The sequence below is a fragment of the Brucella sp. GW823-FHT04E01 genome (genome assembly GCF_058796175.1).
On sequence record NZ_JBXAIK010000001.1, the window covers coordinates 1,010,643 to 1,065,716 of the forward strand.

The following is a 55,074-nucleotide window of genomic DNA, read 5'->3' on the forward strand; positions in this document are numbered from 1 at the left end:
ACAATTCTGTTACGCCTTCACGCGATCTCAACAATGCGTGAACAACATCGTGTTCGCAAATTATCCATGCTTTTGACGCCTTTACGTGGGATCGTATCTGCAAGAGCAGGCTAATCGTTTTGGAAGTGGGAGAGACCATGAGCAGCTTCAAACCCGGGCGTTTTTCATCCGCCCGTCTCACTTATGATGCGGTGACGCCCAAGAGCCTCTATCTGAACCGTCGCAACTTCATGGTCGGCGCGGGTGCACTGGCCGCGGCTGGTGTTGCATCAACCGCCTTTGCCGAACCGCTCAAGGCAAAGGCCTCCGCCTATCAGGTGGATGAAAAGCTGACGCCGCAGGACGCTGTCACGACCTACAATAACTTCTATGAGTTCGGCACGGACAAGAGCGATCCTTCCGCCAATTCCGGCAGCTACAAGCCGCTGCCCTGGAAGCTCACCGTCGATGGCCTCGTGAAACAGCCGAAGGAATTCGACATTCAGGAACTGATTGCCAGGATGCCGCTTGAAGAACGCATCTATCGGATGCGCTGCGTCGAGGCATGGTCGATGGTCATTCCGTGGATCGGGTTTCCGCTCGCAAGCCTTCTGTCGCAGGTGGAGCCGCTTGGTTCCGCCAAATACATCGCCTTTACCGGCGTGGTGCGACCGGAAGAAATGCCGGGCCAGACCGGCCTCTTTCAGGTTCTCGACTGGCCCTATATCGAGGGTCTGCGTCTCGATGAAGCCAATCATCCGCTGACGATCCTTTCGGTCGGCCTTTACGGCGAGACATTGCCCAATGCGAACGGCGCGCCGATCCGGCTCGTGGCGCCCTGGAAATACGGTTTCAAGGGGATCAAGGCGATCACGAAGATCAGCTTTGTCGAAAAGCAGCCGCCAACCTCATGGCAGCAGCAGGCCGCTAACGAATATGGCTTCTATGCCAATGTGAATCCGGAGGTCGATCATCCGCGCTGGAGCCAGGCGACCGAACGGCGTATCGGCGAAGGCGGCTTTTTGGGTTCGGGCCGCCGCCCCACCTTGCCGTTCAACGGTTATGGCGAGGAAGTCGCCTCACTTTATGCGGGCATGGACCTGAAGGTGAATTACTGACATGGCAGCAGCGGCCCAGACAGGCAAAAAGAAGACAGTTCGTCCCGGTGAATGGAAGATCTGGCTGCTTTATGCGGTCGGTTTCGTTCCGGCAGTCTGGACGTTCTATCTGGGCGCAAGCGGCAACCTTGGTGCCGATCCGGTCAAGACTTTCGAACACACGCTTGGCCTGTGGGCTCTGCGCTTTCTCATTCTGACCCTCATGGTAACGCCGATCCGCGACCTGACCGGCATGGCTTTTCTGCGCTATCGCCGGGCGCTCGGCCTGCTCGCCTTCTATTATGCGCTGATGCACTTCGCCACCTATATGGTGCTGGATCAGGGCCTGAACATTTCCGCCATTGTCACCGATATCGTGCGGCGGCCTTTCATCACCATCGGCATGATCAGTCTGGTCCTGCTGGTGCCGCTGGCGCTGACCTCCAACAACTGGTCGATCCGCAAGCTCGGCCGCCGCTGGAACAGCCTGCACAAGCTGGTCTATGTCGCAATCGCTGGCGGCGCGATCCATTTCATCATGTCGGTGAAAAGCTGGCCCGCCGAACCGGTCATCTATGCCGGGATCGTCAGCGCACTGCTTCTATGGCGTCTGGTGCGTCCGCACGCCCGCAACCGCAAGCCTGTTTCCCGCCCGCGCGGCGAAGCAATGGCAGTAAAGAAATAAGCCCTGACACACCAATAACTTTCTACGGTTTCTAATGTAGAAACTTAAATTTACTATTCTAACCGTTACCCCATGACATAGGGATGCAAATCATGTCAGTATCCCGCCGATTTCCGCACACAGAATAATTCCTGGCAGCGGCAACCGACGAATACGGAATGCATATGTCATCTCTCCTGAAATCGGCTCCCGTCCGCATCGCAGGCAAGTTCGTCTTCATTTTATTCGTCCTTATCTTTGCGATATGGGCCAGCTTTGCCATGTGGTTCCAGTTGCCCTTCGGCGATGCCATGCGCGGATCGATCATCGCCGTCTGGCTTCTGATCGCTCTGGGCGTGATTGCAGGCGAAAGACATTACAGCTGCTGGCGCAGGCGACTGGTCTTCTGCCTTCTGGCGCTGGTGATGCTCGGGGCATGGTCCACAGTCCGCCCCTCCCTCAACCGCATCTGGGCGCCCGACGTCGCCCGCACGGTGACGGGAAAGATCAATGGCGACATCGTCACCCTTTCCAATGTCCGCGATTTCACCTGGCGAACGACAGAAGATTTTACGCCCAACTGGAAAGAGGAAACCTACGACCTCAGCAAGATTGCGACGGTGGACGTTTATCTGTCCTATTGGTCGGGCCCGGCAATCGCCCATACGCTTCTGTCATTCGGCTTCGAGGATGGCCGTCATGTGGTCTTTTCCGGCGAAATCCGCCGCGAACACCATGAAGTCTATTCGCCCATCGCCGGTTTCTTCCGCAAATATGAGCTGGCGATGATTGCCGCCGAAGAGCAGGACATCATTTATCTGCGCACCAATGTCCGCAAGGAAAACGTCTATCGCTACCGCGTGAAGCTGCCGCCGGTGGGCGCGCGCGAACTTTTCCTGTCCTATGTCGAGCTTGGCAATGAGCTGGCAGAGCAGCCGAAATTCTATAATACGCTGACCGCAAACTGCACCACGATCATCTTCCACATGGCGCGGGTGCTGGATCCGACCTTCCCGTTCGACTACCGCATCCTCCTGTCAGGCTACCTGCCCGGTTATCTGTACGATCACGGCTGGATCGAGAATGGCGGCACGCTGGAGGAAGCACGCAAACGCGCGTCAATCGACGCAAGAGCGCTCGCGGGTGGACGGGACGGCTTTTCGCAACGTATCCGCGAATAAAAAAACCCGCCGAAACCGAAGCTTCGACGGGGTTCGCATCGATATGAAGAAATTACACCGCAGCGGTGATGATGACTTCAACCTTGTAGTCTGGCGTTGCCAGCGCTGCTTCGCCGGTGGCGCGGGCAGGCGTGTGAGCCGGATCGACCCATGCATCCCAGACAGCGTTCATTTCGCCAAAATCCTTCATGTCGGCGAGCCAGATGATGGCCTGAAGGATCTTGGTCTTGTCGGAGCCCGCTTCCTTGAGAAGGCGGTCCACCTCGACCAGAACGGCCTTGGTCTGTTCGGTAACGCTGGCGCCCGGATTTCCCACCTGACCGGCGAGATAAACAGTGTTGCCGTGAATGACGGCCTGGCTCATGCGCGGGCCGACTCCAATGCGACGGATGCTCATGGTGAACTCCTCTCAATAATGCTCTTCTGCGGGACCAGTCCCGCATGTGAAAATGTTGCGCATCCTTATTAAAGCCCTAGTCTGCTTTGGCAATGCCAATGCCGGTCCGAATGATGCAATTTCAGTAAAAAGAACATTTCCAGCAAAAGTGCGAAGCGGTTTTGCGTGAGGATAATGCTACGAAACAAATACTTGGAGCAGTTCCAGCGACACCGCTCCAACTGGAACCGCTCCGAAGAGGAGGACAGCCATGTCGGAACCACTCGCCGAGATTTATCGCGACTATATTGCATGCCTGAACCGGCAGGACTGGGACGACCTCGGACTTTATGTGCACGAGGAGGCCATTCACAATGGCAGACCTTTGGGGCTTGGCAGCTATCGCACGATGCTGGAACAGGATTTCGAGGCGATTCCCGACCTGCGCTTCAACATAGAATTGCTTGTCAGCGAGCCGCCCTATATTGCCAGCCGGCTTCAGTTCGACTGTACGCCGAAAGGGCTACTGTTCGGCCTCCCGGTCAACGGCAAACGGGTCCGGTTCGCAGAGAATGTTTTCTATGAGTTCGAGAATACGCTCATAAGGAAAGTCTGGTCAGTCATCGATAAGGCTGCGATTGAAGCACAGCTGTGATCATATCAAGCATGTCTTTTTCCCATCATAGCGGGATCAGAAATCAGTCCAGTGGACTGATTTCCCCGTGAAGGCGGTTCCCACTTTTGGAAGACAAGCTTTAGCGCCCGTCACCATTGACTCTTTGCCCCCCTCCCCCTATAAGCCGCGTCACGTTCGCCCGTGCGGTTTTACGGATGGTTTTGTGCTGTCCGTCGCAAGGGACAAGAACCAGCTCCTGTTCAATAGAGCGTGATCCCGAAAAGTGGAAAACAGTTTTCGGACAAGATCGTGTTCAACGGAAAAACAGAATCAAGAAGGGCCGCACACCGCGGTATTAAATAAATGAAGCGCACTTACCAGCCATCCAAGATCGTCCGCAAGCGTCGTCACGGTTTCCGTGCACGCATGGCAACCACCGGCGGCCGCAAGGTTCTCACCGCTCGCCGTTCGCGCGGCCGTAAGCGGCTTTCCGCTTAATCTTTTCCCGCGCTGCAGCGCGGTGAATAAAGAAATGAACAAGCCGAAACAAATACTCCGCCTTCGCAAGAGAGCGGAGTTTTTGGCTTTGAGGAATGGTGAAAAGCGACGTGGTCCACTGTTTCTTCTCGAAGTCCGCGAGCGGACCGAAGAAGAATCGCAAACCGCCAAAATCGGCGAAAAACCCCGTGCAGGTTTCACCGTAACGAAGAAAAACGGCAACGCCGTGATACGAAACCGCATCCGCCGCAGGCTGAGAGAAGCGGTTCGTTGTCACGCAGGGCGTGACATGGCGCCTTCGACCGACTATGTGATCGTAGCGCGCGAGCAAGCCCTCACTGCGCCCTTTTCGCGACTGACCGAAGAACTCTCCCGCCGCATCAAGGCGAAGGGTGAACGGCGGGGCGATGGGAAACGCCGAACGGAAAGACCGGAATCAGGACCCGTCAATGGAAAATAATCGTAATTTCTTCATCACCATTGCCCTGTCCATCCTCGTGCTAACGCTGTGGCAAGTGTTTTATCTGGGTCCGAAAACGGAAGCCCAGCGGGAGCAGGCACGCATTGAGGAGCAGCAGCAGCAGAAACAACAGGCAACGCAACAACAGGCGCAAAGTGGCGACACGCCGCAGATGCCCGCCACGTCCGGAAATATTCCCGGCCATAGCGATGTTGCAGCCGCTGGCGGCACGCTGACCCGCGAGGCAGCCGTTGCCCAGACGCAGCGCGTCGAAATCGATACGCCTTCGCTGCGCGGTTCGATCAACCTGACCGGCGCGCGCCTCGATGATCTCTTCCTGAAGAGATATCACGAGACCGTCGATGATAATTCGCCTCAGATCGAACTGCTCGCGCCCTCGGCGCTGAAGCAGGGCTATTTCGTCGAACTCGGCTTCACCGGCAACGACACGACCGGCCCGGTTCCGGGTCCGAACACGGTCTGGACCGTGGAAGGCAACAACAAGCTGACGCCATCCACGCCGGTCACGCTGACCTATACCAACGAGAAGAACATCACCTTCAAGCGCGTCATTTCGGTCGACGACGCCTATATGTTCGCCGTTGAAGACACGATCACCAACAATACCGGCGCGCCGATCTCGCTGGCCTCCTATGGCCGCGTGACCCGCTTCAACCAGCCGGAACATGCCAGCGCCACCTATGTGCTTCATGAAGGCCTGATCGGCGTCATGGGTCAGGACGGCCTGCAGGAAATCAAGTATTCCAAGGTCGAGGACGACAAGGACATTTCGTTCAAGGACGTGAGCGGTGGCTGGCTCGGCATCACCGACAAGTACTGGGCGGCAACGCTCGTTCCGCCGCAGGACGAAAAGTTCACCGGTCGCTTCTCGCACTTCACCAATGATCGCCCGCGCTACCAGACCGACTTCCTCGGCGCGCCGATGACCATTGCACCCGGCCAGGCACAGACGCTGAAGAACCACGTCTTCGCCGGTGCGAAAGTCGTTTCCAACATCAAGGCCTATGAAGAAAAGCTCGGTATCAAGCAGTTCGAACTGCTGATCGACTGGGGCTGGTTCTACTTCATCACCAAGCCGATGTTCTACCTCATCGACTGGATCTACAAGTTCTCGGGCAATTTCGGCGTCGCCATTCTGGTCGTCACCGTTCTCCTCAAGGGCCTGTTCTTCCCGCTTGCCAACAAGTCGTACAAGTCGATGGCACGCATGAAGCTGGTGCAGCCGAAGCTGACTGAAATCCGCGAGAAATATGCGGATGACAAGATGAAGCAGCAGCAGGAAATGATGCGGCTCTACAAGGAAGAGAAGATCAATCCGCTCGCAGGCTGCTGGCCAGTGCTGGTGCAGATTCCGGTGTTCTTCGCACTCTACAAGGTGCTCTATGTCACCATCGAAATGCGCCATGCGCCGTTCTTCGGCTGGATTCAGGATCTTGCAGCGCCCGATCCGACCTCGCTCTTCAACCTGTTCGGCCTCCTGCCTTTCGGCGTGCCGCACTTCCTGATGATCGGCGTCTGGCCGCTCCTGATGGGCATCACCATGTTCCTGCAGATGCGCATGAACCCGACGCCTCCGGATCCAACGCAGGCCGCCATCTTCACCTGGATGCCGGTGATCTTCACCTTCATGCTGGCTTCGTTCCCGGCTGGTCTCGTGATCTACTGGGCATGGAACAACCTGCTCTCCATTACCCAGCAGGGCATCATCATGAAGCGCCAGGGCGTGAAGATCGAGCTCTTCGACAATCTCAAGGGCCTCTTCAAGCGAAAGCCGAAAGAGGCGAAGAAATAGACTTGAAAGAACCCCGCTTCGGCGGGGTTTTTTGTGCCTTCATGTTGACAATACGGCTCATAACATTGATGCGTGTACACAAGAGAACATACCGACCGGGACAGAACCATTGAACCAGCAGGATAAGAAGCAGGCGGCGATCAGGGCCGCTCAGGCAGCGGCGGATGCGGTCCGGGAAGTCCAGGCGGCACTCGTCGAGGAAGGACGCCTGCTTTTCAAGAAATCGTGGATCTTCATCCGTGGCGTGCCATCGATGAAATTCTTGCCGCCGGAAGGTCCGGTCGAAATCGCTTTCGCAGGCCGCTCCAATGTCGGCAAGTCGTCACTGATCAACGCGCTCGTCAACAAGAAGGGCCTTGCGCGTACATCCAATACGCCGGGCCGCACGCAGGAACTGAACTATTTCGTGCCGGACGGCTATTCCGGCGAAAACGGCGATCTGCCACCGCTCGCACTGGTCGACATGCCGGGCTACGGTTTCGCCGAAGCACCGAAAGCACAGGTCGATGCCTGGACGCGCCTTGTGTTTGATTATCTGCGCGGACGCACCACACTGAAACGTGTCTATGTGCTGATCGATGCCCGCCATGGCATCAAGAAGAACGACGCGGAAGTGCTCGATCTTCTTGATAAGGCGGCCGTCTCCTACCAGATCGTGCTCACCAAGATCGACAAGATCAAGCCCGCGGGCGTACCGCGCCTTCTGGAAGAAACGCACAAGCTTACCTACAAGCGTGCCGCCTGCTTTCCGGGCATCATCGCGACCTCGTCGGAAAAAGGCGAAGGCCTCGACGAGCTGCGTGCAGCAATCGCATTGCTTATCAAGGAAGCCTGATACTATCTATTCTGACGCATGTCCTAATCCCAAAACCGGTTCCCACTTTTGGGGACATGCTCTAGCTCGGGCAGCTTTCCGGCTGCCCGTCCAGCCCTTGATTGAGGCGCTCGAAACGAGCGCTTACATGCCCCTCGCCGCGCTTGATACGCAGCACATAGATGCTGTCGAAATCATTGCCGCGCCATTTCGGCACCGCAGCTTTATCTCCGCCATTGTCCTTGAGCAGATTTCTGGCCAGCTTGTAGAGCTGCTTGTGTTCCCAGCCGACCAGTATCGTCGCATTGCTGTATTGCGGCTGCCCAAGTACCGCCTGCAATTTGCCGATCTCATCATAGCCGAAGCGCGTATCGACCGGCATCTGAAAACGGATGGCGGTCGGCTCCACCGTCGCCAGCGGTCGGTTATAGGCATAGGAAATACCGCTATCCTTCTTTTCCTTGGCAGGATCGGGCGCGAAAATGGCATCGGGCTTGCCGAAATCTTTTGCAATGACGGCAGGCAGTTTCAAGGAACGATTGAGCCCACGACAGCTGAGCTGTCCCATGCCACCTTTGGGCTTTTCTCCATGCCGGATGAGGATGATCGTTTCAGTCGTTGCTGCAGGCGCAGCACAGGATGCAGATGTGCCAAGCAGGCAGGCAAGAACAGTGAGGAATATTTTGCGCATGATGCGGTCTCTGAAAATCATTCCGGGTAAAAACCTGCATAGAGCGCAGACCGGCTTTTTGTTGGGCACGTTTCGGGCCGCAAATTCAAATAATCGCGACCGGGAAAGCGAAAAATAAGCAACTGCGGATTCCAATTACGATGAATCCGGTCTAGAAAAGCCTGCCTCTTTTTGCCCTGTCGCCTGCCATGGAGCCCGCGATGACGACACTTGAAAATCCCGAAATGCAAGCGCAACTCCTGTCCGCGGCCCTGCCCTATATGCAGCGCTACGAGAACAAGCATGTCGTTGTGAAATATGGCGGCCACGCCATGGGCAATCCGGAACTGGGCAAGGCCTTCGCGCGCGATATCGCGCTTCTGAAGCAATCGGGCATCAATCCGATTGTCGTGCATGGCGGCGGCCCGCAGATCCAGGCCATGCTGACCAAGCTCGGTATCGAATCCCGCTTTGAAGGCGGCTTGCGCGTCACCGACGAAAAGACCGTCGAAGTGGTGGAAATGGTTCTGGCCGGTTCCATCAACAAGGAAATCGTCGCCCTCATCAATGCCGAAGGCGAATGGGCGATCGGTCTTTGCGGCAAGGACGGCAACATGGTCTTTGCGCAGAAAGCGCACAAGACCGTCATCGACCCGGATTCCAATATCGAGAAGGTGCTGGACCTCGGCTTTGTCGGTGAACCGGCGGAAGTGGATCGCACCCTGCTCGATCTTCTGGCGCGCTCCGAAATGATACCGGTCATTGCGCCGGTCGCACCGGGTCGCGACGGCCATACCTACAATATCAACGCCGACACGTTTGCAGGCGCGATTGCCGGGGCGCTCGCCGCAACGCGCCTCCTGTTCCTGACCGATGTTCCGGGCGTGCTGGACAAGGACAAGAACCTCATCAAGGAACTGTCCGTTGCCGATGCGCAGGCGCTCATCAAGGACGGCACCATTTCCGGCGGCATGATCCCCAAGGTGGAAACCTGCATCGAAGCAATCCGCCGGGGCGTCGAAGGCGTTGTCATTCTGAATGGCAAGACCCCGCATTCCGTGCTGCTGGAGCTTTTCACCGAACATGGTGCCGGCACCTTGATCGTGCCTTAAGGATCGACCATGACCGATATTCCGGACAGAGCTGCCTTCGCCCATGTCACTGACTGGGTGTTCGACCTCGACAACACGCTCTACCCGCACGCCGCCAATCTGTTCTCGCAGATCGACGTGAAGATGACGAGCTATGTCGAGACTTTGCTGAAACTGCCACGTGACGAAGCGCGCAAGATTCAGAAGCAGTTCTATCTGGAATATGGCACCACGCTGAAAGGCCTGATGGAGTGCCATCAGATTGACCCGGACGATTTTCTGAGACAAGTCCATGACATCGACTATTCCTGGCTGACGCCCGATCCGGCGTTGGGACGGGCGATCAAGGCACTGCCGGGCCGTCGCTTCATCTTTACCAATGGTGATCGCGGTCATGCCGAACGCGCTGCCAGCCAGCTCGGAATTCTCGATGATTTCGACGATATTTTCGACATCGTCGCAGCTGGCCTGACACCGAAGCCTGAACGGGTCACCTATGACCGCTTCCTCGGCGCCTTCGGCATCGATGCGGGCAAGGCCGTGATGTTCGAGGATCTGGCGCGCAATCTGGTCGTTCCCAAAGCCCTCGGCATGAAAACGGTGCTGGTCGTGCCGAACAATTTTGAGCCTACATTTTCCGAGATATGGGAAAGCGATCCCGAGTTCACCGATCAGGTGGACTATGTGACCGATAATCTGACCCAGTTTCTGGAAACCATAATTGCAGACCGATAGGCAATTCACCGGCCTTGAAAGACGCATCGACAAGGCCGCCCACCGCCTTCTCGACAATCTGCCGCGTCACCGGATCAGCGATGCGCTGATCGAGTTTCTGGTCTTCGGGCTGAAACAGGCATGGGCCTGCCTTTTCGGTGGCGCCATGCTGGCGCTCATCATCCTCACCCGCTGGTTCTGGCCGGATGGCGGCGCGGGGTTTATCACGCGCTACGATTTCCTGTTCCTGTCCGCCCTTGCTATCCAGCTTGCCATGCTGGTCTTCAAGCTGGAGGCGTGGGAGGAAGCCAAGGTCATCCTCATCTTCCATGTGGTCGGCACAGCGATGGAAGTGTTCAAGACCCATGCCGGTTCATGGGTCTATCCGGAGGAAAACTTCTTCCGCATTGGCGGCGTTCCTCTGTTTTCCGGCTTCATGTATGCAGCTGTCGGCTCCTATATGGCGCGCATCAATCGCATCTTCGATATAAGGCTGAACCACTATCCACCACTCTGGATGACCGTTGTTCTGGCCGCCGCGATCTATATCAATTTCTTCGCGCACCACTTCATCTGGGATATGCGCTGGCTGCTGTTTGCTGCGACCTTCGTCCTTTTCTGGCGCACGACGATGCATTACCGCGTCTTCCGCTTCCGGCACAAAATGCCGTTGCTGGTCGCCTTTCTGCTGACCTCGCTCTTCATCTGGATTGCCGAGAACATCGGCACATGGTCGAAGGCCTGGCTTTATCCGAACCAGCGCAATGGCTGGGAACTCGTTTCAATGAGCAAGCTCGGCTCGTGGTATCTCCTGATGATTATCTCGGTCGTGCTGGTGACACTCGTTCACCGCCCTCGTCCCTATCGAGCAGAAGAAGAGCCGCAAAAGAAAACGCCCGACCATTTGGCCGGGCGCATCGAACAGAAAATCCGGGGTGATCAGAGCTTGTAAAAATCCTTGATCTGTTCCCAGGCTTCGTCGGCGGTTTCGACAAAGTTGAGCAGTTCGATATCGGCAGGCGAAATCGTACCCTGCTCAGCCAGAAACTCGATATTGATCGCCTTGGTCCAGAACTCCTTACCGAACAGTATCAGCGGCACGCGCTCCATACGGTTGGTCTGGATCAGCGTCATCGCCTCGAAAAGCTCGTCCATCGTTCCAAAGCCGCCGGGGAACACGCAGATCGCCTTGGCGCGCATCAGGAAGTGCATCTTGCGGATCGCAAAATAATGGAAGTTGAAGCAAAGGTCAGGCGTAACATAGGCGTTGGGAGCCTGTTCGTGCGGCAGCACAATGTTGAGACCGATCGTCGGCGCACCGACATCGGCGGCTCCGCGATTGCCCGCTTCCATGACGCCGGGACCGCCGCCCGTCACCACGATGAATTCGCGATAATAGGTCGTCGCGGAATATTCGGAGCAAAGCCGCGCGAATTTGCGCGCTTCCTCGTAATAATGCGCATTGGCTTCAAGGTTCTTCTTCTGAACCTCGTTCTTGGCTGCCCATGCCTCGCCGCCGGGCTCCGGAATGCGCGCACCGCCAAACATGACGACAGTGGACTTGATACCCCGGTCGGCCAGAATCATTTCAGGTTTCAGAAGCTCAAGCTGCAGCCGGATCGGCCGCAGTTCGCGCCGCGTCAGGAAATCATCGTCCGTGAAAGCAAGGCGATAGGCAGGGGCTTCGGTCTGTGGCGTCTGCGGTACGGTGCGCGCCTGCTTGACCGCTTCCTCAGAATTCGGGAATGGCGTCCAGCCAGACTTCTCCATCGGGTTCATGCTCTCACCTGCTCCTTCATTATCGCCATTCAACGCGTAATACCAGGGCGCTGAGATGCTGACGCTATCCAAGCCCTGAAAATGCTCAATTGCCGCACGGGCTTAACCAAAACTCGATGAGTCAAGCTCATCGGGTTTTGGTATAACAGCATCCATTCTGGCGCTAAATGCTTAATCTGTCTCAAACGTGGCACTGCAATCAGATCACGAACGACATTGACCCTCATGGCGCCTTCGCTTAATCAATTTCCCAGCAAACAGGCCGGACTTGTCCACGCCTGCCTTCCGCCGCCCCTTCATGGAGATCGCACCCTATGACCAAGCCAGACCTCGCCTCCCTTGAGAAGACAATCGACAAGGCTTTTGACGAGCGCGACGGTATCAACACGGCAACGCGCGGCGAAGTGCGCGAAGCCGTCGAACAATCGCTCGTTCTGCTCGACCGCGGTGAAGCCCGTGTCGCAGAAAAACAGGCGGACGGCAACTGGCAAGTCAACCAATGGCTGAAGAAAGCAGTTCTGCTCTCCTTCCGTCTCAACCCGATGGAAGTCATCAAGGGCGGCCCCGGCCAGTCCTCCTGGTGGGACAAGGTGCCATCGAAGTTCGACGGCTGGACAGCCAATGAATTCGAAAAGGCAGGCTTCCGCGCCGTACCGAACTGCATCGTGCGCCACTCGGCCTATATCGCGCCAAACGCGATCCTGATGCCATCCTTCGTCAATCTCGGCGCTTATGTCGATGAGGGCACCATGGTCGACACCTGGGCCACCGTCGGCTCCTGTGCACAGATCGGCAAGAACGTTCACCTTTCCGGCGGCGTCGGCATCGGCGGCGTTCTGGAACCGATGCAGGCCGGTCCAACCATCATCGAAGACAATTGTTTCATCGGTGCCCGCTCGGAAGTCGTTGAAGGCTGCATCGTGCGTGAAGGTTCGGTCCTCGGCATGGGCGTCTTCATCGGCAAATCGACCAAGATCGTGGATCGCGCAACCGGCGAAGTCTTCTATGGCGAAGTGCCGCCCTATTCGGTCGTCGTTGCAGGCACCATGCCGGGCAAGAACGTTCCCGGCGAAAACTGGGGTCCGAGCCTCTATTGCGCCGTGATCGTCAAGCGCGTCGATGAAAAGACCCGCTCCAAGACCTCGATCAACGAATTGCTGCGTGACTAGAGCATGTCTCCCGAAAGTGGGAACCGGTTTCGGGATAAAGACATTCTTAAAACAAATGGATAGCGCGTTTCGACAATGACTGAGAGCGTGCTTAAAAACAAAAGGCGACGCTGCTGGCGTCGCCTTTTTGCATTTAATGGTCGCCCCTTCGGATGGCGCAATGCCTCTGATCCGGGCAGTCCGGGGAGACACTGACGCCATCCTCCGGGGAGATTTCTTGGCAGCCCTTCGGCTGCCCCGCGTGTCACATGCGTGAGGGGGAGGAACGCAACGGACGATGCAGGGCGACCGACAGGCTCAGCCGTCAGAACAAATTAGTTCTGGTAGCTGGACGGGGAAGCGTCGCCGAAGCGATGAGCCGAGCCGTCCTGATTAACTGGCGCAGACTGACGAATGGCAGCCGGAGCCGTATAGTCGATGTTGCTGCGGGTCGAAGCGACCGGCGTTTCGCCAGGAAGAACGAAAGCCTTGTCCTGAGCAGCCATTGCAGGCGGCTGGCCAACGAACGGGTTTTCGGCATAGGCAGCACCGGCGCTAAGAGCGACAGCAAGAGCGGCGAGAGCAAACTTCTTCATTTCTTTATTCCTTTTCTCCATGGCGTCCCCGGCATCGGTGCTTAACCGGCTGAACCTTGAGACTGCATCTCAGGCATAGAGGGGACCTTTGGTTAGCTGGGCCTTCGTGGCCCGCCCTACGGTGTCAGGCACATCTGGGAGGAAATGCCCCGACACCTTCGGGAATACATGCAATGTGGGTATTTCATTCATGCCCGGTCCGTCTGGACCGGAGAGGCCAAAAGTCCGAGCGGACTTTTAGTTCTGGTAAGAGGAAGGCGATGCGTCACCGAAGCGGTGAGCCGAACCATCCTGATAAACCGTTGCCTTGTTGATCGAGGCAGGAGCCGTGTAATCGAGCTTCTGGCTCTGCGTTGCAACCGGCGTACGGTCATTTGCATAAAGATCGGCAGGTTCGCCGACATGTGGGTTTTCTGCAAAAGCGGCACCAGCGGTAAGAGCAAGAGCAGCGGCAGCAAGAACAATCTTCTTCATTTTCCTATCTCCTTGGAAAGTGGAGCGGCGTTTGTTCGTCGTTCCGATGCAGCTGAAATGGGTGACAGTGGGCAAAAGTTCCAGTCACGAAAATGTTTTCTTTATCACACATTTGTGCGGCCATTTTCTTGGAGGACGATAATTGAAATTATAAAATAATAACAAAATCAAATACTTAATTGATATACCAGCAATCACACGACTGTTACAAAGTGTCTTTTGTTCAAAAAGAGCGAACAGTCTGTCCCAATATATTGTCCAATGAGAGTGAACAATGATGCGATTTTTCGCGAAATCGGTCCTTTGCAAACGACGCAAGCTTCGTCGAAATGACACCCTGATTTGCGGCTGGCATCGTTCAGCCAGTCAAATCAGCCCATACTCAAAAGAAAAGCCGCATCGAAATGCGGCTTGATGACATTCAATTGGACCAGCTCTTGATTGAACGCTGTAACCCCGATCAGTTGTTTGCAACAGCGACCGAACGCCCGGCAATGGAAACCCACTGACCGGAATTGGCAGGCGACTGCATCTTGATATAGCGGTACGAAGTTTTCTCGACCGGCAACACCTCGTCGCGCAGATTGTCGAGGATATAGTCGCCATGATCTGTGCGGGCGGTCAGGACGACATGCGGCTCGCTGCCCTGTACCATAGTAATGAGAAGCTGTGACGGGCTGATACCCCGCGCCATCAGCTGGGCCCGCTTCATCAGGACATAGTCTTCGCAATCGCCCTTGCCGTTGACCGGAATGGTCCAGTAATCGCGCTTGCCATAATTATCCTGATCGGAGACCGGTTTGATGCGGCGATTGACGGAGCTGCTGACCGATTGCAGCAGCTTCGCGCGCTGCGGGGTCATCTTCATCGGCGGCAATACGCGATGCGCACCGCAATCGCGCTTGTTACGATCGCAGTACTCCTTGTGTCCGTAAGGAATGCTTGTAAGCCCGCCTGCTTCACTCCATTGCGCGGCCTTGGCCGGTATTGTCGTCGCCCCGAAGAGCACCATCATGCCTGCTATCGCAGAAGTGACAAAACGCATGCGCAGTTTCCCATTTAAAAAGAGTCCCCGTTGAGCGGCCCTTTGCGGGTCTCGTTATCAACTTATTTTTAACTAACGATGACAGGCCCCCTCCGGTCAAGGAAATTTCGTTCCCAAATTGAAACCGGTTGAGAAAAACAAGTGAAAGGCGAAACGATGCCGCCTGCGCGCAACCATCGGATTGCTGTTTCATCCGCCGGCTTCCGGCCTGTTTTTTCAACGCGCATCCTGTTCCGAAAACCGCTTCGCACTTTTCGGGATGCAGTTTGTTTCAACGCGCATCTTATTCCGAAAACCGCTTCGCACTTTTCGGGATGCGCGATAATCTCGCCGTCAGACGATTCCCTTTTCAAAAAAGTCCCGATCTCATGAGCTTAGCCGTCAATCCCGCCGATAACCTTGCCGCCCTCATCCGTTGTGCATCCGTAACGCCTGCCGAGGGCGGTGCGCTGACGGCGCTGGAAGCAATGTTGAAGCCGATGGGGTTTTCGGTGGAACGACCTGTCTTCCACGATGAAGACACGCCCGACATCGAAAACCTTTATGCACGCAAATCGGGCAATGGCCCGCATCTGATGTTTGCGGGACATACCGATGTCGTGCCTCCCGGCAATGAGGGCGACTGGAAACACCCGCCCTTTTCTGCCGCTATTGAAGACGGCGTGATGTACGGTCGCGGTGCGGTTGACATGAAGGGCGGTGTCGCCTGTTTCGTGGCCGCAGTTGCCCGTCACATCGAAAAGCACGGCAGCATCAAGGGCAGCGTTTCGTTCCTCATCACCGGCGACGAGGAAGGCCCGGCCATCAATGGCACGGTCAAGCTTCTCGACTGGGCGAAGCAGCGCGGCGAAAGCTGGGATGCATCCATCGTCGGAGAGCCGAGCAACCCGAATGCACTCGGCGATGCGATCAAGATCGGACGGCGCGGCTCGCTGTCCGGCACGATCACCGTCCATGGCGTGCAGGGCCATGCCGCCTATCCGCATCTGGCCGAAAACCCGGTACGCGGCATTACCACGCTGGTCGACAGCCTGCTTTATCCGGCTTTCGACCAAGGGACGGCCAATTTCCAGGCCAGCAATCTGGAAGTGACGAGCATCGACGTCGGCAACAAGGCCACCAATGTCATTGCGAACAAGGCAACGGCCTCGTTCAACATCCGCTTCAACGACACCTGGACGGCAGAGACCTTGCAGGCCGAAATCATCGCGCGCCTCGAAAAAGCCGCCAGCGACAATCGCCTGCGACCAGGTCGCGAAACACCGATCAAATACGAACTCGCCTGGCGCGAGCATCCGAGCCATGTGTTCCTGACCCGTGACGAAAAGCTGATCGGCACGTTGACGGATTCCGTCGAGGCCGTAACGGGCAAACGCCCGGAACTGTCGACATCGGGCGGCACGTCCGATGCCCGTTTCATCAAGGATTACTGTCCGGTGGTCGAGTTCGGCCTTGTCGGACAGACCATGCATATGGTTGACGAGCGCGTGGCCCTTGCCGACCTCGAAGGCCTGACACAGATTTATGAACGCTTCATCGCCGATTTCTTTGGGTAACGCATAGCCCCGGAAAGTCGCATGACTGTTCCGCCGGGATTACGCGAAAAATTGGGAATCTCATGCCAAGCCTGGACGATATTTTCAGATATTTCTGGGGCGTCTGGAAAATGATGCTCGGGCGCAAGGAAGGACTGGGCTATCTCGACATTTCCGCCGAGGGCTTCTGGTCGTCCTTCTTTGCGATAGCGATTGCACTGCCGCCGCTCTTCGCAAGCTGGGTCGCTTATGCCGCGGATCTGACGGCAGGTCGCGAGGAGGCAGGCTTGCGCTTTGCCATCGTCACGCGCGCAGCCTTCGTGGACATAGCGGCCTGGATTATTCCGCTCGTCATCATCGGCCTTATCGCCAAGCGGATCGGCATTGCCAAGCGTTATGCGGCTTTCGTGATTGCCACCAACTGGGGCAGCGCACTGCTTTCGTGGGTCTTCGCACCCATTACACTGCTACAGCTCTTCTTTCCCGGACGGTTCGACATCGCGACACTGTTTGCCTTCATCATGTTCGGCGCATCCATTGTGCTGAGCTACCGGCTGACTTTTGTCGCGTTGCAGCGCCCACATGCCTATGCGGCACCATTCTTCGCCTGCATCGTCTTTGGCTCACTGTTCCTGACCGTCCTGCTGCAGCAACTGCTCGGGATCGGCTTTGATCCGCACGCCTATTAAAGCGAAAGCCATTATATCGGCATGGGATGATTGAGGGCGCTGGCGATCTCGGCCATGACGGCACGGAGAGCCGGAACCGTCTTCATATCGGAATGAACGACCATCCACACCTCGCGTATGAGCGGGGCATGATCCGGCAGCGCTGGCACCAGCTGCTCCTGCGTCTCAGCCATGAAATCAGGCAACATGGCTATGCCTGCGTTCTCTCTTACAAGAGCGAGCTGCATCTCCAGCGTATTGGCGCGCAGGGCGATTGGCCGGGCACCAGCCAAAGCAAGCAAATGGGCCTGCTGCGGAGCGTCTTCCAGACTTTCATCATAAGCGATGAACTGCCATTCTTCAGGAGGAGTTCGCGCCAGATAATCCCGGCTCGCATAAGGGCGGAAAGCTTCCTCGCCCAGCCTGCGAATGGTGAGATCGCCGGTTGTCGGGCGCGTCAGGCGAATAGCTATATCCGCCTCCCGACGGTTCAGTGAACTGAAGCGTGCTTCTCCCATCACACGCATATGGATACCCGGATATTGTTCTGACACGGCAGCGAGCGGCTTCGCCAGTCTTGCAACCGCATAGGACGGCGGCGCGGTGAGCGTGATGGTCGCGCTTATGCCCGTATCCCGAACTGCGCCGAAACGGCTGATGGCTTGTGCCTCGTCCTGCATCTTGCGGGCAATCGCCGCAATCCGCTCGCCGTCTTCCGTCAGCAGAAAACGTCGCCCCCGACGATCAACCAGTTTCAAACCGGTTTCGGATTCCAGAGCTGCCACACGTCGCGCAATCGTCGCATGTTCTACATTGAGCAATCGCGCGGCACCGGACAGAGTCCCCGTATCGGCCAAAGCCACAAAGTAACGCACGCTTTCCCAATTCACCATTGTGAAATTTTTCCCATACGCTGCGATCAAATCGGCAATTTTTTCCCGTTTCTCTATCCGCGATACTGCCACGGATTGCAACGGAGGCTGACTGATGGACTACGAGATCATTCTGAACGAAACAGGTGAAGCAGGGCTGCTTCAGACAGACCCGCAGACACCCCGAAGCCCCGGTGCGGGCGAGATACGTCTTCGCCACGAGGCAATCGGCGTGAACTTTGTCGACATATACCATCGGACCGGCCTCTATCCGCTGCCGTCCTTTCCGGCAGTGCTCGGCGTCGAAGGTGCAGGCGTGGTGGAAGCTGTCGGATCGGATGTAACCGACCTCAAGCCAGGCGACAGGGTTGCTTATGCGGGCCTGCCAGTGGGGGCATATGCTTCAACCCGGCTTCTACCGGCCCAAAGGGCGCTGCTACTGCCCAGCACAATTTCCTCGCAGTCGGCGGCAGCGACCATGCTGCGCGGTCTTACCACCCACATGCTCCTCACCAATACATTTCCCGTTGGCCCGGATACAATCATGCTGGTGCATGCAGCCGCAGGCGGACTGGGCACTTTGCTGACCCGCTGGGGCAAGGCTCTTGGAGCAACTGTGATCGGAACGGTCAGCTCGGAAGACAAAGCCGAAATGGCGCGCAAAAACGGTGCCGATCATGTGCTCGTCGGACGCGATTGCGATTTCGTGACAGCCACCCGGCGCCTCACGGATGGACAGGGCGTTCACGTCGCCTATGACGGGATCGGCGGTGAAACTCTGGCCAAAACGGCACAATGCGTGCGCCCGTTTGGAACTCTGGCGAGCATCGGTCAGGCCGGTGGAAAAATCTCCCAGACCGTCATTGATGCACTCGGCAATCAAGCAGATCTTTCTTTCGTCCGGCCAAGCGTGATCGCTTACATCAACGATCTGGATAACTACCGAAACTCCGCTTCCAAGCTTTTCGACATCATGGAAAAGGGACTGACTGGAACGATTGGGGCAACCTATCCGCTGAGCGAGGCAGAACAGGCCCATCGTGCGCTGGAGACGGGAAAATCATCCGGAAGTTTACTCTTGATTCCCTAGAGCGCGCTTCGGGTCTCAGTACGGAAAGGCGTAGTCCACACCAATCAGATAAAGCCCATAGGGCGGGGCAACCTGCCCGCAGGCCTTGCGATCTTTGACTTCCAAAGCCGCTTGCAGATCATCCGCCGTCCAGCGGCCAACACCCACTTCCATCAGGCTGCCTGCGAAGGACCTGACCTGATTGTGCAGGAAAGACCGCGCCGAAACGCGCATTTCCACGTAATCGCCGTTGCGGATGACATCGAGCCGGTCGAGCGTCTTGACCGGGCTCTTGGCCTGGCATTGCGTGGCGCGAAACGTCGTGAAGTCGTGCTCGCCCAGGAGCCGCTTTGCTGCTTCGTGCATCGCTTCAGCATCAAGTCGCTTCTGCACCCACCATGCGCGCTGATAATCAATCGCCAGAGGCGCACGGCGATTATGGATACGATAGAGATAATGCCGGGCACGCGCTGAAAAACGCGCATCGAATGTGTCCGTCGTCTTCTCGACATTCAAGATGCTGACGCGCTCATCCGCCATGACGAGGTGCGCATTGACCGCATCGCGCACCTTGCCTGCACCCCAATCCTTGGTGAGATCGACATGCACGACCTGTGCGGTTGCATGCACGCCTGCATCGGTGCGGCCAGCCGCACTCAGCGTCAAATCTTCCCCGCAGAACTTCTTGAATGCCAGTTCGATGGCATTCTGCACCGCATGGCCGTTTTCCTGCCGCTGCCAGCCAACATAGGGCGTGCCGTCATATTCGACAGTGAGCTTGTAGCGCGGCACCGCTTACAGAACCTTCGAAACCTGTGCGCCACGCAGAAATTCTTGCGCGGGCAATGGCTTGCCGCCGGAACGCTGCAGCGTAACGAGCCGCACGGCCCTTTCCCCGCAGGCAACCGTCAGGCGATCGTCCAGCACCGTGCCCGGTTCCCCGGACCCCTCACCCAGCGCCGAGCGCTGAAGCTTCACACGTTCGACAGCGCCATTGATTTCCATCTCGCACCATGCACCCGGAAAGGGCGACAGACCGCGAATGGTATTGTGCACGTCCTGTGCCGGCTTCGACCAGTCGATGCGCGCCTCGGCCTTGTCGATCTTGGCGGCATAGGTGACGCCTTCTTCCGCCTGCGGCTGCAAGGCAAGGCTTTCACGCTCAAGCGCGCCCAGCGCACGGATCATCAGGTCGGCGCCGATCATGCTCAGACGGTCATGCAGTTCGCCTGCCGTCATGTCCGGCGTGATCGCAACCTTTTCGGCCATGGCAACGGGACCGGTATCGAGCCCGGCATCCATCTTCATGATCATCATGCCGGTTTCGCTATCGCCTGCCATGATGGCACGCTGGATCGGAGCAGCCCCGCGCCAGCGCGGCAGCAGCGAGGCATGGCCGTTATAGCAACCGAGGCGCGGTGCATCCAGAATGGCTTGCGGCAGCAGCAGACCATAGGCCACGACAATCGCGACATCGGCTTCGAGGCTTGCGAAAACGTCCTGCTCTTCCACGCCCTTGAGGCTCTTCGGCGTGAACACCGGAATACCGAACTGTTCGGCCTTTTCATGCACCGGTGACTTGGTCAGCTCCAGCCCGCGACGGCCAGCCGGACGCGGCGGCTGCGTATAGGCCGCAACAACCTCATAACCGTGACCGATGATGGCGGTGAGGATCGGCACGGAAAATTCCGGTGTCCCCATGAAAACGACACGCATTAAAGCACTTTCCCGGGCGCGCGCTGGCTGGCGAGCTTCTTGAACTTCTTGATGACCATATCGCGCTTCAGCTTGGAAATATGATCGATGAAGAGCACGCCGTTCAGATGATCGATCTCATGCTGCAGGCAGGTAGCCATCAGCCCGTCGGCTTCGATCAAATGCTGTTTGCCATCTGCATCGAAGTAATTGACCTTGATGGCGGCTGGCCGTTCCACTTCGGCATAATAATCCGGTATCGAAAGGCAGCCTTCCTCATAGGTGCTGACTTCATCCGTCACGCCGACAATCTCGGGATTGATGAAGACATGCGGCGCTTTCGGTTCATCTTCCTTGGCAAGGTCGATGACGAGCATGCGGATCGGTTCGCCTACCTGAATGGCGGCGAGGCCAATGCCCGGCGCATCATACATGGTGTCGAACATGTCGCCGGCAAATTTGCGCAGCTGGTCGTCAAAGCGCTCCACAGGCTTGGAAACCTGGCGCAGGACGGGATCGGGAAGGATGACAAGCGGTTTTACAGACATGGGCTTTCACGTAATGGCTCACGCGAGAATCGTCAATTACACTTTGCAAAATGTTCTCGTTTTGATCTCATCAAGACGATACGAATCAGCTAAGCTCTCTTCATGGAAAATCAGAATCTCCTGAATGAGCCGATTCTGCAGCTCGGTGCCACATCCTTCACGCTGGGGAATATCCTGCTGGCGGGTATCGTCGTGCTGGTGCTGTGTCTTGCGATTTTTCTGATCGCGGCGACGCGCTCTGCCCGACTTCGCGCGGTTGCGGAAGCACAGGCCGAGGACCGTGCCCGGGATGCAGAATATCGCATGGCGGAAATCCTGAAGGCACAGGCCGAGATGCAGGGCCGGATGCAGACCATGGCCGAGGTATTCGGCTCACGGCAGGCGGAACTCAACCAGTCGATCCGCGAACGGCTCGACGGCATGACGCATCGCATCGGCCAGACCATGACCGAACAGACCCGCTCGACGCATGAAAATCTCGCCAAATTGCAGGAACGTCTTGCCGTCATCGACACGGCGCAGAACAATATCCAGTCGCTCGCCGGACAGGTGGTGCAATTGCAGGCGATCCTCGCCAACAAGCAGACGCGCGGCGCTTTCGGCCAGTCGCGCATGGAAGCGATCATCGCCGACGGCCTGCCGCAGGGGGCCTACGAGTTTCAGGCAACGCTTTCCAACAGCACCCGTCCCGACTGCCTTGTACGGATGCCGAACAATGCACCCTCGCTCGTGATCGACGCAAAATTCCCGCTCGAAGCCTGGAATTCGATGCGCGAAACGGAACAGCCGGAGGCGCGCAAGGCAGCAGTCGCCCAGTTCCGCCGCGACATGGAAGTGCATATCAAGGATGTCTCGGACAAATATCTGATCCCCGGCGAAACACAGGATACGGCTTTTCTGTTCGTGCCGTCGGAGTCCATCTTCGCCGATATTCACGAGCACTTCGAGGCCCTGATCCAGCGTGCGCATCGGGCGCGAGTCGTCATTGTCTCGCCGTCGCTGCTGATGCTGTCGATTCAGGTCATTCAGGCAATCCTGAAGGATGCCCGCATGCGTGAGCAGGCGCATGTGATTCAGGGCGAAGTGATCCGCTTGATGGAAGATGTGGGCCGCCTCGACGAGCGCGTGCGCAAGCTGCAGACCCATTTCGTGCAGGCCAACAAGGATATTGACGATATTCTTGTATCTTCCAACAAGGTCACCCGGCGCGGCGCGAAGATCGAAGCGCTGGAATTTGGCCCTGCACCCGCAGAGGAAGCATCCCGCCCGCAAACGAGACAGGCGGAAAACACTCCCACTCAAATGCGCCTGCGCGTGGTGGATGAGGATTAATTTCTTCGGCTCAGAATAGCGACTCTGCTATTTCCCTCATCCTGAGAAGGCGCGAAGCGCCGTCTCGAAGGACGAGGGAAACGCACAACTCGACCCTCATTCTCAGCCTGTCGAAAGGGCGGGCAGCACAACGGCTCGTCAAATATTAGCTGGCCGGTCGGAATGACCGAGATCGCGTTCCGGCCAGACCAGATCGCGCACGCGCTGCTTTAACACCTTGGCTTCCGGAAATCCGCCGTCACGCTTGCGTTCCCAGATGAGTTCTTCGCTTCCATCCGGCATATAAACACGGATTTCAAACACTCCACCAGTCCCCGGACGCAACGCCACTTCGCCTAAATCCTGCCCGAAAGTCTGTAACAGTTCCTGCGCCATCCACGCAGCACGCAGCAGCCAGTTGCATTGGGTGCAGTAGGTGATGGAGATACGGGGATGTTCGGACATTGATTTCAACCTTCGGAACTAGGGCAATCTTAAAGTCTATTGCCGGCTTGTTAGACAGGCAAACTTGCATCAACATCTAGCTTCCAAAGACGCGCGGGGGCAAGTCATGGAAGTAACAGTCTACATTCTGCGTTGCGCAGAATGTTCATATTACACCGGTCTCACCAAGCAGAGCATCGAAGCCCGATTGTGGGAACACAATGAAGGTATTTACGATAGCTATACGAAGAAGCGTCGACCGATCGAACTTGTTTTCACAGAAACATATGATCGGATTATCGATGCCATCGCGCGCGAACGGCAGATCAAAGGATGGTCACGTGCAAAGAAAGAAGCGTTGATTGCGCTAAATTATGAGGGCCTGCCTGTATTGTCGAAGCGGGGATGAGATCGGGACGTCTACCTCGTCCCGCCTTCCCCCTCATCCTGAGGAGGCACTCTGAGCGTAGCTCATGGGAGCCGTCTCGAAGGGCTGAGGGGAGCGCTGTCGCCCTCGTCCTTCGAGACGCCTCCTTCGCAAGCTCAGGAGGCTCCTCAGGATGAGGACGAAATTGGCATCGTCAAAGTTCAAAAAGAAGGGGCGCCGAAGCGCCCAATCCAAGACAGTATTCAACAGATCACCAAATGATCAATCATCGCCCATCTTGAGCGCCTGAATGAAGGCCTCCTGCGGGATTTCGACCTTGCCGAACTGGCGCATGCGCTTCTTGCCTTCCTTCTGCTTTTCCAGAAGTTTGCGCTTACGCGTCACGTCACCACCATAGCACTTGGCCGTCACGTCCTTGCGCAGCGCCGAGATGGTCTCGCGTGCTACGATACGACCGCCAATCGCTGCCTGGATCGGAATCTTGAACATGTGCTGCGGGATCAGCTCCTTCAGCTTTTCGCACAGCGCGCGGCCACGCTTTTCCGCCGCCGAGCGGTGAACCAGCATCGAAAGCGCGTCGACCGGCTCCTCGTTCACAAGGATCGACATCTTGACCAGATCGCCCTCACGGTAATCCGAAAGATTGTAGTCGAACGAAGCATAGCCCTTCGAGATCGACTTCAGGCGATCGTAGAAATCGAACACCACCTCGTTGAGCGGCAGATCATAGGTGATCATGGCGCGGGGACCAACATAGGTCAGATCAATCTGCAGACCACGGCGCTCCTGGCAGAGCTTCATGATCGCGCCGAGATAATCATCCGGCGTCATGATAGTCGCACGAATCCAAGGTTCTTCAATCGCATTGATCTTCACCACATCCGGCATATCGGCCGGGTTGTGCAGCTCTTTCTGCGAACCGTCCTGCATGTTCAGGCGATAGACAACCGAAGGCGCGGTCGTGATGAGGTCGAGATTGAACTCGCGCTCAAGACGTTCCTGAATGATTTCCAGATGCAGAAGACCAAGGAAACCACAGCGGAAGCCGAAGCCGAGCGCAGCGGAGGTTTCCATTTCGAACGAGAACGACGCATCGTTGAGGCGCAGCTTGCCCATGGCAGCGCGCAGGTCCTCGAAATCCGCCGCATCGACCGGGAACAGGCCGCAGAACACGACCGGCTGCGCGGGCTTGAAGCCAGACAGCATCTTGTTCGTCGGGCGGCGATCTTCGGTGATCGTATCGCCGACGCGGGTGTCGGCCACTTCCTTGATCGAAGCGGTGATGAAGCCAAGCTCGCCGGGACCGAGTTCGTCCACCTGAACCATCTTCGGCGTGAACACGCCGGTGCGTTCCACCGGATATTTCGCGCCCGTGCCCATCATGCGGATGGTCTGGCCCTTTTTCAGAACGCCATCAATGATGCGCACCAGAACGATAACGCCGAGATAGCTGTCATACCAGCTATCGACCAGCATGGCCTTGAGCGGCGCATTGCGGTCGCCTTCCTTCGGCGCGGGCAACTGGGTGACGATGGCTTCCAGCACATCCTCGATGCCGATGCCGGTCTTGGCCGAAATATGCACGGCCTGCGCGGCATCGATGCCAATCACTTCCTCGATCTGCTGCTTGACGCGCTCAGGCTCGGCAGCGGGCAGGTCGATCTTGTTCAGCACGACCACGATTTCATGATTGTTGTCGATGGCCTGATAGACATTGGCCAGCGTCTGCGCTTCCACGCCCTGAGAGGCGTCCACCACCAGAAGCGAACCTTCGCACGCGGCCAGCGAGCGCGAGACTTCATAGGCGAAGTCGACGTGTCCGGGCGTGTCGATCAGGTTCAGCACATAATCTTCGCCGTTCTTCGCCTTGTAGCTGAGACGGACGGTCTGCGCCTTGATGGTGATGCCGCGCTCGCGCTCGATATCCATCGAGTCGAGAACCTGATCCTTCATCTCGCGCGTGTCCAGCCCGCCGGTCAACTGAATGAGGCGGTCGGCCAGCGTCGATTTGCCGTGGTCGATATGGGCGACGATCGAAAAATTGCGAATATGGTCAAGTGGTGTGCTCATGCGCGCGATTTAACAGCAAGAAGCGGAATCTCAAAGCGGTTTTCGGATAAGTTCACGTTGAAACAAAAAAACGAACATGGGAAAAAGTCCTGCTATCATGATCGTGACAACAAGTCCCCTTTGCCTTGTGGCCAAAAGGCGATAAATCACCGGCAATATAGACGCATTGTCGCCGCTCATTGCAAGCGGCGCAGCTGGCTTTCATGCAGGAGTTTAGGATGAAGACCGAACCGAACGAAGTCCACAACAGGCCGAAACTGGTCACCGTTTTCGGCGGCTCCGGCTTTGTCGGGCGCGCGGTCGTCGCAAGTCTCACCAAGCGCGGCTATCGCGTGCGCGTTGCCGTGCGCAAGCCGGAAGTTGCCTATTACATGGCTCCGCTCGGCAATGTCGGCCAGATTCAGATGGTGCAGGCCAATGTCCGCAACCGCGCTTCGGTCGAACATGTCGTCAAGGGTTCCGACCATGTCGTGAACCTCGTCGGCATCCTTGCTGAAAGCGGTCGCCAGCGTTTCAACACCGTTCAGGTGCTGGGCGCGAAGAACATCGCCGAAGCCGCCAAGGCCGCAGGCATTCGCATGACGCATCTGTCCTCGCTCGCAGCCGACGTCAATTCGCCATCGGATTACGCACGCACCAAGGGCGAAGGCGAAAACGCCGTTCTTTCCGTTCTGCCGGAAAGCGTCATCCTGCGCCCCTCGATCATTTTCGGCCCTGAAGACCGCTTCTTCAACCGCTTCGCCAACATGGCGCGCTTCTCGCCGTTCCTGCCAGCTATCGGCGGCGGCGAAACGAAGCTCCAGCCGGTCTATGTCGGTGATGTTGCGGAAGCCGTCGCCCGCGCCGTCGATGGCAAGCTGATGCCGGGTGGCGTCTATGAACTCGGCGGCCCGGATGTGCAGCCGTTCAAGAACTGGATGAAGGACATGCTCGGCGTTATCGCCCGCAAGCGCCTCATCATTTCCATGCCTTGGTGGGTTGCCCGTTTGCAGGCATCGATCCTCGGCCTGCTGCCGAACCCGATGCTCACCAACGATCAGGTGACGCTGTTGAAATTCGACAATGTCGTTTCCGAAAAGGCGATCAAGGAAGGCCGCACGCTGGAAGGCATGGGCATCACGCCGGAAGGCGTTGACGCCGTACTGCCATCCTATCTGTGGCGCTACCGCGTTGCCGGCCAGTACACCAAAACCGGTTTTGCGTGAGACATTCCGCTCATCGGAAAATGAACAAGGGGCCGAAAGGCCCCTTTTCTTTTGCCCGATTTTTTATACGCCGAGCTTTGTCTGAATTTGACGACGTTCATCCCCAGACGAGAAGCGCAGCCAACCCCACCGATCCGACGATCAGGCGCCACCAGCCGAACAGCTTGAAGCCGTGGCGGGACACATAGTCAAGCAGATAGCGCACGACGAAAACGCCCGAGATGAAAGCCATTACGAAGCCGACCCCGATCAGCGCACCGTCGTTGAGCGACAGGATATTGCGGCTCTTGTAGAGGTCATAGGCAAAAGCGCCTGCCATGGTCGGCATAGCGAGGAAGAACGAAAACTCCGCCGCCGAGCGCTTGTCGGCCCCCAGCAGAAGCGAGCCGACAATGGTGGAGCCGGAGCGCGACACGCCTGGTATCATGGCCAGGCACTGGATGAAGCCGATGGCGAGGCACATGGGCAGCGGATAATCCATCACATCATGATAGCGCGGACGCAGATTGAGCTGGTCCACCCAGAGCAGGATGAAACCGCCGATGATGAGCATGATGCAGACAAGCATCGGCGTTTCAAACAGCACGCTTTTGATGAAGCCGTGCGCCAGCGCGCCGATGACAGCAGCGGGCAGGAAGGCAACCAGAATGCCGAAGACGAAGCGCCGCGTGCGGGCATCGCGGGGAAAATCGGTCAGGATTTTCAGAAGTTTTGCCGAATAGACAGTCAAGATGGCCAGAATGGCACCAAGCTGGATCAGAACCTCGAAGGTTTTTCCTGTGGATTCAAAACCAAGAAAATGGCCGATCAGCAGCAAATGCCCGGTGGAGGAAACCGGGATAAATTCGGTCAAGCCTTCGATAAGACCGAGAAACGCGGCTTCCAGCAGATTAAAAACATCCATGAAGTCAGCACCTTAGAATATTGGGCACCATGATGGCAGCAAGACCGGGCCGCGATTGCGGTTGCCGAGGCAAAAACGAGCACTTCCAGCGATTGCTTGTCTCACGCAGACATAGCCCTTATAGACTTTATATTCCGTTGAGGCGGCGTCGAATCGCTCGGTAGCAGGAATAGCCTGCTGCATGCGCAAACGCCAGCCGCCGTGCTATCTCCGGACGTTCAATTCAAGCTTCAGTCGAGAGTATCGCGTCGATCATGCTTACGCTTTTTCATCATCCCATGTCTTCGGGTTCGCGCTATGTGCGGCTCATCCTCGGCGAGTATGGCGTTGAAGCGGAGTTGATCGAGGAACGACCGTGGTCACGTCGCAAAGAATTTCTGGCGCTGAACCCGGCGGGCACCCTGCCCGTTCTTCTGGCTGAAAATGACCTTCCGGTCGTCGGCGCGACGGTGATTGCCGAATATCTGGACGAAACCCGTGGCGCCTTGAAACGCAGCCGCCGCCTTCTGCCGGAAAGCCCGATGGAGCGCGCCGAAGTGCGCCGCCTCGTTGACTGGTTTCTGCTGAAATTCGAAAATGAAGTCACACGCCACATCGCGCGCGAACGTGTGTTCAAGCTGCAGATGGCAGCCGAAATGGGCGGTAGCGCGCCGGATTCGACCGCTATCCGCGCCGCCCGCACCAATATCCGCCAGCACATGAAATATATCGACTGGCTGGCCGCGACCCGCGACTGGCTGGGTGGCGCGCATCCAAGCTATGCCGACATGGCTGCGGCAGCATGCATTTCCGTGCTAGACTATCTCGGCGAAATCGAGTGGGGCGAAACCAAAGCAGCGCGTGACTGGTATGCACGCATGAAATCGCGCCCGGCCTTCCGCCCATTACTTTCTGACCGCGTGCGCGGGCTTGCCCCGGTGGCCCATTATGGCGACCTCGACTTCTAGTTCGAAAACCGAAAAGCTGAAGCGCTTCCTGATCGAAGAGGCGAAGGCGGTTGGTTTCGATGCCGTCGCCTTCACCACGCCGGATGCAATTCCGCAAGCGCCCGAACGGCTGCGCCAATATATTGCCGATGGCCACCACGCCGACATGGAATGGATGGAGGAAACCGAGGCGCGCCGCAGCGATCCAAGCGTGCTGTGGCCGGAAGTCCGTTCCATCATGATGCTGGCGATGAATTACGGGCCGGATGCCAACCCGCTCGCCATTCTGGAGCAACAGGATCGCGCGGCCATATCGGTCTACGCGCAAAACCGCGACTATCATGACATCATCAAGGGCAAGCTCAAGCATGTGGCGAGCCGTTTTGCCGCGCGCGCCGGACAGGATGTCAAAGTCTTCGTCGACACCGCGCCCGTCATGGAAAAGCCGCTGGCTGAGGCCGCGGGGCTCGGCTGGCAGGGCAAGCACACCAATCTGGTAAGCCGTGAGCTTGGATCATGGCTGTTCCTCGGCTCCATCTTCACAACGGCGGAAATTCCGCCCGACAAGCCTGACCGCGACCATTGCGGCTCCTGCCGCGCCTGCCTCGACGCTTGTCCGACCAAGGCCTTCCCCTCGCCCTATCGCATCGACGCAAGGCGCTGCATTTCCTATCTCACCATCGAGAACAAGGGGCCGATCCCGCACGAATTCCGCAAGGCGATGGGCAACCGCATCTATGGCTGCGATGACTGCCTTTCCGTCTGCCCTTGGAACAAGTTTGCGCAGGCAACCAGCGAAATGAAGCTGAAAGCCCGCGACGATCTGAAAGCGCTGCGTCTGGCCGACCTGTTGACGCTGGATGATCCCGCGTTCCGCACTTTGTTTTCGGGTTCCCCGGTGAAACGGATCGGGCGCGACCGCTTCCTCCGCAATGTGCTGATCGCCACCGGTAATTCCGGTGATAAAACGCTTCTGCCAGATGTCGAACGACTGCTGGAAGACGAAGCGCCTGTCGTGCGCGGGGCAGCTATATGGGCCTTGAAGCAATTGGCCAATCCCGACCGTGTGGCTGAAATGCAGAAACGTCTGGCCTCATCGGAAGAGGATGCTACGGTGCAAGCAGAGTGGACCACCGCATCGACCCGAAAATCGGAAGCGATTTTCGGAAAACACGATGCGTAGATTCAATGGATTAGAGTGTCCTATGTGCGTCCCAACGGGCGCACGGCGCTCTATGGAGGAAGTTTGATGCGCGTTTTTCTGTTCGGAGCCGGTTATTCTGCCCAAGCCTTTGCTCAAAGGATGACAGGTGAGGCGGAACGCATCGACGGGACAACGCGGCACGAGCAGAAATTCCCGCTCCTTGAAAAGGCGGGCATAAAGCCGATGCTCTTTGACGGTGAAACACCTTCGCCCGACCTTCTGGACCGGCTTGCCCAATCGACCCATGTTGTCGTTTCGATTTCGCCCGGCGAAAGCGGCGACCCGGCGGTCGCCGTTGTAGAAGAAGCGCTTCGTCGCCCCGACAACACCATTCGCTGGATCGGCTATCTGTCGACGGTCGGCGTCTATGGCGACCATCAGGGCCAATGGGTGGACGAGACTGCTCCCTGCAAGCCTGCGTCCCGCCGCAGTCTGGAGCGGGTGGAAGCCGAAGAAGCATGGGGACAATTGAGCGAACGGCACGGAACGCCGCTCGCAATCTTGCGTCTTTCCGGCATTTACGGGCCGGGCCGCAACGCCTTCATTAATCTGGAACGCGGTACTGCACGGCGCATCATCAAAGACAATCAGGTCTTCAACCGCATCCACGTCGATGACATCGCCGGTAGCCTGCGTTTTCTGGCAGGAACCAACACGGGCGGCATCTTCAATATCACCGACAATGAACCAAGCCCACCACAGGATGTCGTCACCTATGCAGCCGAACTGATGGGCGTGACGCCGCCGCCGGAAGTCCCCTTCGCGGAAGCCGACATGACGCCGATGGCGCGCTCCTTCTATGGCGAGAACAAGCGTGTCTCCAACCAGCGCATCAGGGATCTCGGCTATGAATTTGCCTATCCCGACTACGAGACCGCCTTTTCGGCCATGTGGCGCGACGATAGCTGGCACTGATTTGCATTGTTCAGATGCGGCTGTTAAAAATGCATCCGTAATCGAACCGGGACAAAACAGAATGAGCAGCACCGAACTCGCAACCAGATAAGCCGCAACAGCCTTTCCGACCTGTTGCGGCATCTGCCCCGGACCAATTTCCCTTAAAGCGCATCCCGAAAAGTGTGTAACGATTTTCGGATAAGACACGCGTTGTAAAGCAGGCAGATCGCCGCCCGAATTCTTTCTCGAGCGGATGCTTCGTCATGCCTTTTGATAACAAACAAACTCCACGCTGGAGTTACTCCCTGCCATTTGCGCTCGCGCTGATGGCCCCTTTCGACATTCTCGCCTCGCTGGCCATGGACATCTACCTGCCGGTCGTGCCGTCCATGCCCGCCATCCTGCAAACGACACCCGCCATGGTGCAGCTGACGCTCAGCCTCTACATGGTGATGCTGGGTGTCGGGCAACTGCTGTTCGGCCCGTTGTCGGACCGCTTCGGACGCAGGCCCATCTTGCTTGGTGGCGGATTGGTTTTCGCCCTTTCGTCCTTCGCGCTGGCGATTACCGACAATGCCGCGCTATTCGTGGCGCTTCGCTTCGTACAGGCAACGGGCGCCTCGGCGGCACTTGTCGCCACTTTCGCAACGGTGCGCGACGTCTATGCGACACGTCCCGAAGGCGCGACGATCTACGGCCTTTTCAGCGCCATGCTTTCCTTCGTTCCTGCGCTTGGCCCGATTGCCGGTGCACTGATTGCAAAGGGTTTCGGATGGCGGACAATCTTCGCATTGCTGGGCCTGTTCGGTCTCATCGCAACATGGCGCGCCTTGCGCCACTGGCACGAGACACGACCGACCGGCGATGCGCCAAACGCCGGCAGTCTGGGGCGGATCATAAAGGATTTCCGCTTCTGGACCTACACGCTCGGCTTTGCCACGGCGATGGGCACGTTCTTCGTATTCTTTTCTACCGCACCGCGCATTCTGATCGAACGCAGCGGCTTCGGCGAAACAGGATTCAGCCTTGCTTTCGCAAGCGTTGCCGGCGTCATGATCGCCGCCACGCGCATCCTGCCGCGCCAGACGCAGAAATGGGGTGCCCGTACAAGCGTGGCCCTTGGCATGGTCGTGCTCCTTGCCAGCGCACTCCTGCTTCTGGCGGGCGAGACACTGCTGCAACCATCATTCACAAGCCTCATCGTCCCGATGTGGCTTGCCGCTGTCGGGATCGTTCTCACCGCATCGATGACGGCGAATGGTGCGCTTGCAGCTTTTGACGACAATGCGGGCATGGCGGTCGCAGTCTATTTCTGTGTTCAGAGCCTGATCGTCAGTCTCGCAGGAACCGCACTGGTCATTTTCCTGCCTGGCGATACTGCCTGGCCATTGATCACCTTCTGCACCTTCATGCCGTTGCTGGTTCTGGCCATGCTTGCAAGGCTACGAAAGAGCTGAGGGAAATGGCGGTCGGCAGCACAAACTGTCGACCGCCATTGAAGCCCTGCCGTGGACACCGCATAATGCCCGCAATCCGGTTGTCTTGATTCGCAGCCGCAGCCCCTAGAGCGCCGTGCGTCCATATGGACGCACAAAGGATGCTCTAACCGATCGAATCTACGCATCGTACTTTCCGAAAATCGTAATCGATTTTCGGGCCGATGCTGTAGGCAAAACATGGAACTGCCCCATGATCGCAAACAGATTGAAGAAGATCATTCTCGCAGCCTCGCTGGCCGCAATGATCGCGCCCGACTTCGCGCCAATGGCCATGGCGGAAGACATGCCGGCCAAACAGGCTTTCGGCGGTGAAAGGCTTCCTGTGCTGACGCAGCAGCCACAATCCATCGGCTTTTATGCCAAAGGATGCCTTGCCGGGGCGGTGGCATTGCCGACGGACGGACCGAACTGGCAGGTCATGCGCCTTTCGCGCAACCGCCGCTGGGGTCATCCGCGCATGATCGGTCTTCTGGAGAAACTGTCCCGCGATGCAGCACAGGACGGCTGGCCCGGCCTGCTCGTCGGTGACATCTCACAGCCGCGCGGCGGCCCGATGCTCACCGGTCATGCCTCGCATCAGGTCGGCCTCGATGCCGATATCTGGCTGACACCGATGCCGAAAAAGCGGTTTTCCGATGCCGAACGCGAAAGCGTTTCCGCCGTTTCGATGCTGAAACCGGATTCGCTTTATGTGGACCCGAAAAAATGGACCCCCGCCCGCACGGCCCTCATCAAGCATGCCGCAAGCTATCCGGAAGTCGAGCGCATCTTCGTGCATCCGGGCATCAAGAAGCAGCTTTGCGACACAGTGACGGGCGACCGAAGCTGGCTCGGCAAGGTTCGCCCCTATTGGGGGCACTTCTACCATTTCCACGTGCGCCTGACCTGCCAGCCCGGTTCGCCTCAATGCAAGGGACAGCCGAAAGTGGCTGCTGGCGACGGTTGTGACAAGTCGCTCGCCTGGTGGTTCACCGACGAGCCATGGAAGCCCGCAAAGCCGTCGAAGGAACCGCCAAAAAAGCCGCGTCCGGTGATGGTTTCCGATCTGCCGAAGGCCTGTGCCGCCGTCCTCAACGGCCCTGCGCCGAATTCGGTTGCGGATGTCACCTACGGCGTGCAGTAAAGGCTTTTAGCGCTTTTCAGGTCTTTGGCACTTCGCTATAGATTTAAAACGATTTAGAATGCTAATGACAAGGTTATCAACTCGTAAGGTTGCTCATTCATGACGGAACGCCTGCGCATCGCATTGATCGCCCACGACCAGAAGAAGGATGACATGGTCGCCTTCGCCAAAGCGCATGAGCAGGCTTTGGCCCGCTTTGACATCGTGGCGACGGGGACGACCGGCAGCCTCATTCTGGATGCCTGCCCTTCACTCAGCATTCAGCGTGTGAAAAGTGGGCCGCTCGGCGGAGACCAGCAGATCGGCGCGATGATTGCGGAAGGCACGGTGGAAGTGCTCATCTTCTTCATCGATCCGCTGTCCCCGCTTCCGCACGATGTCGATGTGAAGGCGCTGACACGCCTTGGCAGCGTCTACGATATTCCAATGGCGCTCAATCGCGCGACAGCGGAAAAACTGATCAAAGCGCTTGATTAAAGCGCATCCCGAAAAGTGTGAAACGGTTTTCGGAAAAGATGCGCGTAAAAACAAATGATTAGAGCGCGATCTGATCCAATCAGATCGAAACGCGCTCTAATCCTGCACAAGACAGGCTCGCCCGCGGAAGACCACCGCGGGCGGGAGACATGACCAGGGAGAGGGCATGCTGGCGAAGTACAGCATGTCTCCCAAAAGTGGGAACCGGCTTTGGGACAAAAACATGCATGAAAACAAAGAGATAGAGCTGGTCGAACAGGGGTTCCGGTTTCCAGTACTCGTCGGCGATATCGGCGGCACCAATGCCCGCTTTGCTATCTTGGTGGATTCCAATGCAGAGCCGAAGGAATTTCCCGTTCTCCAGACAGCGGATTATGCAACCATCGATGAGGCGATACAGAGCGCCATTCTTGATCACACTTCGATCCGGCCACGCTCCGCAATTCTCGCCGTGGCCGGCCCCGTCGACGGTGACGAAATCGACCTCACCAATTGCGACTGGGTCGTGCGTCCGAAGAAGATGATCGCCGATCTCGGTTTCGAGGACGTGACCGTGCTGAACGATTTCGAGGCGCAGGCGCTTGCCGTCGTGTCTCTCGGCAGCGATCATCTGGAACAGATTGGCGGCAAGCCGGAAGAAGTGATTGCCACCCGCGTCGTACTCGGACCGGGCACGGGGCTTGGCGTTGCCGGTCTTGTCCGCACACGCCATGCATGGGTGCCGGTGCCTGGCGAAGGCGGCCATATCGATATCGGCCCACGCACTGAACGCGATTATCAGGTCTTCCCGCATATCGAGCGCATCGACGGCCGCGTCGCTGGCGAACAGATCCTGTGCGGCCGCGGCCTGCGCAATCTCTATCTTGCCATATGCGCCGCCGACAAGGTGACGCCAACGCTGGAAACACCTGCCGACATCACTTCAACAGGGCTCGATGGCAGCAATGCGCAGGCGGAAGAAACCCTGCATCTGTTCGTCACCTATCTCGGACGCGTTGCAGGCGATCTGGCGCTGATCTTCATGGCGCATGGCGGTGTCTATCTTTCCGGCGGCATTCCGCAGCGCATCCTTTCTGCGCTCAAGTCCGGCGCTTTTCGCGAAGCATTCGAAGACAAAGCCCCGCACAAGGCCATCATGCGCGACATTCCTGTCCGCGTGATCACGCACCAGCTTGCAGCCCTCACAGGGCTTTCCGCCTTTGCGCAGGCCCCCGCCCGTTTCGAAGTTTCGACCGAAGGACGCCGCTGGCGCATTAGAGCATGATTCCGAAAAGTGGGAACCGGTCTTCGGGTAAAATCATGCTCAAACAAAAACTTAGAGCGGGATGATGGTTCAGCTTAAAAACATCCCGCTCTGACCGGCAAAGCTTGAGGATGGTCAAGCCGCACGGATAACGTTATAGAAACGCTGCACTGAAATTGCCGATGGCTTTTTCAGTGCAGCGTTTCCGTATGGGAAGTCGTATTTTTCAACGATAGCCGCCGGACCTGCCGGAGGGCTAAGAGACAAAAAGCGCTTTTGCACGTGAGTCTATTTAAGAAGAAAAACAAGAAGATCGATACGGGCGAAGCCACCCGCGTAATCCGGCGCATGATGTCGGAAAACATCCGCGAATATAAAAAGAACTACATTATCGCCATTCTGGCATCGCTCATCGTCGGCGGATCGAATGGCGCACTGGCCTATATGATGAAGCCGATGATCGACAAGATCTTCTATGAGCAAAATCTCGCTCTGGTCTGGGTCATTTGTGGCACATTGCTGGCCATCTTCGTATTGCGTGGCATTTCCGGCTATATACAGGCTGTGGAACTGGCCAAGATCGGCAACAATCTGGTCGCGCGCTACCAAAAGCGCATTTTCGACCATCTGATGAAGCTCGGTCTCGATTTCTATAACGACACCCGTTCCGGTCATCTGGCAGCGCAGATCAATCAGAACGTTTCCGGCATTCGCGATCTGCTCAACATGACGATTTCGTCGATCGCGCGCGATTTCATCTCGCTCGTCGGTCTCGTCGGCATGATGTTCTACATGGATCCGGTTCTGTCCGTTGCGATTTTCCTGATCGGACCGCCGCTTATTCTCGCCGTTGCCTATATTTCGCGCCGCATTCGCTCTGTCACCCGTGATCTCGTGCATCTCAATTCCCATCTGCTGGGCGCGATGCAGGAATCGATTCAGGGCATTGCCATCGTCAAGGCCTTTACGATGGAAGACCAGTTGCGCGCCAAGATCGGCAAGCTCATCGACCAGTCCGAAGGCCGTAGCAACAAGATCGCCAAGGTCTCCGAGCGCACGACGCCCATTTCCGAAATGCTGGCAGGTTTTGCCGTCTCCGGCGTGCTGGCCTATAGCGGCTACCGCGCCATTCTCGAACAACAACCGCCCGGCGCAACCTTTGCCTTCATCACCGCAATGCTGCTTGCCTATGACCCGGCTCGCCGCCTCGCCCGCCTTCAGGTCGGGCTGGAAAAGGCGCTCGTCAATGCGCGCATGATCTATGAAGTGCTGGATATAGAGCCGCGCCAGCGCGATCTTCCAAACGCTGTGGAACTGAAAGCCGGTCCTGGCGAAATCCGCTTCGAGGATATCTATTTCTCCTATAACGAGACCGCCCCGGTGCTTCACGGCGTCAGCTTCGTCGCCAAGGCGGGAGAAACCACTGCCGTGGTGGGCGCTTCGGGCGCGGGCAAATCGACGCTCATCAATCTTGTCCAGCGCTTCTACGATCTCGACAGCGGCAAGATCCTGTTCGACGGACAGGATATCGCACAGGTCAAGAAACGGTCGCTGCGCCATGCCATCGCCTATGTCTCGCAGCAGCCCTATCTGTTTGAAGGCACCATTGCCGACAATATCCGCTATGGCCGCCCGGACGCGGCGGATGAGGAAATCATCGAGGCGGCGAAACTTGCCCATGCGCATGAATTCATCCTGCAACAGCCGCAGGGCTACGACACGCCGGTCGGCGAAAACGGCGTGACGCTTTCTGGCGGCCAGCGCCAGCGCGTCTCGATCGCTCGCGCCATCGTGCGCAATGCGCCGGTTCTCCTGCTCGACGAAGCGACTTCCGCCCTCGACAACGAATCGGAGAAGCGGGTCCAGCAAGCGCTGGAAGGCATCATGCAGAACCGCACCACAATCGTGATTGCCCATCGGCTTTCCACGGTGGTCAATGCAAATCGCATCGTGGTGATGGAAGCTGGTCGTGTGGTGGAAGAAGGGCGTCACGACGATCTGATCGGCATCCAGAACGGCGTTTATGCCCGCTTTTATCAATTGCAGAGCGGCAACGGCGATATCATCACCGAAAAAACGGCAGAAGAATTGCGGACAGGAGAACCCCGATGAGCGGAGAAACGCAGAACAGCGAAGTGGGCCTCGTCGTCGTCGGCGCTGGCGGACGCATGGGCCAGACATTGATCCGGACCATCCAGACCATCGAAGGCGCGAAACTGGTCGGTGCCATCGAACGCTCCAGCTCTCCACTTCTCGGCAGGGATGCGGGCGAAGTCACCGGCATTGGCCCGCTCGGCGTGACAATCACCGACGATCCGTTACCGGTCTTTGCCAAGGCGCACGGCGTCCTCGACTTCACAAGCCCTGCGGCAAGCGTGGAATTTGCAGGGCTTGCTGCGCAAGCGCGCATCGTGCACGTCATCGGCACGACGGGCTGCTCGGCTGAAGACGACGAGAAAATCCGCGCCGCCGCCCGCCATGCAACCATCGTCAAATCCGGCAATATGAGCCTCGGCGTCAATCTTCTGTCCGTTCTGGTGCAGAAAGCAGCGCAAGCGCTCGATCCTGCGGATTTCGACATCGAAATTCTCGAGATGCACCACAAGCACAAGGTCGATGCACCGTCCGGCACCGCGCTGCTTCTCGGCGAAGCGGCAGCGAAGGGGCGCGACATTGCATTGGCGGAAAACAGCGTGCGCGTGCGTGACGGTTATACCGGCCCGCGCGAAACCGGCTCCATCGGCTTTGCAACATTGCGCGGCGGTTCGGTTATCGGCGATCATTCGGTGATTCTGGCTGGTCCCGGTGAACGCGTCGTTCTTTCCCATCATGCCGAAGACCGGTCGGTGTTCGCACGCGGTGCCATCAAGGCCGCACTCTGGGCCCATGGCAAAAAGCCCGGTCTCTATTCGATGCTCGATGTTCTCGGGCTGAACGACTGATCGTTTCCACCGGAGCGCCGATCCGACCTGTTCAGATCAGCTCTCCAGAGTTTTGTCTTATCGCGCATCTTATCCGAAAACCGCTTCACACTTTTCGGGATGCGCTCTCTAACGGAGCGTCGCATATGTCTCGTACTCTCGTCCTGGTCCGCCACGGTCAAAGCGAGTGGAACCTCAAGAACCTCTTCACCGGATGGCGCGATCCGGGCCTGACCGAACAGGGCCATGCCGAGGCGAAGGCCGCAGGCCAGCGCCTGAAAGCTGCCGGTCTGAAGTTCGACATCGCCTATACGTCTGCGCTGTCGCGTGCGCAGGTGACCTGCCAGCACATTCTGGACCAGCTCGGTCAGTCTGATCTCAAGACGATCCGCGATCAGGCCCTGAACGAGCGCGACTATGGCGATCTGTCCGGCCTCAACAAGGATGATGCCCGCGCCAAGTGGGGCGAGGAACAGGTCCATATCTGGCGCCGTTCCTACGACGTCCCGCCTCCGGGCGGCGAAAGCCTGAAGGATACCGGCGCGCGCGTTTGGCCGTACTATCTGCACACGGTGCAGCCACACGTGCTGCGCGGCGAAACCGTTCTGGTTGCAGCCCACGGCAATTCGCTCCGCGCACTGATCATGGCGCTCGATGGTCTGACACCGGAACAGATTCTCAAGCAGGAACTCAACACCGGTGTTCCGGTCGTTTATCGGCTCAATGCCGATTCGACTGTCGCTTCGAAGGAAATTCTCGAAGCCTGATAGCTGTTTGGCTGTGAATTCGTCGGGCGCGTCAGCGCGCCCGTCCCTCATTTCAACGCGAAAAAAGCATTGGCTGAAAAAAAGCTGGCTGAATGTCGAAAACGCGATTGACAGAGACAGGTCGACCCCTTAGATGGGTCCTCGTCGCCCAGATGGCGGAATTGGTAGACGCACCAGCTTCAGGTGCTGGCGCTCGCAAGGGCGTGGAGGTTCGAGTCCTCTTCTGGGCACCATTTCCAAGTCTTCAGACCACTACCAAGGTCCAGAAGCACCCCAAAAAGCCCGCGCAAGCGGGCTTTTTTGTTTCTGGATTGTCGTCCCGACAGGATCAAGCTTCAAGCCGGTTAATCCGACCAACAGATTTGGCAGTCGATGCAGTTTTCTCCCTCAGAACGCGACGCTTTCTTCGAATTGCTGAAATGGCGGCGCGATGTCCGTCACTTCAGCGATAGAGCCATAGACGGCGGAATCATCGATGCTTTGCACGAAGCGATGGATTATGCTCCCTCCGTCGGCAATGCCCGCCCCTGGCGCGTGATTTCAGTTGAAACTGCTGCAATACGTGCAGCGGTGCACGACAACTTTCTGGAAGCCAACCGGTCGGCCGCACAAATCTATGAAGGCTCGCGCGCGGAGCATTACCGCGATTTGAAACTGGAAGGCATCCGCGTTGCTCCAGTGCAGCTTGCCATTTTTACCGAGACTGCGCCCGTCGAAGGGCAAGGCCTCGGCAGACAATCCATGGCCATTACGCTGGAGCACAGCACGGCGATGGCGGTCCAGAATCTCAATCTGGCGGCAAGATCGCTCGGGCTTGGCGTCGGTATGGTTTCCATTCTCGATCCACATGCAATGGAAACGCTTTTCAAGACTCCGCCCAGCTGGCGCTTCAGCCTCTATCTGTGCATCGGCTGGCCGCTGGCTGATGACGACTCACCCCTGCTGCACCGAAACGGCTGGCAGAAAAACAAAGCGACGATCTGGCATCGTTCCTAGAGCGCAAGAGACGCAAGGCGGCAGAAATACCTCCTGACAGTCCGCATCTATCCTGATCCGCCCCTACCTTGTAAGGTAGGCCCCGCGTGGCGGGCTTTCTGGGAGGAAAATCATGCGACGGATCATTGTTGGAACGTTCCTGAGCCTCGACGGCGTGATGCAGGCGCCGGGTGGGCCGGAGGAGGATCGTACCGGCCAATTCGAATATGGCGGCTGGACAGTGCCCTATTGGGACGATGTGGTTGCCGGAGCCATGGGTGAAAGCTTTTCCAAGCCGTTCGACCTGCTTTTGGGCAGACGCACCTACGATATTTTTGCTGCCCACTGGCCGCATCAGGTAACAGACCCCAACGACCCCGGCTTCGTATCCGGCGAAGGCGAGATCGCCAGAATGTTCAATGATGTAACGAAATATGTCGCGACGCACAGGCCGGAAAGCCTGAACTGGCAGAACAGTGAACTGCTGGGCGACGATATCATCGCCTCATTGAGAGCTATCAAGGCCACGGAAGGCCCTGACCTGTCAGTCTCGGGCAGCAGCGAACTGGTCCATCAGTTACTTGCCAGCGATCTGGTCGATGAGTTGCGGCTGTTGATCTATCCGGTCGTCCTTGGCAAAGGTAAGCGTCTCTTCGACGGGCAATCCGTGCCATCAGCCTTCAAGCTGGTCAGCTCCACCACATCGCCCAGCGGCGTCATCATTGCCAATTATCAGCGTTCAGGCGAACTCAAGACCGGATCTTTTGCGATGGACCACCCATCGGAAGAAGAAATCGAGCGACGTAAGAACCTTTCCTGATTCCAGCCGGGCTTCCCGAACCATTGGAGTAGAGAACCCGCCCCTTCGGCAAGGCTTTGTCAACAGCCCTATGAATTGTGCCTATTGCGCTGATCTCGTAATTGGCGGCACAATCCGACGTCCTTTGCTCTAATTCATTTGCTTACAAATATAATAACGGGGAGCGAATATGCGCCGTAAAGGCTTGCTGGAATTCGGGAGAAACAGAACGCTTTACGGCCTGTTTCTGTTCTGCGCGATCTGCGCCATTGCGGGCAGTCTCATGAGCTATAGTGGCGAGGATTCCGCCTGGCGCTGGCTGCACTATCTGACCAAGCCAACCGCAACCCTGCTGCTGCTCGCCGCCGTCCTTTGCGCCGAACGCCCCAAATCGAAATCCTATGGCTTTGCCGTCGCCTTTGGCCTGGCTTTTGCAGCACTCGGGGACTTTTTCCTGATGTTGCCCGGCGATTATTTCATGGCGGGCCTGATCTGCTTTCTCGTCACCCATTGCGCCTATATCTATGCGCTTTGCCGCCATACGCGCTTTGCCGCGCATAAAGGCGTTTTCGTCCTTTTTGCCATCGCAGCCTTGGCCATCATAGCAGGCCTTTGGTCGTCGCTGCCGACGTCGATGAAAATCCCGGTCGTCATCTATGCCGCAGCGCTCGGCATCATGGCGGCGCAGGCGATGAGCCGCGCGCTCGGCACCGAGCCGGAAACGCCACAGCGCTATGCCGCATGGCTCGCGGCAGCAGGCGGCCTCTTCTTCATGGCAAGCGACACGCTGCTTGCCTATGGACGCTTCAGCCTCGACATTCCGCTGAACGGTCTATGGGTGCTTGCAACCTATTATGCTGCGCAATTCCTCTTTGCCCGCTCGACCGAGGATTTTGCCTATGGCGACTGAAGAACAGGCATTGCAGCTCTCATTCGAGCGCCTGCGTCACGCATGGCTTGAAGACCGCCCGGCCTATGAGCAGCGTCTGGACGACCTGAAGCGCCTGCGCGAGCGGCTCGAAGCAAGACTGGATGAAATGGCGAAGGCCATCAGCGCGGATTTTGGTAATCGCTCGCTGCACGAAACCCTGCTCGGTGAAGCCAGTGTCGTCTTTGCCGAAATCGATGATGCCCTGCACAATCTCAAGCGCTGGATGAAACCGAAACGCCGTAAGGCAGGCTGGAAAATGTGGCCAGCCAAGGCCGAAATCCGTTATGTTCCGCTCGGTGTGGTGGGGATCATCGCGCCGTGGAATTATCCGGTCAATCTGGCCTTGGCGCCGCTTGTCGCGGCGATAGCAGCTGGAAACCACGTTTTCCTGAAACCGTCCGAACACACACCGCGCACAGCCGAATTCCTGCAAAGCATGCTTGCCGATGTGTTCCCGGAGGATCGTGTTACCGTGGCGCTTGGCGATGCTTCCCTGTCAGCGCAATTTGCATCACTGCCATTCGACCATCTCTTTTTCACCGGCTCCACTGCTGTCGGGCGCAAGATCATGGCGGCGGCGGCACCAAACCTGACCCCGGTGACGCTTGAGCTTGGCGGCAAGTCACCTGCCATCGTCAGCGAAAACGCCAATCTAAAACGCGCCGCCCGAGCGATCGCGACAGGAAAATTCTTCAACGCGGGGCAGACCTGCATCGCACCTGACTATGTTCTGATCCATCACAGCAAGCGCGACGAATTCGTGAACCTTCTGCGTGCCGAAATGCAGGCACGTTACGGCAGCGCATCAGCGGAAAAAGACCGCACGACGATCATCAACGATGCTCAGGAAGCGCGACTGTCGGAACTCCTGGCCGATGCCGCAAACAGGAGCGAGGTCGTCATTGAGCTTCCGGCAGGCTCCGAACAGCCGCGATCAACGGCGCCTGCGCTCGTGCTGGAACCTGACGCCGACAGCACGATCATGCGAGAGGAGATTTTCGGCCCGCTTCTGCCAATCGTCAGCTATCGCCTGCTCGACGATGCAATCGGCTTTGTTCTCAAGCTTGACCGCCCGCTGGCGCTTTACTGCTTCAGCGATAACACTGCAGAAATTGAAATGATGCTCAGCCGTATCGTTGCGGGCGGCGTCTGCGTCAACGACACGCTCTACCATTTCGCCTGCAGCAGCCTGCCATTCGGCGGGGTGGGTGCAAGCGGTATGGGCCAGTATCATGGCCATGACGGTTTTTTGACCTTTTCCAAGGCAATGCCCGTCCTGACCAAATATGCCCCGGCTCCGAGCGACCTCATCAAGCCGCCCTATACCGGCCTCACTGACAGGCTGATCCGTTTCATTGCAAGATGAGGTTGGGAACTATGCCAACATCCTCCGCGTTCGGATATTGAGATCGCCTGATTGTGTAGGGAATTGCTATTCAAACAGAGATACAATCTGACTATATAAAGACTGATCGCCGGTTCATTTCTCCGGCATAGTCATAGTCTTTCAGAACAGAATACCTGACAGGTGAAAAACGGGTGCTGAAAAAGAAAGAACCAAACCGGATATCGAAGTCCATCCTGACTGCTATCCGGAACAGGCCGGGTTTCAGGCCGCTCAACGCCAATATTACCGGCGGTGATATCGTCATTGCATCCTACAATGTCCACAAATGCATCGGTATCGACAAACAGTTCAACCCGCAGCGAACGGCTGAAGTCATCAGTGAAATCGACGCGGATGTGATTGCCCTGCAGGAAGCCGACAGGCGTTTCGGCGAGCGTTCCGGCCTGCTTGATCTCGGCCTGCTTGAGCGCCGCCATGGGCTCGTCCCGGTCCCCATTACCGCGACAATGCCCAAGGGCCACGGCTGGCACGGCAATGTGCTTCTGTTTCGTGAAGGCGTGGTGCGCAATGTGCAGCAGCTCAAGCTTCCCGGTGTTGAACCGCGCGGCGCTCTGGTTGCGGACCTACAGTTTCCGGCAGGCCCCCTGCGCGTGATCGCCGCGCATCTTGGTCTTCTGAAACGCTCCCGTGAGCAGCAGGCCGAAAGTATTCTTACTGCCTTGCAGGAGGCCGATACGGTGCCGACCCTGCTCATCGGCGACCTCAACGAATGGCGCATCGGCAAGCGCTCGTCGCTCGCTGCCCTCATGCCGACATTCAACCATGTCGCCACAGCAGTCCCGAGTTTCCCGTCGCGGTTCCCGGTTTTTGCGCTGGATCGCGTGCTCGGAGCACCGCACAATCTCGTCACATCGGTTGAAGTGCACAACACGCCACTGGCGCGCCTGGCATCCGATCACCTGCCCATCAAGGCGCATCTTGACCTCAAATCGGCAACGAACCTGCTGGAAGAATTCAGCCCGGAAATATTCACGAGCAGGACGGGATAATTCTCAGAGATACGGCGAACCCAGCCATATAATCCGGTCCAGCAGACGCTCCAGAAATGGCCTGTTCTTGAGACGCGCAAGATTGACCTCGCGGCTACCCTCGATCACCTTGCCGATGCGTTCTTCCACCTGACGCGCCACGTCGCGGTCGAGAATTTCAAGATCGACCTCGAAATTCAGTCGCAGCGAGCGCGGATCAATATTGGACGATCCGACATAAGACCAAGCACCGTCGATGGTCATCAGTTTCGAATGATTGAAAGCGCCGCCTGCCCGCCAGATGCGGCAACCATCCTTCAACAGCTGGTCGAACTGCGCGCGCATGGCGCGATCCACCAGCTTCAGATTGTTGACGCCCGGCACGACGATATCGACTGACACGCCGCGCCGCGCCGCCGTCACCAGCGCGCTGATCAGTTCACGGTCCGGCAGAAGATAAGGCGTCATGATGAGAATATGCTGCTCGGCAATCGAGAAAGCGCCCATCATCATGCGCTGGTTGGTTTCCACATTCTTGTCGGGGCCTGACCCGACGACACGCACCAGCGTTCCCGTTCCCGGCGGGTTTTCCGGCGGCGCTATCTTCCATGCCTCGCCGGTCAGAAGTTCGCCGGTCGCAAAGCGCCAGTCTTCGGATGCAATATGGAAGAGATCGGCAATCGCCGGGCCTTCAAGCTTGAAATGCGTATCGAAGGCAACCGCTTTGCCCGCGATCGCACGCACGAAACCCGCTCTGATATTCATGCCGCCGGTAAAGGCGATCTTGCCGTCAACAATGAGAATTTTGCGGTGGGTGCGCAGGTTCGCATAAGGCAGGCGCAACCCGATGATGATGTTGCCGTTGAACACATCGACGGCAACACCCTTGTCCTTCAAAAGCTTCACGATGCTCGGAAAGGAATAGCGCGCGCCGACAGCGTCGACCAGCACCCGCACTTCCACACCGCGCTTGACCGCATCACCCAGAGCATCGGCAAATTTTTCGCCAATGGCGTCCCGGTCGAAAATATAGGTTTCCAGCATGATGCTGCGCTCGGCTCTGCTTATCGCGTCGAGCATAGCGGCGTAGGCTTCGTCCCCCGTTTCCAGCATCTCGATGCTGTTGCCGCTGGTGAAATCATAGAGGCTGACGGCATCGCCCAATATCTTCATCGCCCCGAACTGGCGTCCGAAGGCGGCGCGCACGAGGTCGTTCGTCGTATCGAAATGCGACAGGTGATAGAGCGCGATCTTGCCCATATTGGCGCGCTGGTGGGTGAGCGTCGACCGCCGGATACGGTTCACGCCCGCAATGGCATAGACCACCGCCCCGACGATGGGCGACAGCACGATCACGCCTACCCAGCCGATGGCCGTGCGTACCTCGTCCTTCGTCATCGTCGCGTGAATGGCGGCAATCGCGCCCAGAACGCCCGACAGAACGAACAGGATATGCGGCCAGTAGTGGGAAACGAGATCGAACATCACATGAACTTTAAGCGGAAAACGACTGCAATAGCAAAGAGATATAATGCGCGGTCGAGCGAACGAACAGAGTAGACAACGATGATCCCACCCGCCTCGCACAAAAGCTGGTCAAATCCCGGACATGCCTTATATTGTTCCCGAGGCATGACAATTTGAGGGACGTCTCATGGCAACAGCTCATAATGATTTCGACCGCCCGACCTTTCCAAAGGAACTTTCCAGCAAATGGGGGTGGTTCGTCGCCCTTGGGGTCGCACTGCTGATCCTCGGAGGCATCGCCTTCGGTAATCTCGTTCTGGCCACCGTAGTCTCGGTCTACTATGTCGGCCTGATGATGCTGATTGGCGGCGTCATCGAGATCATTCACGCCTTCGGCGTCAAAACATGGGGCAGCTTCTTCTTCTGGCTCCTGAGCGGCCTGCTCTACACGGCAGCCGGTATCGTCGCCTTCATCAATCCGGTGCTGGCGGCTGGCGTGATGACCTTCCTTCTGGCGGCAGCTCTTCTCGGCTCCGGCGCTTTCCGCATCTGGCTCGGCTTCAAATCGAAACCGTCCGCCGGTTGGGGCTGGATCGTCGCAGCCGGTGTCATCACCATGCTGCTCGGTCTCATCATCGCCATGCAATGGCCGGTCAACAGCCTGTTCATTCTTGGTCTTTTCCTGGCGATAGACCTGATCTTCCAGGGCTGGTCCTTTATTGCCTTCGGCCTTGGCATCAAGAGCCGATAAACATCACAGATCACTGGCAAAGCGGCGCGCACTGCGCCGCTTTTTCATTTGAACTCGACCTTTCGGCCAAGTCCTGCTAGATGCTCCCCAACATCTTCGCGGCGCGCTTTCACGCGCAGCCCAACGTTTCGCCATCACGAGTTTCTTCATGCCCGCTGACCATCCCGTTTCCAAGCGCCGCACATTCGCGATCATCGCGCACCCGGACGCCGGTAAGACCACGCTGACCGAAAAGCTGCTGCTGTTCGGCGGCGCCATCCAGCTCGCCGGTGAGGTGAAGGCCAAGAAGGACCGCATCCAGACCCGGTCGGACTGGATGAACATCGAACGCGACCGCGGCATCTCGGTCGTCACCTCGGTGATGACCTTCGAATACAAGGATTGCATCTTCAACCTGCTCGATACACCGGGCCACGAAGACTTCGCAGACGACACCTACCGCACGCTGACTGCTGTGGATTCCGCCGTCATGGTCATTGACGCCGCCAAGGGTATTGAGCCGCGCACGCTGAAGCTGTTCGAAGTCTGTCGTATGCGCGACATTCCCATCGTCACTTTCGTCAACAAGATGGACCGCGAAGCGCGCGACCCGCTCGAAATCCTCGATGAGATCGAAGAAAAGCTGGCACTCGACACGGCCCCGATCACCTGGCCTATCGGCTCAGGCAAGAGCTTTGCAGGCACCTTCGACCTGCATAACGACACGATGCGTCGTCAGGACAATGAAGAGCAGCCAACCAAGGTCAGCGGCCCGGAAGAAGCCGCCGCACTGCTGCCTGAAAACGAACGCGAGGCATGGCTCGAAGGCGTGGAACTGGCACGCGGCGTCTGCCGTCCGTTCGACCTCGCCTCCTTCCGCGAAGGTCATATGACGCCGGTTTATTTCGGTTCGGCGCTGAAGAATTACGGCGTGCGCGACCTCATCGAAGCTTTCTGCGATTTCGGCCCCTCACCCCGCGACCAGCAGGCCGACACGCGCATGGTTGGCTCCACCGAAGACAAGATGACCGGTTTCGTGTTCAAGATTCAGGCCAATATGGACCCGAACCACCGCGACCGCATCGCATTCCTGCGCGTCTGCTCGGGCAAGCTGTCGCGCGGCATGAAGGCAAAGCTGGTGCGCACCGGCAAGCCAATGAGCCTGTCTGCGCCGCAATTCTTCTTCGCACGTTCGCGCCAGATTGCCGACGAAGCCTTTGCGGGCGACGTGGTCGGCATTCCGAACCACGGCACGCTGCGCATCGGCGACACGCTGACCGAGGGTGAAGATATCCTGTTCCGTGGCGTGCCGAACTTCGCGCCGGAAATCCTGCGCCGCGTGCGTCTGGACGACGCCATGAAAGCCAAGAAGCTGCGTGAAGCGCTGCAGCAGATGGCCGAAGAAGGCGTCGTACAGCTCTTCGTGCCTGATGACGGTTCTCCAGCCATTGTCGGCGTCGTCGGCGCTCTTCAGATCGACGTTCTGACCGAACGCCTGAAAGTGGAATATTCGCTGCCGGTCGGCTTTGAAATGTCGCGCTTCTCGGTCTGCCGGTGGATTACGGCAGATGATCCGGCCGAACTCGACCGTTTCATCGCCTCGCATCGTGCCGATATCGCCCACGACCTCGATCACGATCCGGTCTTCCTTGCCCAGAACGGCTTCTCTCTCAATTACGAAGCCGAACGCTGGAAGGATATTCGCTTTGCCACCGTCAAGGACTATCAGGTCCGCGACAAGGCCTGATACGGTAAGGTGATATGACCGATCCTGTTCTGGCTGCTCTCGATTTGCCCGATGCACTGCTGCATCGGCTTACCGGTTATAGCAGCCAGCAGGATGAGCTTGGCCGCTCGACCGCCAATGTCCTGCTTCTCGATCATGACGAACATGAACCGCTCGTTCTGAAAATCGAACCGGCAAGTACCGTCAGCGAACTTGCCGGTGAAGGCGCCCGGCTCGAATGGCTCGCAACGCAGGGATTGCCTTGCCCCAAGGTCGTTACGTACGAGACGCAGGCCGACCGCCACTTTCTTTTGATGACGCGCCTTGCCGGATCGGACCTCGCCTCATCTGTCGGCACTCTCCCGGCGGACCGCATCGTCTCCATTCTCGCGAAAGCCTTGAAGGCGCTGCACAGCGTCGATCCCGCCGCTTGTCCCTTCGACCACCGGCTGGACCGTCGCATTGAAGACGCGCGCAAGCGGGTCGAAGCCGGTGCCGTCGATGAAGATGATTTCGATGACGAGCGCGAAGGCCGCAGCGCCAAAGACCTGTTCACCGAACTTTGCCGCCTGAAACCGTCACAGGAAGATGTGGTCGTGACTCACGGCGATGCTTGCTTGCCAAATTTCATGGCCAGCGAATGTGCATTCACAGGCTTTATCGACTGCGGCAGGCTCGGCCGTGCAGACCGCTATCAGGATCTTGCACTAGCCTGCTGGAGCATTCGCTACAATCTGGGCGACGAATGGGTACAGCCTTTTCTCGACATTTATGGCGGCCCGGCAATCGACGAAACGAAAATTGCCTATTACCGTTTGCTGGACGAGTTTTTCTAAACCGGCATCGCTCAAGAACGCTTAGCCTTTCGTTTCCAAAAGCCGCTCAGCAATCTTCTCCGCCAGTTTTTCAGCCACTTGTTCCTTGCTCATTTCCGGCCATTCCTCGATGCCGGAACGGCTTAGAATGCGGACATGATTGCGGTCGCCACCCATGACGCTGCTGCCATCCGGCGCATGCGAAACATCGTTGGCGACGATCCAGTCCGCGCCTTTCTTCTCAAGCTTGGCTCTCGCGTTTCCGGCCACGTCCTGCGTTTCAGCCGCAAAGCCCACCACAAGACCGGGGCGCTTGTCGCTATGACCGACGCCGGCCAGAATGTCAGGGTTTTCGACCATGGCAAGCGTCGGCGCGCTTTCACCGGGTTTCTTCTTGATCTTCTGTCCGGCTTCATTGGCCGTGCGCCAGTCGGCAACCGCTGCAACCATAATTGCCGCATCGGCAGGAAGATGCCGCTCCACAGCAGCCTTCATTTCACGCGCCGTCTCGACATGAATGACATCGACGCCTTCGGGGTCAGGAATGGTGACCGGGCCGGACACCAGATGCACCGTCGCGCCGAGCCGCGCCAGCGCCGCCGCAATAGCGTGGCCCTGCTTGCCCGACGAACGGTTGGCAATGTAGCGCACCGGATCAATTGGCTCGTGCGTCGGGCCGGACGTCATGACAATGGTTTTGCCTGCAAGCGGCTTTGCCTGCGGAGCAAGCAGGTTCTCGATCGCCGCGACAATCGCCAACGGCTCGCTCATACGTCCGGTTCCGGCTTCACCGCTTTCCGCCATCTCCCCTCTCTCCGGGCCGATGAAGCGAACGCCGTCTTTTTCAAGCGTCAGGCGGTTGCGTCTGGTCGCGGGATTCTCCCACATGGCCGGGTTCATGGCAGGCGCAACAAGCACTGGAACTTTGCGAGCAAGCAGCACCGCACTGGCCAGATCATCGGCAAGCCCGTTCGCCATCTTCGCCATCAGGTCCGCAGTCGCAGGCGCGACGACGATCAGGTCCGCATCGCGGGCAAGCCGGATATGCCCGACATCCTGCTCGTCCTCACGCGAGAACAGATCGGTGAAGACATGATCGGCAGAAACTGCGCCAATGGTCAGCGGTGTCACGAATTGCTGCGCTGCAGCCGTCATCAACGGGCGCACATGCGCGCCACGTTCGCGCAGACGGCGGATGAGGTCCGGCGTCTTATAGGCGGCAATGCCACCACCGATAATGAGAAGAATGCGCTTCCCGGCCAGCGACGCACCCGCGCCGGGAGACACTGCAACAGCCTGTGGAGCTATATCCTGCCCGGCCAGCAGAATGCGTGCTTCCTCTTCCATGGAGCGCCCGTTCTGCGCTGCCCTGATACGCAGCCGTTCCTTGGCGTCATCATCGAGATTACGGATGGTAATGCTGGCCATTTGATTGCACCCGCTTGTTACAAGTGCAATCATTGAAATCACTTTAGAAGGTAGATGTCACCTTAAAAGTGATCCTACAGCCAAATATAAAGCTTAATCGCTATCGCTGCGAGTGAGACCGCAATCACCACCTGCGCGATGCGACCCCAACGTGAGTGGCGCGCTTCAGCCCGGCCGATAGCTTCTGCCGTCGCTTCGTCAAAGCGCAATCCGTTCGCAGCCATATCGTCCAGAGCAACGGAAACACGTTCCACACGCGCAACAAGTTCCGGTGTCTTACGCGTGAAATGCAGCAGCGAATAAGCGCTGTCCTTCGCATCGGCAAGCATACCTTGCGGTCCGAGATTCCTGGCGATCCAGTCGCCCACCACCGGTTCCGCAGCCTTCCACATGTTGAAATGCGGATCGAGCGTGCGCGACACACCTTCGACCACAACCATGGTTTTCTGAAGCATCAGGAGTTCCGGTCGGGTCTCCATGTCGAAAAGCTCGGTTACTTCGAACAGCAGCGTGAGCAGCTTGGCCATGGAAATGGTTTCCGCCGGCTGACCGTGGATCGGCTCGCCAATGGCGCGGATAGCCTGCGCAAAGCTCGCCACATCATGCGTATGCGGCACGTAGCCTGCTTCGAAATGCACTTCCGCCACGCGCATATAATCACGCGTGATGAAGCCATAGAGAATTTCGGCAAGGAAACGCCGCTGCTGCTTGTTGAGCCGCCCGGTGATGCCAAAATCGACCGCAACGATAATGCCTTGCGGATCAACGAACAGATTGCCCGGATGCATGTCGGCATGGAAAAAGCCATCGCGCAGCGTATGGCGCAGGAAAGACTGGATCAGCGTTTCGGCCAGTTTCTTGAGATCAAAACCGGCAGCGGCCAGCGCCGAAATATCCGACATCTTGGTGCCGTCGATCCATTCGAGCGTCAGCACATCGCGACCGGTGCGCTCCCAGTCCACCTGTGGAACGCGGAACCCCGCATCGCCCTTGATATTCTCGGCGATCTCGGACAGCGCTGCCGCTTCAAGACGCAGATCCATCTCGATGCGGGTTGTCTGTTGCAGCGTCTCGACAACCTGAACCGGGCGCAGGCGGCGCGTAAACGGAACATGACGCTCCTGCATGCGCGCGACCATGTAGAAACCTTCAAGGTCGCGGACGAAACGCTGGCGCACGCCCGGACGAATGACCTTGACCGCAACCTTCTGGCGCGTTCCGTCTTTCATGATTTCAGCTGGGTGAACCTGCGCCATCGACGCCGCTGCTATCGGCGCATCGAAATGCAGGTAAAGATCATCGATCTTGCGGCCAAGCGAACCTTCGATAGCAGCAACCGCGTCGACCTGCGGGAAGAAGTCGAGCCTGTCCTGCAAAAGTTCGAGATCGGCAGCGACATCGCGCCCGACAATATCGGGCCGTGTTGCCAGAAACTGGCCGAGCTTCACATAGGACGGACCAAGCTTGTTCATGGCCCGCGACATACGTTCGGAACGCTGCATGTGACGTGCGCGCGGACGCGCCAGAAGACCGGCAATCTTGTGCCCGAATGCCGGAAGGCCAGAGAGCCCTTCCACCGGCAAGGCGCTGATAACGCCTTCACGTGTCAAAACCCATCCGGCCCGCATCAGCCGGAAAGCGGCGGATAGATTACTCATGCCCCGATGCCCCGTTCCTGACCCCAACTCATCACAGGCACAATCAAAGCTTCCAGCCGGAATGCAGCGCGGCAATGCCGCCAGTGAAATTGCGATAGCTCACGCGCTCGAAACCAGCCTTCTCGATCATCGCGGCAAAATCCTGCTGCTTGGGGAATTTGCGGATCGATTCGACCAGATAGCTGTAGGAATCGGCATCGCCGGTAATCATCTTGCCGATACGCGGAATGGCGTGGAACGACCACTGGTCGTAAACCTTGTCGAGAACCGGCAGTTCAACCTCGGAGAATTCGAGGCAAAGGAAACGACCGCCCGGCTTCAACACGCGATAAGCTTCGGACAGCGCCTTGTCGATATGTGGAACATTGCGAATGCCGAACGAAATCGTGTAAGCATCGAAGCTCGCATCTTCAAATGGCAGCTCTTCGGCACTGGCTTCAACAAATTCGAGATTGTCGGCAAGGCCCTTCTTGATCGCCCGTTCACGACCGACGCCGAGCATCGAGCCATTGATATCAAGAATGGTGACATGGGCCTGACGACCGGAAGCCTCCACAATGCGGAAAGCAATATCGCCGGTGCCGCCTGCAACGTCGAGCGAGGTCCAGCCGGGGCGCTTCGATGGTGCCAGCCATGCGATCATCGCATCTTTCCAGACGCGGTGCATACCCGCCGACATGAGATCGTTCATCACGTCGTACTTGCTGGCGACCTTATGGAAAACGTCGTTGACCAGACCCTGCTTTTCGCTTTCGTCGACCGCCTTGAAGCCGAATGAATGCTCCATGCCACCTTGTGCGCCCACGCGGTCCGCATTGCCGTTCTGCTGGCTCATAGCTCATCCTGCTTTTGAATATTAAGACGAAAACGATTTCCGTAATGCATATAAAGCTTGTGCCAGACGATACAAGCAGAGACCGTCCTCCACTACCCCTTTTGTGATCCGGCACTTGTGAACTGTCTTGCGTTAGCGTTTAAAAATGGCCAAAGAGACATAAAACTGTGTGTGCGCGCTTGGCCCGGCGTTTTCTCCGGCGCAAACTGCCGCTAAAGTCAAAAAGATAACAAGAAAAGTGGAAAGATCATGGGCGTTACAGTCGTCAGCCATCCGCTTGTCCAGCACAAGCTCACCATCATGCGCAAGAAGGAAACGTCCACAGCCAGCTTTCGGCGGCTGCTGAAGGAAATATCGCTGTTGCTCTGCTATGAAGTGACACGCGATCTCGAACTGACCACCATGCCGATCGAAACCCCGTTGATGCCAATGGACGCGCCGGTCCTTGAAGGCAAGAAGCTTGTCTTCGCCTCGATCCTGCGCGCAGGCAATGGCCTTCTCGAAGGCATGCTCGATCTGGTACCCGCCGCGCGCGTCGCCCATATCGGCCTTTATCGTGATCACGATACGCTGCAGCCGGTCGAATATTACTTCAAGGCGCCGGAAGACATCGTCAACCGCCTCATCATCGTGGTCGACCCGATGCTGGCCACCGGGCACTCGGCAATCGCAGCCATCGATAAGCTGAAGGAACGCGGCGCGACCAATATCCGCTTCCTCTGTCTGCTGGCGGCACCGGAAGGCATCAAGCGCTTTACCGAAGCCCACCCGGATGTCGACGTGTTCACGGCCTCCATCGACGAACGTCTCGATGAAAAGGGCTATATCGTTCCCGGTCTCGGCGATGCCGGCGACCGTATGTACGGTACGAAGTAAGCATTAACCCGCACCTGCTAATGTGCCTGGAAACGGGGGCAGCATGGCGCGGGTTTTTACGATCCTTCTGGTATTTGCGGGACTGGCAATTGCCTTCCCGCTTCTGTTTGAAAAATTCGGGCAACAGCCTAAAGCCGGTTCAAACACATCCGCGACAGCTTCGACTGCTCCTTCGCAAAACCCCGCCGCCTATAGCGGACGCCGCACGCAGATCACACCGGACAGTCGTGGCCATTTCATCACGGACATAAAAATTGCCGGGCAATCCCTTCGTGCAATGGTGGACACGGGGGCGAGCGTGGTTGCGATCAACGCAAACGCTGCACGACGCATCGGCCTGTCGCTCAAACCCGATGATTTCAAATATCGCGTCTCGACCGCCAATGGCGAAACCCTTGCTGCATCCGCCATCCTGCCCAGCATCGAAATCGGACGCATTCGAGTAGAGGATGTGGAGGCCATGGTTCTGCGTGACGATGCCTTGTCCGACACACTTCTCGGCATGAGCTTTCTGAAACGTCTGCGTCACTATGAAGTTTCAAACGGCGTACTCGTGCTGACGCAATGATGTGATACCGTACTTCCGATATGGATCGAAAGTGGCTAAACCCCACTGACCACCGACGCCCAAATACCAATGGAAGCCAGCCATGACACCGGACCAGCGCCTGACCGAGCTCGAAATTCGCGTAGCCGAACAGGAAAAGACAATCGACGAGTTGTCATCCGTTCTGGCCGAACAATGGAAAACCATAGACCGGCTTTCCAAGAAGCTCGGCGCCTTGACCGACCGCTTTCTGGAACTGGAAGAACAGACTGCTCCGGACGTACCGGTCACCAAACCACCGCACTGGTAACACCATGCTTCAGATTGCCTCCCTCGCCGACCGCCCCGATCTCGTGCCCATTTGTGCCGCGTGGAACCATGCGGAATGGGGCGAATTTAGCGGCTCCACCCTCGAACAGACCGTCAAGGCTTTTAACGACATCTCCCGCGAAGACGATGGGCAGATAGCGCGAGTTGCCCTCTGGAACGAACAACCCGCCGGTCTTGCCCTTCTGATCCACAACGATCTGGAAACACATCCACATCTGAAGCCATGGGTGGCAAGTGTGTTCGTCGCGCCTGACTATCGCAGTAAAGGCATTGCCAAAGGTTTGGTTGGCGCCATCGAGGATGCCGCGCGGGAACTCGGCTATGCGGAAGCTTATCTTTACACAGACAAGCCCGACCTTTACCGCCAGATCGGCTGGAGCGATTTCGAGCATCTGGAAGGCGACTATGCCGGGATGCTGATCATGAAAAAGAAAATCGCGCGGTAAGGACCGCGCGATCTGTTGATTACAGCCCGCTTATTGTGCCAGCGGGATCGGGCAGCTCACGCCAGTGCCGCGCAATCCGCAATAACCATTCGGGTTCTTCGCCAGATATTGCTGGTGATAGTCCTCGGCATAATAGAGCTCCGGCGCATCCTCGATTTCCGTGGTGATCGGACCGAGACCACGACCGGCAAGCGCCTGCGAATAGGCTTCCCGGCTCTTTTCCGCCACATCACGATCTGCCTTGTCGAAAGTATAGATGACTGAACGATAGGTCGTACCGATATCGTTGCCCTGCCGCATGCCCTGCGTCGGATCATGCTCCTCCCAGAAAAGGGTCAGCAGCTCATCGAGGCT

The 55,074-nt window shown here is 57.6% G+C and carries 58 protein-coding genes and 1 tRNA gene (1 of these 59 cut by a window edge); 41 read left to right on the top strand and 18 right to left on the bottom strand.

The window, feature by feature from the left end; translation table 11 throughout:
• The first annotated feature begins 137 nt into the window (after positions 1-137).
• From msrP to AC1RHM_RS04990, 3 genes are all read left to right on the top strand, one after another.
• Positions 138-1,097 (top strand): protein-methionine-sulfoxide reductase catalytic subunit MsrP, encoded by a 960-nt coding sequence (gene msrP / locus AC1RHM_RS04980; protein ID WP_010659436.1) that lies wholly within the window; start codon positions 138-140, stop codon positions 1,095-1,097.
• A gap of 1 nt (position 1,098) precedes the next feature.
• Positions 1,099-1,761 (top strand): protein-methionine-sulfoxide reductase heme-binding subunit MsrQ, encoded by a 663-nt coding sequence (gene msrQ / locus AC1RHM_RS04985; RefSeq protein ID WP_010659435.1) that lies wholly within the window; start codon positions 1,099-1,101, stop codon positions 1,759-1,761.
• Between the two features lie 164 nt (positions 1,762-1,925).
• A complete protein-coding gene (locus AC1RHM_RS04990; RefSeq protein ID WP_010659434.1) occupies positions 1,926-2,921 on the top strand; it encodes an Lnb N-terminal periplasmic domain-containing protein in 996 nt (331 codons plus the stop codon).
• 52 nt (positions 2,922-2,973) lie between these two features.
• Here the strand turns inward: AC1RHM_RS04990 and AC1RHM_RS04995 are convergent, their stop codons facing one another.
• A complete protein-coding gene (locus tag AC1RHM_RS04995) occupies positions 2,974-3,318 on the bottom strand; it encodes a RidA family protein (RefSeq protein WP_010659433.1) in 345 nt (114 codons plus the stop codon).
• A 250-nt stretch (positions 3,319-3,568) separates the two neighbouring features.
• Between AC1RHM_RS04995 and AC1RHM_RS05000 the strand changes: the two genes are divergently transcribed.
• The 5 genes from AC1RHM_RS05000 (at position 3,569) to yihA (ending at position 7,519) form a co-directional block, all read left to right on the top strand.
• Positions 3,569-3,952, top strand: a complete 384-nt coding sequence (locus AC1RHM_RS05000) for an ester cyclase (protein WP_010659432.1) — start codon at positions 3,569-3,571, stop codon at positions 3,950-3,952.
• A 324-nt stretch (positions 3,953-4,276) separates the two neighbouring features.
• Positions 4,277-4,411, top strand: coding sequence for a 50S ribosomal protein L34 (gene rpmH, locus AC1RHM_RS05005; protein WP_010659431.1), 135 nt, complete (start codon positions 4,277-4,279; stop codon positions 4,409-4,411).
• 34 nt (positions 4,412-4,445) lie between these two features.
• Positions 4,446-4,871 (top strand): ribonuclease P protein component, encoded by a 426-nt coding sequence (gene rnpA / locus AC1RHM_RS05010; RefSeq protein ID WP_010659430.1) that lies wholly within the window; start codon positions 4,446-4,448, stop codon positions 4,869-4,871.
• A complete protein-coding gene (gene yidC, locus AC1RHM_RS05015) occupies positions 4,861-6,684 on the top strand; it encodes a membrane protein insertase YidC (RefSeq protein WP_010659429.1) in 1,824 nt (607 codons plus the stop codon). Before rnpA ends, yidC begins: the two co-directional genes overlap by 11 nt.
• Positions 6,685-6,892: 208 nt before the next feature.
• Positions 6,893-7,519 (top strand): ribosome biogenesis GTP-binding protein YihA/YsxC, encoded by a 627-nt coding sequence (gene yihA / locus AC1RHM_RS05020; protein ID WP_036563705.1) that lies wholly within the window; start codon positions 6,893-6,895, stop codon positions 7,517-7,519.
• A gap of 61 nt (positions 7,520-7,580) precedes the next feature.
• On the opposite strand, the gene AC1RHM_RS05025 is transcribed toward yihA, so the two are convergent.
• Positions 7,581-8,189 (bottom strand): hypothetical protein, encoded by a 609-nt coding sequence (locus AC1RHM_RS05025; protein WP_029376034.1) that lies wholly within the window; start codon positions 8,187-8,189, stop codon positions 7,581-7,583.
• 200 nt (positions 8,190-8,389) lie between these two features.
• On the opposite strand from AC1RHM_RS05025, the gene argB reads away from it, so the two are divergent.
• The 3 genes from argB to AC1RHM_RS05040 are packed head-to-tail and all read left to right on the top strand — an operon-like array spanning position 8,390 to position 10,925.
• Positions 8,390-9,280, top strand: a complete 891-nt coding sequence (gene argB / locus AC1RHM_RS05030; RefSeq protein WP_010659426.1) for an acetylglutamate kinase — start codon at positions 8,390-8,392, stop codon at positions 9,278-9,280.
• A 9-nt stretch (positions 9,281-9,289) separates the two neighbouring features.
• The gene (locus tag AC1RHM_RS05035) at positions 9,290-9,994 is read left to right on the top strand and encodes a pyrimidine 5'-nucleotidase (RefSeq protein WP_010659425.1); all 705 of its coding nucleotides are present in this window, start codon (positions 9,290-9,292) and stop codon (positions 9,992-9,994) included.
• Positions 9,981-10,925 carry a DUF817 domain-containing protein gene (locus AC1RHM_RS05040; RefSeq protein WP_010659424.1) on the top strand — a complete coding sequence of 315 codons (945 nt, stop codon included), beginning with the start codon at positions 9,981-9,983 and terminating at the stop codon, positions 10,923-10,925. The genes AC1RHM_RS05035 and AC1RHM_RS05040 overlap by 14 nt, the downstream gene beginning before the upstream one ends.
• Here AC1RHM_RS05040 and AC1RHM_RS05045 read toward each other — a convergent pair.
• Positions 10,913-11,752, bottom strand: coding sequence for an LOG family protein (locus AC1RHM_RS05045; RefSeq protein WP_012091443.1), 840 nt, complete (start codon positions 11,750-11,752; stop codon positions 10,913-10,915). The genes AC1RHM_RS05040 and AC1RHM_RS05045 overlap by 13 nt on opposite strands.
• 314 nt (positions 11,753-12,066) lie before the next feature.
• Between AC1RHM_RS05045 and dapD the strand changes: the two genes are divergently transcribed.
• Positions 12,067-12,921, top strand: a complete 855-nt coding sequence (dapD, locus tag AC1RHM_RS05050; protein ID WP_010659422.1) for a 2,3,4,5-tetrahydropyridine-2,6-dicarboxylate N-succinyltransferase — start codon at positions 12,067-12,069, stop codon at positions 12,919-12,921.
• Positions 12,922-13,235: 314 nt separating this feature from the next.
• On the opposite strand, the gene AC1RHM_RS05055 is transcribed toward dapD, so the two are convergent.
• From AC1RHM_RS05055 to AC1RHM_RS05065, 3 genes are all read right to left on the bottom strand, one after another.
• The gene (locus AC1RHM_RS05055) at positions 13,236-13,496 is read right to left on the bottom strand and encodes a hypothetical protein (RefSeq protein ID WP_010659421.1); all 261 of its coding nucleotides are present in this window, start codon (positions 13,494-13,496) and stop codon (positions 13,236-13,238) included.
• Positions 13,497-13,733: 237 nt separating this feature from the next.
• Positions 13,734-13,970, bottom strand: a complete 237-nt coding sequence (locus AC1RHM_RS05060; protein WP_010659420.1) for a hypothetical protein — start codon at positions 13,968-13,970, stop codon at positions 13,734-13,736.
• A gap of 460 nt (positions 13,971-14,430) precedes the next feature.
• Positions 14,431-14,982 (bottom strand): transglutaminase-like cysteine peptidase, encoded by a 552-nt coding sequence (locus AC1RHM_RS05065; RefSeq protein ID WP_010659419.1) that lies wholly within the window; start codon positions 14,980-14,982, stop codon positions 14,431-14,433.
• Between the two features lie 401 nt (positions 14,983-15,383).
• Between AC1RHM_RS05065 and dapE the strand changes: the two genes are divergently transcribed.
• Both dapE and AC1RHM_RS05075 read left to right on the top strand, forming a co-directional pair.
• On the top strand, positions 15,384-16,571 hold the full coding sequence (gene dapE, locus AC1RHM_RS05070) for a succinyl-diaminopimelate desuccinylase (protein ID WP_010659417.1): 1,188 nt from the start codon (positions 15,384-15,386) through the stop codon (positions 16,569-16,571).
• 62 nt (positions 16,572-16,633) lie between these two features.
• The gene (locus AC1RHM_RS05075) at positions 16,634-17,239 is read left to right on the top strand and encodes a hypothetical protein (protein ID WP_010659416.1); all 606 of its coding nucleotides are present in this window, start codon (positions 16,634-16,636) and stop codon (positions 17,237-17,239) included.
• 11 nt (positions 17,240-17,250) lie between these two features.
• Here AC1RHM_RS05075 and AC1RHM_RS05080 read toward each other — a convergent pair whose 3' ends face one another.
• Positions 17,251-18,111, bottom strand: coding sequence for a LysR family transcriptional regulator (locus AC1RHM_RS05080; RefSeq protein ID WP_010659415.1), 861 nt, complete (start codon positions 18,109-18,111; stop codon positions 17,251-17,253).
• A gap of 94 nt (positions 18,112-18,205) precedes the next feature.
• Here AC1RHM_RS05080 and AC1RHM_RS05085 point away from each other — a divergent pair, with 94 nt between their 5' ends.
• Positions 18,206-19,180 carry a quinone oxidoreductase family protein gene (locus AC1RHM_RS05085; protein ID WP_010659414.1) on the top strand — a complete coding sequence of 325 codons (975 nt, stop codon included), beginning with the start codon at positions 18,206-18,208 and terminating at the stop codon, positions 19,178-19,180.
• 15 nt (positions 19,181-19,195) lie between these two features.
• Here the strand turns inward: AC1RHM_RS05085 and truA are convergent, their stop codons facing one another.
• Genes truA through def form a run of 3 tightly spaced genes read right to left on the bottom strand, consistent with a single transcriptional unit; the run spans position 19,196 to position 21,402 of the window.
• Positions 19,196-19,951: a tRNA pseudouridine(38-40) synthase TruA gene (truA, locus tag AC1RHM_RS05090; RefSeq protein WP_010659413.1), complete on the bottom strand. Its 756-nt coding sequence runs from the start codon at positions 19,949-19,951 to the stop codon at positions 19,196-19,198.
• Positions 19,952-19,954: 3 nt separating this feature from the next.
• Positions 19,955-20,875, bottom strand: a complete 921-nt coding sequence (gene fmt / locus AC1RHM_RS05095; protein ID WP_010659412.1) for a methionyl-tRNA formyltransferase — start codon at positions 20,873-20,875, stop codon at positions 19,955-19,957.
• Entirely contained in the window at positions 20,875-21,402 is a 528-nt protein-coding gene (def, locus tag AC1RHM_RS05100; protein WP_010659411.1) for a peptide deformylase, read from the bottom strand. The genes fmt and def overlap by 1 nt, the downstream gene beginning before the upstream one ends.
• 102 nt (positions 21,403-21,504) lie before the next feature.
• On the opposite strand from def, the gene AC1RHM_RS05105 reads away from it, so the two are divergent.
• On the top strand, positions 21,505-22,734 hold the full coding sequence (locus tag AC1RHM_RS05105; protein WP_010659410.1) for a DNA recombination protein RmuC: 1,230 nt from the start codon (positions 21,505-21,507) through the stop codon (positions 22,732-22,734).
• Positions 22,735-22,872: 138 nt separating this feature from the next.
• Here the strand turns inward: AC1RHM_RS05105 and AC1RHM_RS05110 are convergent, their stop codons facing one another.
• Positions 22,873-23,178: an Rdx family protein gene (locus AC1RHM_RS05110; RefSeq protein WP_010659409.1), complete on the bottom strand. Its 306-nt coding sequence runs from the start codon at positions 23,176-23,178 to the stop codon at positions 22,873-22,875.
• A gap of 106 nt (positions 23,179-23,284) precedes the next feature.
• Here AC1RHM_RS05110 and AC1RHM_RS05115 point away from each other — a divergent pair, with 106 nt between their 5' ends.
• Positions 23,285-23,566, top strand: coding sequence for a GIY-YIG nuclease family protein (locus tag AC1RHM_RS05115; protein WP_010659408.1), 282 nt, complete (start codon positions 23,285-23,287; stop codon positions 23,564-23,566).
• A gap of 240 nt (positions 23,567-23,806) precedes the next feature.
• Here the strand turns inward: AC1RHM_RS05115 and lepA are convergent, their stop codons facing one another.
• A complete protein-coding gene (lepA, locus tag AC1RHM_RS05120; RefSeq protein WP_010659407.1) occupies positions 23,807-25,615 on the bottom strand; it encodes a translation elongation factor 4 in 1,809 nt (602 codons plus the stop codon).
• A gap of 218 nt (positions 25,616-25,833) precedes the next feature.
• Between lepA and AC1RHM_RS05125 the strand changes: the two genes are divergently transcribed.
• Positions 25,834-26,820 (top strand): complex I NDUFA9 subunit family protein, encoded by a 987-nt coding sequence (locus tag AC1RHM_RS05125; protein ID WP_029929346.1) that lies wholly within the window; start codon positions 25,834-25,836, stop codon positions 26,818-26,820.
• Between the two features lie 97 nt (positions 26,821-26,917).
• On the opposite strand, the gene AC1RHM_RS05130 is transcribed toward AC1RHM_RS05125, so the two are convergent.
• Complete coding sequence (locus AC1RHM_RS05130) at positions 26,918-27,724, bottom strand: undecaprenyl-diphosphate phosphatase (protein ID WP_010659405.1); 807 nt, start codon at positions 27,722-27,724, stop codon at positions 26,918-26,920.
• A gap of 254 nt (positions 27,725-27,978) precedes the next feature.
• On the opposite strand from AC1RHM_RS05130, the gene AC1RHM_RS05135 reads away from it, so the two are divergent.
• From AC1RHM_RS05135 to AC1RHM_RS05210, 16 genes are all read left to right on the top strand, one after another.
• Complete coding sequence (locus AC1RHM_RS05135; protein WP_010659404.1) at positions 27,979-28,671, top strand: glutathione S-transferase family protein; 693 nt, start codon at positions 27,979-27,981, stop codon at positions 28,669-28,671.
• On the top strand, positions 28,652-29,833 hold the full coding sequence (gene queG / locus AC1RHM_RS05140) for a tRNA epoxyqueuosine(34) reductase QueG (protein ID WP_010659403.1): 1,182 nt from the start codon (positions 28,652-28,654) through the stop codon (positions 29,831-29,833). The genes AC1RHM_RS05135 and queG overlap by 20 nt, the downstream gene beginning before the upstream one ends.
• Before the next feature lie 66 nt (positions 29,834-29,899).
• Positions 29,900-30,769, top strand: coding sequence for an SDR family oxidoreductase (locus AC1RHM_RS05145; protein ID WP_010659402.1), 870 nt, complete (start codon positions 29,900-29,902; stop codon positions 30,767-30,769).
• 245 nt (positions 30,770-31,014) lie between these two features.
• The gene (gene cml / locus AC1RHM_RS05150; RefSeq protein WP_010659401.1) at positions 31,015-32,208 is read left to right on the top strand and encodes a CmlA/FloR family chloramphenicol efflux MFS transporter; all 1,194 of its coding nucleotides are present in this window, start codon (positions 31,015-31,017) and stop codon (positions 32,206-32,208) included.
• Between the two features lie 232 nt (positions 32,209-32,440).
• Positions 32,441-33,373, top strand: coding sequence for a penicillin-insensitive murein endopeptidase (gene mepA / locus AC1RHM_RS05155; protein WP_071632555.1), 933 nt, complete (start codon positions 32,441-32,443; stop codon positions 33,371-33,373).
• 99 nt (positions 33,374-33,472) lie between these two features.
• Complete coding sequence (locus tag AC1RHM_RS05160) at positions 33,473-33,850, top strand: methylglyoxal synthase (protein WP_010659399.1); 378 nt, start codon at positions 33,473-33,475, stop codon at positions 33,848-33,850.
• Positions 33,851-34,073: 223 nt separating this feature from the next.
• Entirely contained in the window at positions 34,074-35,114 is a 1,041-nt protein-coding gene (locus tag AC1RHM_RS05165; protein ID WP_010659398.1) for a glucokinase, read from the top strand.
• Positions 35,115-35,375: 261 nt separating this feature from the next.
• Positions 35,376-37,205 (top strand): ABC transporter ATP-binding protein, encoded by a 1,830-nt coding sequence (locus tag AC1RHM_RS05170; protein ID WP_010659397.1) that lies wholly within the window; start codon positions 35,376-35,378, stop codon positions 37,203-37,205.
• Complete coding sequence (gene dapB / locus AC1RHM_RS05175; RefSeq protein WP_010659396.1) at positions 37,202-38,035, top strand: 4-hydroxy-tetrahydrodipicolinate reductase; 834 nt, start codon at positions 37,202-37,204, stop codon at positions 38,033-38,035. Before AC1RHM_RS05170 ends, dapB begins: the two co-directional genes overlap by 4 nt.
• Positions 38,036-38,160: 125 nt before the next feature.
• Positions 38,161-38,781, top strand: a complete 621-nt coding sequence (locus AC1RHM_RS05180) for a 2,3-bisphosphoglycerate-dependent phosphoglycerate mutase (protein WP_010659395.1) — start codon at positions 38,161-38,163, stop codon at positions 38,779-38,781.
• Positions 38,782-38,927: 146 nt separating this feature from the next.
• Positions 38,928-39,014 (top strand) — tRNA-Leu (locus tag AC1RHM_RS05185).
• A gap of 139 nt (positions 39,015-39,153) precedes the next feature.
• The gene (bluB, locus tag AC1RHM_RS05190) at positions 39,154-39,777 is read left to right on the top strand and encodes a 5,6-dimethylbenzimidazole synthase (RefSeq protein ID WP_010659394.1); all 624 of its coding nucleotides are present in this window, start codon (positions 39,154-39,156) and stop codon (positions 39,775-39,777) included.
• 112 nt (positions 39,778-39,889) lie between these two features.
• On the top strand, positions 39,890-40,576 hold the full coding sequence (locus AC1RHM_RS05195; RefSeq protein WP_010659393.1) for a dihydrofolate reductase family protein: 687 nt from the start codon (positions 39,890-39,892) through the stop codon (positions 40,574-40,576).
• A gap of 169 nt (positions 40,577-40,745) precedes the next feature.
• The gene (locus AC1RHM_RS05200; RefSeq protein ID WP_029376033.1) at positions 40,746-41,465 is read left to right on the top strand and encodes a lysoplasmalogenase; all 720 of its coding nucleotides are present in this window, start codon (positions 40,746-40,748) and stop codon (positions 41,463-41,465) included.
• Positions 41,455-42,852 (top strand): coniferyl aldehyde dehydrogenase, encoded by a 1,398-nt coding sequence (locus tag AC1RHM_RS05205; RefSeq protein ID WP_010659391.1) that lies wholly within the window; start codon positions 41,455-41,457, stop codon positions 42,850-42,852. The genes AC1RHM_RS05200 and AC1RHM_RS05205 overlap by 11 nt, the downstream gene beginning before the upstream one ends.
• A gap of 173 nt (positions 42,853-43,025) precedes the next feature.
• Complete coding sequence (locus AC1RHM_RS05210) at positions 43,026-43,883, top strand: endonuclease/exonuclease/phosphatase family protein (RefSeq protein ID WP_010659390.1); 858 nt, start codon at positions 43,026-43,028, stop codon at positions 43,881-43,883.
• A gap of 3 nt (positions 43,884-43,886) precedes the next feature.
• Here AC1RHM_RS05210 and cls read toward each other — a convergent pair whose 3' ends face one another.
• A complete protein-coding gene (gene cls / locus AC1RHM_RS05215) occupies positions 43,887-45,347 on the bottom strand; it encodes a cardiolipin synthase (RefSeq protein WP_010659389.1) in 1,461 nt (486 codons plus the stop codon).
• Between the two features lie 169 nt (positions 45,348-45,516).
• Here cls and AC1RHM_RS05220 point away from each other — a divergent pair, with 169 nt between their 5' ends.
• From AC1RHM_RS05220 to AC1RHM_RS05230, 3 genes are all read left to right on the top strand, one after another.
• The gene (locus tag AC1RHM_RS05220; RefSeq protein ID WP_010659388.1) at positions 45,517-46,080 is read left to right on the top strand and encodes an HdeD family acid-resistance protein; all 564 of its coding nucleotides are present in this window, start codon (positions 45,517-45,519) and stop codon (positions 46,078-46,080) included.
• A 148-nt stretch (positions 46,081-46,228) separates the two neighbouring features.
• Entirely contained in the window at positions 46,229-47,806 is a 1,578-nt protein-coding gene (locus AC1RHM_RS05225) for a peptide chain release factor 3 (protein ID WP_010659387.1), read from the top strand.
• Between the two features lie 14 nt (positions 47,807-47,820).
• Positions 47,821-48,621 carry an APH(3')-II family aminoglycoside O-phosphotransferase gene (locus AC1RHM_RS05230; protein WP_010659386.1) on the top strand — a complete coding sequence of 267 codons (801 nt, stop codon included), beginning with the start codon at positions 47,821-47,823 and terminating at the stop codon, positions 48,619-48,621.
• 21 nt (positions 48,622-48,642) lie between these two features.
• Here AC1RHM_RS05230 and coaBC read toward each other — a convergent pair whose 3' ends face one another.
• The 3 genes from coaBC to ubiE all read right to left on the bottom strand — a co-directional run bounded on the left by coaBC (position 48,643) and on the right by ubiE (position 52,521).
• A complete protein-coding gene (coaBC, locus tag AC1RHM_RS05235; RefSeq protein WP_226622093.1) occupies positions 48,643-50,028 on the bottom strand; it encodes a bifunctional phosphopantothenoylcysteine decarboxylase/phosphopantothenate--cysteine ligase CoaBC in 1,386 nt (461 codons plus the stop codon).
• Positions 50,029-50,102: 74 nt separating this feature from the next.
• Positions 50,103-51,686, bottom strand: coding sequence for a 2-polyprenylphenol 6-hydroxylase (gene ubiB, locus AC1RHM_RS05240; RefSeq protein WP_010659384.1), 1,584 nt, complete (start codon positions 51,684-51,686; stop codon positions 50,103-50,105).
• Positions 51,687-51,729: 43 nt separating this feature from the next.
• Positions 51,730-52,521 carry a bifunctional demethylmenaquinone methyltransferase/2-methoxy-6-polyprenyl-1,4-benzoquinol methylase UbiE gene (gene ubiE / locus AC1RHM_RS05245; RefSeq protein ID WP_010659383.1) on the bottom strand — a complete coding sequence of 264 codons (792 nt, stop codon included), beginning with the start codon at positions 52,519-52,521 and terminating at the stop codon, positions 51,730-51,732.
• Between the two features lie 249 nt (positions 52,522-52,770).
• Here ubiE and upp point away from each other — a divergent pair, with 249 nt between their 5' ends.
• From upp to AC1RHM_RS05265, 4 genes are all read left to right on the top strand, one after another.
• Positions 52,771-53,397 (top strand): uracil phosphoribosyltransferase, encoded by a 627-nt coding sequence (gene upp, locus AC1RHM_RS05250; RefSeq protein WP_006467614.1) that lies wholly within the window; start codon positions 52,771-52,773, stop codon positions 53,395-53,397.
• Between the two features lie 43 nt (positions 53,398-53,440).
• Positions 53,441-53,965, top strand: coding sequence for a retropepsin-like aspartic protease family protein (locus AC1RHM_RS05255; RefSeq protein WP_010659382.1), 525 nt, complete (start codon positions 53,441-53,443; stop codon positions 53,963-53,965).
• A gap of 82 nt (positions 53,966-54,047) precedes the next feature.
• Positions 54,048-54,254 (top strand): SlyX family protein, encoded by a 207-nt coding sequence (locus AC1RHM_RS05260; RefSeq protein ID WP_010659381.1) that lies wholly within the window; start codon positions 54,048-54,050, stop codon positions 54,252-54,254.
• A 4-nt stretch (positions 54,255-54,258) separates the two neighbouring features.
• Positions 54,259-54,720: a GNAT family N-acetyltransferase gene (locus tag AC1RHM_RS05265; protein WP_010659380.1), complete on the top strand. Its 462-nt coding sequence runs from the start codon at positions 54,259-54,261 to the stop codon at positions 54,718-54,720.
• A gap of 30 nt (positions 54,721-54,750) precedes the next feature.
• Here AC1RHM_RS05265 and msrA read toward each other — a convergent pair whose 3' ends face one another.
• Positions 54,751-55,074 carry the 3' end of a peptide-methionine (S)-S-oxide reductase MsrA gene (gene msrA, locus AC1RHM_RS05270; RefSeq protein WP_010659379.1) on the bottom strand. It continues 333 nt past the right edge of the window, so 324 of the gene's 657 nt are visible here — the last part of the coding sequence; its start codon lies off the right edge, out of view; the stop codon is at positions 54,751-54,753.

Coding starts and splice junctions, on each gene's coding strand:
- AC1RHM_RS05260 (WP_010659381.1), top strand. CDS start 54,048: ATGACACCGGACCAGCGCCTGACCGAGCTCGAAATTCGCGTAGCCGAA.
- AC1RHM_RS05160 (WP_010659399.1), top strand. CDS start 33,473: ATGACGGAACGCCTGCGCATCGCATTGATCGCCCACGACCAGAAGAAG.
- AC1RHM_RS05125 (WP_029929346.1), top strand. CDS start 25,834: ATGAAGACCGAACCGAACGAAGTCCACAACAGGCCGAAACTGGTCACC.
- ubiE (WP_010659383.1), bottom strand. CDS start 52,521: ATGAGCCAGCAGAACGGCAATGCGGACCGCGTGGGCGCACAAGGTGGC.
- AC1RHM_RS04990 (WP_010659434.1), top strand. CDS start 1,926: ATGTCATCTCTCCTGAAATCGGCTCCCGTCCGCATCGCAGGCAAGTTC.
- dapD (WP_010659422.1), top strand. CDS start 12,067: ATGACCAAGCCAGACCTCGCCTCCCTTGAGAAGACAATCGACAAGGCT.
- AC1RHM_RS05220 (WP_010659388.1), top strand. CDS start 45,517: ATGGCAACAGCTCATAATGATTTCGACCGCCCGACCTTTCCAAAGGAA.
- def (WP_010659411.1), bottom strand. CDS start 21,402: ATGTCTGTAAAACCGCTTGTCATCCTTCCCGATCCCGTCCTGCGCCAG.
- dapE (WP_010659417.1), top strand. CDS start 15,384: ATGAGCTTAGCCGTCAATCCCGCCGATAACCTTGCCGCCCTCATCCGT.
- AC1RHM_RS05225 (WP_010659387.1), top strand. CDS start 46,229: ATGCCCGCTGACCATCCCGTTTCCAAGCGCCGCACATTCGCGATCATC.
- AC1RHM_RS05105 (WP_010659410.1), top strand. CDS start 21,505: ATGGAAAATCAGAATCTCCTGAATGAGCCGATTCTGCAGCTCGGTGCC.
- AC1RHM_RS05055 (WP_010659421.1), bottom strand. CDS start 13,496: ATGAAGAAGTTTGCTCTCGCCGCTCTTGCTGTCGCTCTTAGCGCCGGT.
- AC1RHM_RS05195 (WP_010659393.1), top strand. CDS start 39,890: ATGCGACGGATCATTGTTGGAACGTTCCTGAGCCTCGACGGCGTGATG.
- upp (WP_006467614.1), top strand. CDS start 52,771: ATGGGCGTTACAGTCGTCAGCCATCCGCTTGTCCAGCACAAGCTCACC.
- AC1RHM_RS05075 (WP_010659416.1), top strand. CDS start 16,634: ATGCCAAGCCTGGACGATATTTTCAGATATTTCTGGGGCGTCTGGAAA.
- ubiB (WP_010659384.1), bottom strand. CDS start 51,686: ATGAGTAATCTATCCGCCGCTTTCCGGCTGATGCGGGCCGGATGGGTT.
- AC1RHM_RS05200 (WP_029376033.1), top strand. CDS start 40,746: ATGCGCCGTAAAGGCTTGCTGGAATTCGGGAGAAACAGAACGCTTTAC.
- AC1RHM_RS05130 (WP_010659405.1), bottom strand. CDS start 27,724: ATGGATGTTTTTAATCTGCTGGAAGCCGCGTTTCTCGGTCTTATCGAA.
- cml (WP_010659401.1), top strand. CDS start 31,015: ATGCCTTTTGATAACAAACAAACTCCACGCTGGAGTTACTCCCTGCCA.
- lepA (WP_010659407.1), bottom strand. CDS start 25,615: ATGAGCACACCACTTGACCATATTCGCAATTTTTCGATCGTCGCCCAT.
- AC1RHM_RS05025 (WP_029376034.1), bottom strand. CDS start 8,189: ATGCGCAAAATATTCCTCACTGTTCTTGCCTGCCTGCTTGGCACATCT.
- msrQ (WP_010659435.1), top strand. CDS start 1,099: ATGGCAGCAGCGGCCCAGACAGGCAAAAAGAAGACAGTTCGTCCCGGT.
- AC1RHM_RS05135 (WP_010659404.1), top strand. CDS start 27,979: ATGCTTACGCTTTTTCATCATCCCATGTCTTCGGGTTCGCGCTATGTG.
- AC1RHM_RS05045 (WP_012091443.1), bottom strand. CDS start 11,752: ATGAACCCGATGGAGAAGTCTGGCTGGACGCCATTCCCGAATTCTGAG.
- AC1RHM_RS05080 (WP_010659415.1), bottom strand. CDS start 18,111: ATGGTGAATTGGGAAAGCGTGCGTTACTTTGTGGCTTTGGCCGATACG.
- msrP (WP_010659436.1), top strand. CDS start 138: ATGAGCAGCTTCAAACCCGGGCGTTTTTCATCCGCCCGTCTCACTTAT.
- fmt (WP_010659412.1), bottom strand. CDS start 20,875: ATGCGTGTCGTTTTCATGGGGACACCGGAATTTTCCGTGCCGATCCTC.
- AC1RHM_RS05255 (WP_010659382.1), top strand. CDS start 53,441: ATGGCGCGGGTTTTTACGATCCTTCTGGTATTTGCGGGACTGGCAATT.
- AC1RHM_RS05035 (WP_010659425.1), top strand. CDS start 9,290: ATGACCGATATTCCGGACAGAGCTGCCTTCGCCCATGTCACTGACTGG.
- AC1RHM_RS05180 (WP_010659395.1), top strand. CDS start 38,161: ATGTCTCGTACTCTCGTCCTGGTCCGCCACGGTCAAAGCGAGTGGAAC.
- AC1RHM_RS05205 (WP_010659391.1), top strand. CDS start 41,455: ATGGCGACTGAAGAACAGGCATTGCAGCTCTCATTCGAGCGCCTGCGT.
- cls (WP_010659389.1), bottom strand. CDS start 45,347: ATGTTCGATCTCGTTTCCCACTACTGGCCGCATATCCTGTTCGTTCTG.
- dapB (WP_010659396.1), top strand. CDS start 37,202: ATGAGCGGAGAAACGCAGAACAGCGAAGTGGGCCTCGTCGTCGTCGGC.
- mepA (WP_071632555.1), top strand. CDS start 32,441: ATGATCGCAAACAGATTGAAGAAGATCATTCTCGCAGCCTCGCTGGCC.
- AC1RHM_RS05110 (WP_010659409.1), bottom strand. CDS start 23,178: ATGTCCGAACATCCCCGTATCTCCATCACCTACTGCACCCAATGCAAC.
- AC1RHM_RS05065 (WP_010659419.1), bottom strand. CDS start 14,982: ATGGTGCTCTTCGGGGCGACGACAATACCGGCCAAGGCCGCGCAATGG.
- yidC (WP_010659429.1), top strand. CDS start 4,861: ATGGAAAATAATCGTAATTTCTTCATCACCATTGCCCTGTCCATCCTC.
- AC1RHM_RS05085 (WP_010659414.1), top strand. CDS start 18,206: ATGGACTACGAGATCATTCTGAACGAAACAGGTGAAGCAGGGCTGCTT.
- AC1RHM_RS05265 (WP_010659380.1), top strand. CDS start 54,259: ATGCTTCAGATTGCCTCCCTCGCCGACCGCCCCGATCTCGTGCCCATT.
- AC1RHM_RS05165 (WP_010659398.1), top strand. CDS start 34,074: ATGCATGAAAACAAAGAGATAGAGCTGGTCGAACAGGGGTTCCGGTTT.
- rnpA (WP_010659430.1), top strand. CDS start 4,446: ATGAACAAGCCGAAACAAATACTCCGCCTTCGCAAGAGAGCGGAGTTT.
- rpmH (WP_010659431.1), top strand. CDS start 4,277: ATGAAGCGCACTTACCAGCCATCCAAGATCGTCCGCAAGCGTCGTCAC.
- argB (WP_010659426.1), top strand. CDS start 8,390: ATGACGACACTTGAAAATCCCGAAATGCAAGCGCAACTCCTGTCCGCG.
- AC1RHM_RS05000 (WP_010659432.1), top strand. CDS start 3,569: ATGTCGGAACCACTCGCCGAGATTTATCGCGACTATATTGCATGCCTG.
- AC1RHM_RS05115 (WP_010659408.1), top strand. CDS start 23,285: ATGGAAGTAACAGTCTACATTCTGCGTTGCGCAGAATGTTCATATTAC.
- AC1RHM_RS05060 (WP_010659420.1), bottom strand. CDS start 13,970: ATGAAGAAGATTGTTCTTGCTGCCGCTGCTCTTGCTCTTACCGCTGGT.
- bluB (WP_010659394.1), top strand. CDS start 39,154: ATGCAGTTTTCTCCCTCAGAACGCGACGCTTTCTTCGAATTGCTGAAA.
- AC1RHM_RS05230 (WP_010659386.1), top strand. CDS start 47,821: ATGACCGATCCTGTTCTGGCTGCTCTCGATTTGCCCGATGCACTGCTG.
- AC1RHM_RS04995 (WP_010659433.1), bottom strand. CDS start 3,318: ATGAGCATCCGTCGCATTGGAGTCGGCCCGCGCATGAGCCAGGCCGTC.
- AC1RHM_RS05145 (WP_010659402.1), top strand. CDS start 29,900: ATGCGCGTTTTTCTGTTCGGAGCCGGTTATTCTGCCCAAGCCTTTGCT.
- coaBC (WP_226622093.1), bottom strand. CDS start 50,028: ATGGCCAGCATTACCATCCGTAATCTCGATGATGACGCCAAGGAACGG.
- queG (WP_010659403.1), top strand. CDS start 28,652: ATGGCGACCTCGACTTCTAGTTCGAAAACCGAAAAGCTGAAGCGCTTC.